The sequence below is a fragment of the Serinicoccus sp. CUA-874 genome (genome assembly GCF_001942225.1).
GTDB classification, from domain to species: Bacteria; Actinomycetota; Actinomycetes; order Actinomycetales; family Dermatophilaceae; genus Ornithinicoccus; species Ornithinicoccus marinus.
The window spans coordinates 1-55,145 of record NZ_MKJZ01000006.1 but is presented as its reverse complement, the minus strand read 5'-3'; the positions used below and the strand labels follow the sequence as shown (position 1 = coordinate 55,145).

The following is a 55,145-nucleotide window of genomic DNA, read 5'->3' as shown; positions in this document are numbered from 1 at the left end:
GCTCCGCCTTCTCGGGAGCATCCCCGGAGGTGGCACCGCAGATGACCACGGTGCCACCGGGTCGCAGCGCGTTGATCGAGTGGGACCAGGTCGCCGCGCCGACGCTCTCCAGGGCGGCGTCGACCCGCGCCGGGAGTCGTTCACCAGGCTCGAAGGTGCGCTCTGCGCCGAGGTCCTGGGCTCGTCGCCGCTTCTCCTCGCTGCGCCCCGTCACCCAGACCGTGAGGCCGGCCGCCGCACCGAGCTGGATCAGAGCGGTAGACACCCCACCACCGGCGCCCTGCACGAGGACGGTGTCACCGGGGGCGACGCCGGCCCGGGAGAACAGCATGCGGTAGGCCGTGAGCCAGGAGGTCGACAGCGCGGCGGCCTCCACGGCGCTGAGGTGCTCCGGTCGCGGGACCCATGCCCCTTCCGGCACGCAGACGTACTCCGCCAGGGTCCCCTGGTGCAGCTCGGAGAGCAGACTGCGCCGGGGGTCCAGGGTCGGGTCCCCCTCCCACCCGGGGGTGCCCTCGATGACGGGGTAGATCACCACCTCCCCGAGCTCCGGATGCTCCGCGACCGCGTCGCAGCCCAGGATCATCGGGAGCCGCTCGGGGGACAGCCCCACGCCGCGCAGCGACCACAGGTCGTGATGGTTGAGTCCGGCGGCGACGACCGGCAGGACCCGCCATCCCCTCGGCGCCTCAGGGTCCGGCCGCTCCCCGACCACGAGCCCGCGCAGCGGCTCGTCCGGATGGATCTCTTGGGCGTAGGCGGCCTGCATGGCTCGACCCTAGTCCGTCCCCGACCGCGGGTCTTGTCGGCCCGCGGTCACCGGGGCACGCGTGGCCCGGCTCTCCGACGCCCGCGCCGCCTGCACCTCGACGGCCTCGGGATAGACGATCTCCTCGAGGCACAGACCGTGCGCCGGCATGACGCGGACACCAGGGTCGCGGGTCCGGGCACGGAGCACCTCCGCCGGCCAGGACCCGGTCCGGCGCCCCTCCCCCACGGGCAGGACACCCCCGACCAGCGCCCGCACCATGCTGTGGCAGAAGGCGTCCGCCACGACCGTGCCGACCAGCACGCCGTCCTCACCCCGGGTCCAACGGTAGTCGAGCAGGGTCCGGATGGTGGTCGCCCCGTCCCGGGGCCGGCAGAACGCCGCGAAGTCGTGCAGCCCCACCAGCGACCGTGCTGCGGCGTCCATCGCCTCCACATCGAGAGCCTGTCGCACCACGACCGTGTCCCGGCGCCGCAACGGGTCGGCGACCTCGGGACGGTCCAGCAGGCGGTAGCTGTAGCGACGTCGCAGCGCGGAGAAGCGCGCGTCGAAGCCGGGGTGCACCTCCGTGGCCGCGCGTACCGCCACGTCGTCGGGCAGCACCCCCCGGAGGCGGGTCACCAGCGCCTCGCCCGGCGCCCGGTCGGACCGGCCCGGGACGCGACGCCACACCTCGTCGGCGACGTCCAGGTGACAGACCGAGCCCCGGGCATGGACCCCCGCGTCCGTCCGCCCCCCGACGACCAGCCGCGGTGGCTCCACCCGCAGCACCCGGCCCAGCCCCTGCGCCAGCGTCTCCTCCACGGTGCGCAGGCCCGGCTGACGGGCCCAGCCGGAGAAGTCGGTGCCGTCGTAGGCGAGGTCGAGACGGATGCGCACCCGTCCATCCTGCCCTGCACGACCAGGAGGCGACGACGAGGGCCGCCCACCCCCGGTGGGGGATGGGCGGCCCTCAGGTGCGTCCGGGACGCGACGGCTCACTTCGCGGAGTCGTCGCCCTCCGCCGGCTGCTGCGCATCGTCGGCCCCGCCGGAGACCATCGCGGCCTCGGTCGTGTCGTCGGCGGCCTCGTTGTCGGCGACCTCGGTGAGCTCGCCGTCGGCGGCCGGCTCGGCACCGCGCTCGGCGGCGTCGTCGGCGGCCTCGACCTCCGCCTGGGCCTGGTCGACCTCCGCGGCGTCGCTCGTGGTGGGCTCCTCCGCCTCGAGCTCGGCGTCGCTGATGGCCGCGGCCTCGCGGTCCTTGGCCGAGCGCTTGGTGGCACCCTCGGCCTGGGTGACGACCGCCTTCTTGGCGACCGGCTCCCGCACCAGCTCGATGACGGCCATCGGGGCGTTGTCGCCCTTGCGCGGCGCGATCTTGGTGATCCGGGTGTAGCCACCCTGCCGCTCGGCCACGTCGGGCGCGATCTCGGTGAAGAGCCGGTGGACGACGCCCTTGTCCCGGACGATGGCCAGGACCTTGCGGCGGTTGTGCAGGTCACCGCGTTTGGCGAAGGTCACCAGTCGCTCGGCGAGCGGACGGAGCCGCTTGGCCTTGGCCTCGGTGGTGGTGATGCGGTCGTGCTCGAACAGAGCAGTCGCCAGGTTGGACAGCATCAGGCGCTCGTGCGCCGGACCGCCGCCGAGGCGCGGACCCTTCTTGGGGGCAGGCATGAGTTCTCCTTAAGCCTTCTCGTATCTCAGTACTGCTCGTCCTCGGCGAAGGCGGCGTCGCCCTCGTCCTCGTAGCCGCCGTCCTCGTAGGACGCGGCACCCTCGAACCCGGGCGGGCTGTCCTTGAGCGCCAGGCCCATCTCGGCGAGCTTGTCCTTGACCTCGTCGATCGACTTGGCGCCGAAGTTGCGGATGTCGAGCAGATCCGCCTCGCTGCGCCCGACGAGCTCACCCACGCTGTGGATGCCCTCGCGCTTGAGGCAGTTGTAGGAGCGCACCGTCAGGTCCAGCTCCTCGATGGGCAGCGCCAGGTCGGAGGCCAGGGCACCGTCCCCGACGGAGGGACCGATCTCGATCCCCTCGGCCTCGGCGTTGAGCTCGCGGGCCAGGCCGAACAGCTCGACCAGGGTGCGCCCGGCCGAGGCGACGGCGTCGCGCGGGGCGATGGAGCTCTTGGTCTCCACGTCGATCACCAGGCGGTCGAAGTCGGTGCGCTGCTCGACACGGGTGGCCTCGACCTTGTAGGTCACCGCCAGCACCGGCGAGTAGATGGAGTCGACCGGGATCCGGCCGATCTCCTGCTCCCCGGACTTGTTCAGCTGCGCCGACACGTAGCCGCGGCCGCGCTCGACGGTCATCTCCATCTCGATGGTGCCCGACTCGCCGAGGGTCGCCAGGTGCAGCTCGGGGTTGTGGACCTCCACGCCCGCCGGCGGCGCGATGTCCGCGGCGGTCACCGGGCCCGCGCCCTGCTTGCGCAGGTACATCACGACCGGCTCGTCGTGCTCGCTGGAGACGACGAGGGACTTGAGGTTGAGGATGACCTCGGTCACGTCCTCCTTGACACCGGGGATGGTGGAGAACTCGTGGAGCACGCCGTCGATCCGGATGCTGGTGAGCGAGGCCCCCGGGATGCTGGACAGCAGGGTCCGGCGCAGGGAGTTGCCGAGGGTGTAGCCGAAGCCCGGCTCCAGCGGCTCGAGGGCGAACCGCGACCGGGTGTCGGAGACGACCTCCTCGGTGAGGGTGGGGCGCTGTGCGATGAGCACTGTTCAGTTCCTTTCCACGGGCGACCGCTATATGACGCCGCGTGCGGGAGCCCGGCATACCTCTGTCCGTATGCCGGGGCCCGGGAATCCGGCGAGCGGAGCGAGGCCTGGATTCCCGGAACGACCAGGAGCGCGAGCGAAGCGAGCTCCTGGTCGTGGGGGTAGGTGGGGGCGAGGCCCCCACCCGATCAGTTCTTCGAGTAGAGCTCGACGATCAGCTGCTCGGTGAGGATCGTGTCGATCTGCTCCCGGGTGGGCAGCTGGTGGATGAGGATCTTCAGCGAACCGGGCACGACCTTCATCCAGGCGGGGACCGGACGGTCGCCGTAGGTCTGGCGGGCCAGCTCGAACGGGAAGGTCTCGACCGACTGCGGCCGGACCTCGATGATGTCGTACTGCTCGACCCGGTAGCTCGGGACGTCGACCCGCTGGCCGTTGACCAGGAAGTGACCGTGGGTCACGAGCTGGCGGGCGGCACGACGGGTGCGGGCCAGGCCGGCCCGGTAGACGACGTTGTCGAGGCGCGACTCGAGGATGATGAGCAGGTTGGCGCCGGTCTTGCCCGGGCGGCGGGCCGCCTCGGCGTAGTAGCGACGGAACTGCTTCTCCATGACGCCGTAGGTGAAGCGGGCCTTCTGCTTCTCCTGCAGCTGGGTCAGGTACTCCTTCTCCTGGCTGCGGCGCCGACCGTGCTGCCCCGGGGGGAAGGGACGCAGGTCGAAGTTCTTGTCGCCGCCGACGAGGTCGACCTTGAGCCGGCGGGACTTCTTGGTGATGGGGCCGGTGTAACGGGCCATGATGCTTACCTAGTTCCTTCCGGGACGGTCAGTTGCGACGCTTCTTGGGCGGGCGGACGCCGTTGTGCGCCTGGGGCGTCACGTCGGAGATCGCGCCGACCTCCAGGCCGGCGGCGGTCAGCGAGCGGATCGCGGTCTCGCGACCCGAGCCCGGACCCTTGACGAAGACGTCGACCTTCTTCATGCCGTGGTCCATCGCGCGGCGCGCGGCGGCCTCGGCGGCCATCTGGGCGGCGTAGGGGGTCGACTTGCGCGACCCCTTGAAGCCGACCTGGCCCGAGGAGGACCAGGCGATGACGGCACCGGTCGGGTCGGTGATCGAGATGATGGTGTTGCTGAACGTGCTCTTGATGTGAGCCTGCCCGAAGGCAACGTTCTTCTTCTCCTTGCGGCGCACCTTGCGCGCGCCGGTGGCCTGACGGCTCTTGGGGGGCATGTGTTTCTCCTAGCGGAAGAGCAGGTCTGCGGGGGCGGGGCCTCCCGGCAGAGGGATTACTTGGTCGCCTTCTTCTTGCCGGCGACGGTGCGCTTCGGGCCCTTGCGGGTCCGGGCGTTGGTCTTCGTGCGCTGACCGTGCACCGGGAGACCGCGGCGGTGCCGCAGGCCCTGGTAGCTGCCGATCTCGACCTTGCGGCGGATGTCGGCGGCCACCTCACGGCGCAGGTCGCCCTCGAGGCGGAAGCTCGCCTCGAGGTGGTCACGCAGGGCGACCAGCTGCTCTTCCGTCAGGTCCTTGACGCGGGTGGACGGGTCCACGCCCGTGGCCTCCAGCGTCGAGACGGCGCGGGTGCGTCCCACGCCGAAGATGTAAGTGAGAGCGACCTCGACGCGCTTGTCGCGCGGCAGGTCGACACCGATGAGTCGTGCCATGTGGCAGTGCTCCTTGGCTGTCGTGCGAGAGTCTGGTGCAGCACCGGTCCGCATCGTCTGATGGGCTCGGTCGCCCGCGGTCCCCGGCTCTCGCGGCCGGGGGTGACGTCCCGCCGGTCGGCGGGGGTCGGGTGCTGCGTCATCTGGGGATCTTCAGTTGTGGTCGTGCTGACGCATCGAAGCTGCGACGCGCGCGGATCGCTCTCTGCTCAGCCCTGGCGCTGCTTGTGGCGCAGGTTGTCGCAGATCACCATGACCCGGCCGTGACGGCGGATCACCTTGCACTTGTCGCAGATCTTCTTCACGCTCGGCTGAACCTTCATGGCTTCCTGCCTTCGGGTGGAGGGATCTGATCAGGGGTGCTGAGGACGAGGACCCGGAGGGGTCCGCACCACTCAGCGGTAACGGAAGACGATGCGACCGCGGGTCAGGTCGTACGGGCTGAGCTCCACCACGACCCGGTCCTCGGGGAGGATCCGGATGTAGTGCTGCCGCATCTTCCCGGAGATGTGAGCCAGCACCACATGTCCGTTGGTGAGCTCGACCCGGAAGTTCGCGTTCGGGAGGGCTTCGACAACCGTGCCCTCGATCTCAATGACGCCGTCCTTCTTCGCCATGTCCTCCACATTCCCTGAATTGCACTGGACTCGGCCCACGCAGGGCCGACGCACTATCGTACGGGACGGGCAACCCTCGAGGCGAATCAGTCGGCGAGCGGGGCGAAGCGGGCCCCCACGCGCTCCAGGCCGGCCGCTCCCCCGTCGGCCGCGGTGAGCACCCACAGGCCGTCGTCGGTGACCGCGACCGTGTGCTCCCAGTGCGCCGCCCGGCTGCCGTCGCCGGTCACGACGGTCCAGTCGTCCTCGAGCGTGCGGGTCTCGATGGTGCCCAGCGTGACCATGGGCTCGATCGCCAGGGTGGCCCCGGACGGGACCGTCGGCCCGGTGGCGCTGACACCGTAGTTCGGGACGTGCGGGTCCATGTGCATCTCCCGACCGATGCCGTGGCCGGTGTAGTCCTCGAGGATGCCGTAGACCTCCACACCGGGCACGCCCTCCCGCCGGCGCCGGTCGAGCGAGGCGTCGACGCTGGCCTCCACCGCGTCGCCCACGGCGAAGAGCCGGTCCCCCGGCCGCAACGCCGCCATACCCGCCCACAGCGAGGTCTCGGTGTCGTCCATGAGGGCCAGGTCCGCGGGCGTCCCCCGGTCCCTGCCGCCCACGACCAGGCTCACGGCGGCATCCCCGTGCCAGCCCTCGACGATTGCTCCGCAGTCGATCGAGACCAGGTCACCCTCGGCGAGCACCCGCTCCCCGGGGATGCCATGCACGACCTCGTCGTTGACCGAGATGCACAGGCTCCCGGTGAACCCGTGGTAGCCGAGGAAGCTGGGCACCGCCCCCGCGCTGCGGATGGCGTCCTCGGCCAGGGCGTCCAGCTCGCCCGTGGAGACCCCGGCCACAGCCCGCCGGGAGGCGAGCGCCAGGGTGTCGGCGACGACCCGCCCGGCCCGGCGCATCGCCCGCAGCTGCTCGGGCGTCTTGGCCTCGATCCGGGACCGGCGACGGAACAGCGACATCAGCGCGGGGCGGAGGCGGCGTCGCCGTCGTCCGGCCCGGTGAGGTCCGCGAGTGCCGCCTCGATCCGGGCGGTCACCTCGGCGACCTCGCCCATGCCGTCCACCCGGCGCAGCAGCCCGCGCTCCTTGTAGCGCGAGGCCAGCGGAGCGGTCTCCTCGGCATACATCCGCATCCGCTCGCGGACGACCTCCTCGGTGTCGTCCTCGCGGCCCTGCTCCTGGGCGCGAGTCAGCAGCCGCTGGACCACCTCGTCGGTGTCGACGGTGAGCTCGACCACCGCGTCGAGGCCGTGACCGGCCTCCGCGAGCATCTCGTCCAGCGCCTCCACCTGGCCCGTCGTCCGGGGATAGCCGTCGAGCAGGAAACCCCGGGCCGCGTCGTCCTGGCCGAGCCGGTCGCGCACGATGGCGTTGGTGACCTCGTCGGGGACGTAGCCGCCGGAGGCGGTGATCTGCTTCACCTGCAGCCCCAGCTCGGTCTCGTCCCTGATGTTGGCCCGGAAGATGTCGCCGGTGGAGATGGCGGGGATGCCGTGGGCGGCGGAGACGTGGACGGCCTGGGTGCCCTTGCCGGCACCGGGCGGTCCGAGCATGATCAGTCGCATCAGCGGAGGAACCCTTCGTAGTCGTGCTGCTGGAGCTGGGACTCAATCTGCTTGACGGTCTGCAGACCGACACCCACGATGATGAGGATCGAGGCGCCGCCCAGCGGGAAGTTGGCCACGCCCATCACGTTGAAGGCGATGAGCGGGATCAGCGCGAGCCCGGCGAGGTAGAGGGCACCGGGGGTGGTGATCCGGTTGATGACGTACTCGAGGTACTCCGCCGTCGGACGGCCGGCCCGGATGCCCGGGATGAAGCCGCCGTAGCGCTTCATGTTGTCGGCGACCTCGGTCGGGTTGAAGGTCACCGAGGTGTAGAAGAAGCAGAAGAAGATGATCATCGCGGCATACAGCACCATGTAGACCCAGTGCGTCCCCGACCCCGTGGCCCCCATCGACAGGTAGCGGTCGACGAAGGTGACCCAGCCCGGTGCCGTCGCGCCTGCCTCCGTGGGCCGGTTGAAGTTCGCGATGAGCGAGGGCAGCATGAGGATCGAGCTGGCGAAGATGATCGGGATCACGTTGGCCATGTTGAGCTTGAGCGGGATGTAGGTCGAGGTCCCGCCGTACTGCCGGCGCCCCACCATCCGCTTGGCGTACTGCACCGGGATCCGCCGCTGGCACTGCTCGACGTAGACGACCAGGGTCATGATGACCAGGCCCAGCAGCATCACCAGCACGAAGGTCGTCACCGAGCTCTGATAGATCGCGCCCAGGGCGGCCGGGAAGCCGGCGGCGATGGAGACGAAGATGAGCAACGACATGCCGTTGCCGACGCCCTTCTCGGTGATGAGCTCCCCCAGCCACATGATGAGGCCGGTGCCGGCCGTCATGGTGAGGACCATCAGGGAGAGGGTCCAGATGCCGTCGTCGGGCATGACGGACGTGCACGAGGCGCCGAACAGCCGGGTGGGTTCGCGGGCGATCGTCACCAGCGTCGACGCCTGCAGCACCGCGAGCCCGATGGTGAGGTAGCGGGTGTACTGCGTCATCTTGGTCTGCCCGGCCTGCCCCTCCTTCTTCAGCTGCTCGAAGCGCGGGATGACCACCGTCAGCAGCTGCACGATGATCGCGGCCGTGATGTACGGCATGATCCCCAGAGCGAAGACGGACAGCTGGACCATCGCGCCGCCGGAGAAGAGGTTGACCATCCCCAGCACGTTGCCGGACAGCTCGGCGGTGTTGAGGCACTGCTGGACCAGGCCGTAGTCGACGCCGGGTGTGGGGATGTGCGTCCCGAGGCGGTAGAGCGCCATGATCGCGAGCGTGAAGAGGATCTTCTTGCGAAGATCCGGTGTCTTGAACGCGCGCACGAAGGCGGAGAGCATTCAGGTCCTCCTGAGGGGCCGGTCGACTCGCGCGGCGCGTCGGGCGAGGGTCAGGCCCGGTGACGAGCCATGGATCCCGTTGACGATAACACCGGCGAAGGTGGTGCAGGAAAGCCGTGGGTATGCACGTGAGGCCCTGCAGTCGCCGGAGCGACGCAGGACCTCACGTGGACGAGCGGTGCGGCAGGGGGCCGGTCAGGCCTCGGTGGTGCTGCCGCCGGCCGCCTCGATCTTCTCCTTGGCGGAGGCCGAGAACTTGGTGGCGGTGACATCGAGCTTGACGGACACCTCGCCGGTGCCGAGGACCTTGACCGGCTGGCCCTTGCGGACCGCGCCCTTGGCCACCAGGTCGGCCGGGCCGATGGAGCCGCCCTCGGGGAAGAGGGAGGCCAGGGTGTCGAGGTTGACGACCTGGTAGGTCACCTTGAACGGGTTGGTGAACCCGCGCAGCTTCGGGAGCCGCATGTGCATCGGGGTCTGTCCACCCTCGAAGGTCTCGGGCACCTGGTAGCGGGCCTTGGTGCCCTTGGTGCCGCGGCCTGCGGTCTTGCCCTTGGACGCCTCACCGCGACCCACACGGGTCTTGGCGGTCTTGGCTCCCGGGGCCGGGCGCAGGTGGTGGACCTTGAGCGCGGCCGCCTCGCGGCGGGCGGTGCTGTCGGCCATATCAGTCAACCTCCTCCACGGTCACCAGGTGGGCGACCGTGCGGACCATGCCCCGGAACTCCGGGCGGTCCTCCTTGACGACGGTGTCACCGATCCGCTTCAAGCCCAGGCTCCGGACGGTCTCCCGGTGCATGTGCTTGGTGCCGACGGTGGACTTGATCTGGGTCACCTTGAGCTTGGCCATCAGGCACCTGCCTTCGCCTCGGCCGCCGCGTCGGCGCGAGCCTTGAGCATCGCGTGCGGGGCGACGTCCTCGAGGGACTTGCCCCGGCGGGCCGCGACGGACTCCGGCTGCTCCAGCCCCTGCAGGGCCGCGACGGTGGCGTGGATGATGTTGATGGAGTTGCTGGACCCGAGCGACTTGCTGAGCACGTCGTGGATGCCGGCGCACTCGAGCACGGCGCGCACCGGACCACCGGCGATGACACCGGTACCCGGGCTGGCCGGCTTCAGCATGACGACGCCCGCGGCGTCCTCACCCTGGATGGGGTGCGGGATGGTGCCGGCGATCCGGGGCACGCGGAAGAAGTTCTTCTTCGCCTCCTCCACGCCCTTGGAGATCGCGGCCGGCACCTCCTTGGCCTTGCCGTAGCCGACGCCCACGGTGCCGTCGCCGTCACCCACCACGACGAGCGCGGTGAAGCTGAAGCGGCGGCCACCCTTGACGACCTTGGCCACGCGGTTGATGGTGACGACGCGCTCCAGGTACTGGTTGCGGTCGTCGTCCCGGCCGCCACGGCCACGGCCGTCACGGTTGTCTCGGTTGTTGTCACGGCCGCCCCGACGGTTGTCGCGGGCGTCACCGGAGGCGGAGCTGCCACCAGAGCCGCGGCGCTGGAAGTCACCAGCCATAGGAAGGTTCCTCTTTCCTGGTCTGTGTCTGTCGGGGTCTGTCAGAGGGCCAGGCCGCCCTCGCGGGCGCCCTCCGCGATCGCGGCCACCCGGCCGGCGTAACGGTTGCCACCACGGTCGAAGACCGCGGTCTCGACGCCGGCGGCCTTGGCACGCTCGGCGAGCAGCTCACCGACGCGCCGGGCCTTGGCGGTCTTGTCGCCGTCGGCGGAACGCAGGTCCGCTCCATGGTCGAGGCCGAGGCCACGGTCGCGCTGCGGGTGTCGTCGACCAGCTGGACGAAGACGTGCCGGGAGGACCGGTTGACCACGATGCGCGGACGCTCCGTGGTGCCGGTGACCTTCTTGCGCAGCCGCACGTGACGGCGGCCCCGCGCGGCGCTCTTGCTCTTGGCGCGCTTGACGATCTGTGCCATGGCTTACTTACCAGCCTTTCCGACCTTGCGGCGGATGCGCTCACCCTCGTAGCGCACGCCCTTGCCCTTGTAGGGGTCAGGGCGGCGCAGCTTGCGGATGTTCGCGGCGACCTCGCCGACCTGCTGCTTGTCGATGCCCGTGACCGAGAACCGGGTGGGGTTCTCGACCTGGAAGGTGATGCCCTCCGGGGCCTTGATGAGGATGGGGTGGCTGTAGCCGAGCGCGAACTCCAGGTCGCTGCCCCTGGCCACCACGCGGTACCCCGTGCCGTGGATCTCCAACTTCTTGGTGTAGCCGTTGGTCACGCCCTCGACCATGTTGGCGATGAGGCTGCGCGTGAGGCCGTGCCGGGACCGCGAGTCACGCTCGTCGTCCGGTCGGGTCACCTCGATGCTGCCGTCCTCGCCGGCGGCCACCGCGATCGGCTCGACGACGTCGAGCGCGAGCTGACCCTTGGGGCCCTTGACGGTGACGGTCGAGCCGTCGATGGCCACGTCGACACCGGAGGGGACGGTGACGGGGAGTCGTCCGATTCGAGACATTCTTCTGTGCTCCTTACCTTCTGCTCCGGGTCACCAGACGTAGGCGAGCACTTCGCCGCCGACGCCCTTCTCGGCCGCCTGGCGGTCGGTGAGCAGGCCCGAGGACGTGGAGATGATGGCCACGCCCAGGCCGCCCAGCACCCGGGGCAGGTTGGTGGACTTCGCGTAGACGCGCAGGCCCGGCTTGGACACACGGCGCACACCCGCGATGGAGCGCTCCCGGTTGGGGCCGTACTTGAGGTCGATGATCAGCGTGCTGCCCACCTCGGCCTCCGCAGAGGACCAGGAGGCGATGTAGCCCTCGGCCTTGAGGATCTCGGCGATGGTGGACTTCAGCTTGGAGTACGGCATGGAGACCTGGTCCTTGTGCGCCGAGTTGGCGTTCCGGATCCGGGTCAGCATGTCCGCGATCGGGTCGGTCATGGTCATGGGCTTCGTGCCCTTTCTCATCGCGGTTTCCCCCGGGGCTCCCGGGCGACCTTCGATGTTCCAGGTGGTGGTTTCTCAGATGCAGGTGGTGCGGTGTGCCGTGGGCTCGGGCGGGTGTGCCGCCGTCACCAGCTCGACTTGGTCACGCCGGGCAGCTCGCCCCGGTGCGCCATCTCGCGCAGGCAGATCCGGCACAGGCCGAACTTGCGGTAGACCGAGTGCGGACGGCCGCACCGCTGGCAGCGGGTGTAGGCGCGCACCGCGAACTTCGGCTTGCGGTTGGCCTTGTTGATCAGCGCGGTCTTGGCCATCAGTTCTCCTTGAACGGGAAGCCCAGGTGCTTCAGCAGCGCCCGGCCCTCGTCGTCGGTCTTGGCGGTGGTCACGACCGTGATGTCCATGCCGCGGACGCGGTCGATCTTGTCCTGGTCGATCTCGTGGAACATGGACTGCTCGTTGAGGCCGAAGGTGTAGTTGCCGTTGCCGTCGAACTGGCGCGGGGACAGACCGCGGAAGTCGCGGATGCGCGGCAGGGCCAGCGCGAGCAGACGGTCGAGGAACTCCCACATGCGGTCGCCGCGCAGCGTCACGTGCGCACCGATCGGCATACCCTCGCGCAGCTTGAACTGCGCGATCGACTTGCGGGCCTTCGTGACCGACGGCTTCTGACCGGTGATGGTGGCCAGGTCGCGGATGGCGCCCTCGATGAGCTTGCTGTCGCGAGCGGCCTCGCCGACACCCATGTTGACGGTGATCTTGACCAGCCCGGGCACCTGCATCGGGTTGGCGTAGCGAACTGCTCGGTCATCGCGGGGACGATGTCCTCGCGGTAGCGGCCCTTCATGCGCGGCGCGGGGGCGGCGCTCGCAGCGTCCTGCTCGGTCGCGTTGTCGGTGATCGTGTCAGTCATGCTCACAGGTCCTTACCCGAGCGCACCGCCACGCGGGTGCGCACCGTCTTGTCGCGGCCATCGCGGTCCACCGTCTCGACGCGCGTCCGGATCCGGGTCGGCGTCTTGGTCTCCGGGTCGACCACCATCACGTTGGACACGTGGATGGGGGCCTCCTGGACCTGGATGCCACCGGTGTTGACGCCCCGCTGCCCACCGGCACGGGTGTGCTTGGTGATGCGGTTGACGCCCTCGACCAGCACGCGGTCGGTGTCGGTGTGCACGGCGATGACGCGGCCCTGCAGGCCCTTGTCCTTGCCGGCGATGACCTGCACCAGGTCGTTCTTCTTGATCTTCATCTTCGCCATGTCCTCAGATCACCTCCGGCGCGAGCGAGACGATCCGCATGAATCGCTTGTCGCGCAGCTCACGGCCCACCGGGCCGAAGATGCGGGTACCGCGGGGGTCACCGTCGTTCTTGAGGATGACCGCGGCGTTCTCGTCGAAACGGATGTAGCTGCCGTCGGGGCGCCGACGCTCCTTGCGGGTGCGCACGATGACCGCCTTGACGACGTCGCCCTTCTTGACGTTGCCGCCGGGGATGGCGTCCTTCACCGTGGCCACGATGGTGTCCCCGATGCCCGCGTAGCGGCGGCCGGAGCCACCGAGCACACGGATGCACAGGAGCTCCTTGGCACCGGTGTTGTCGGCGACGCGCAGTCGCGACTCCTGCTGGATCACTGTTCGTTCTCCTACTGCCGGCTGGTTCTCACGCGGTATGCCGTGAGCCTGGCCAGACGTCGTGGTGTGGGGGTGCACGGGGGGCGCGAGCCCCCGGGGGGTGTTCTTACTTGGCCTTCTCCAGGATCTCCACCAGGCGCCAGCGCTTGGTGGCCGACAGGGGGCGGGTCTCCATGATGAGGACGCGGTCGCCGATCCCGGCGGTGTTGTCCGCGTCATGGGCCTTGACCTTGTTGGTCGTCCGCAGGACCTTGCCGTAGAGACCGTGCTTCACGCGGTCCTCGACCTGGACGACGATCGTCTTGTCCATCTTGTCGCTGACGACGTAGCCCTGCCGCACCTTGCGGTAGTTGCGGTCACCGCCGTGCCCGAGCGAGCTCTCGCTCGGCTCGTGCGCCTCGACCGCGGTCGCCGCGGTCTCCTCGGCCTGGGTCTGGGTGCTCTCGCTCATGCTCAGCCCACCTTCTCGTTCTCGTCGGACTCACGGCCGATGCCGAGCTCGCGCTCGCGCATCTCGGTGTAGATGCGCGCGATGTCCTTGCGGACGGCACGCAGCCGGCCGTGGCTCTCCAGCTGCCCGGTGGCGGACTGGAATCGCAGGTTGAACAGCTCCTTCTTGGCCTCGGCCAGAGCGTCGGCCAGCGGGCCGTCCTCCAGGCCGCGCAGCTGCTCGGGGGTCAGGTTCGCAGAACCGACAGCCATCAGATGTCACCACCCTCACGGGAGACGAAGCGGGTCTTCATGGGCAGCTTGTGCATCGCCAGACGGAGCGCCTCGCGGGCGACGTCCTCGGACACACCGGACAGCTCGAACATGACGCGGCCGGGCTTGACGTTGGCCACCCACCACTCGGGCGAGCCCTTGCCCGAACCCATGCGGGTCTCGGCGGGCTTCTTGGTCAGCGGACGGTCCGGGTAGATGTTGATCCACACCTTGCCGCCTCGCTTGATGTAGCGGGTCATGGCGATACGAGCGGACTCGATCTGCCGGTTGGTGACGTAGGCCGGCGCAAGCGCCTGGATGCCGTAGTCACCGAACGCGAGCTGGGTGCCACCCTTGGCCATGCCGGAGCGGCCGGGGTGGTGCTGCTTGCGGTGCTTGACGCGACGGGGGATCAACATCAGGACTGCCCTCCCTCGGTGGTGGCGGGGGCGGCCTGGGCCGACTCGGCCGGCGCGCTCGCAGGAGCCGCGGCACCGGTCTCGGCGCTGCTCGCCTCGTCCCGGCGCGGGGCCCGGCCGCGACGCTCGCCGCCGGATCCGCCACGGCCGCCTCGGCCACCGCGGCGGTCACCGCGACCGCTGGGGGCCTGGGCCTCCTCGCGCGCGAGCTCCTTGGCGGTCAGGTCGCCCTTGTAGATCCAGACCTTGACGCCGATGCGCCCGAAGGTCGTCTTGGCCTCGTAGAGGCCGTAGTCGATGTTCGCCCGGAGCGTGTGCAGCGGCACCCGGCCCTCGCGGTAGAACTCCGACCGGGACATCTCGGCGCCGCCGAGACGGCCGGAGCACTGGATCCGGATGCCCTTGGCACCGGCCCGCAGCGCCGACTGCATACCCTTGCGCATCGCGCGACGGAAGGTCACGCGAGCGGCGAGCTGCTCGGCGATGCCCTGGGCGACCAGCTGCGCGTCCACCTCCGGGTTCTTCACCTCGAGGATGTTGAGCTGCACCTGCTTCCCGGTGAGCTTCTCCAGCGCACCGCGCAGGCGGTCGGCCTCGGCGCCGCGGCGACCGATGACGATGCCGGGGCGGGCGGTGTGGATGTCCACGCGGACGCGGTCCCGGGTGCGCTCGATCTCGACCTTGGAGATGCCGGCCCGGTCCATGCCGGTCGACAGCAGCTCACGGATCGCGACGTCTTCCTTCACGTAGTCGCGGTAGCGCTGACCCTCCTTCGTGGAGTCGGCGAACCAGCGGCTGCGGTGGTCGGTCGTGATGCCCAGGCGGTAGCCGTTCGGGTTGATCTTCTGCCCCATCAGCGGGCACCTCCCTTGGTCTGCTCGGCGACAACCACGGTGATGTGGCTGGTGCGCTTGTTGATCCGGCTCGCGCGACCCTGGGCCCGCGGGCGGAAGCGCTTCATGGTCGGGCCCTCGTCGACGTAGGCGGAGGCCACGACGAGGCTGGCCTCGTCGATGCCCGAGCCGGCGTTGTCCGCGGCGTGACGGGCGTTGGCGACCGCGCTGTTCAGGACCTTGAGCACCGGCTCGCTGGCGCTCTGCGGAGCGAACCGCATCAGGGCCTGGGCCTCCGGGACGCTCTTGCCCCGGATCAGGTCGACGACACGGCGCGCCTTCATCGGCGTCACGCGGACGAACCGCGCCTGCGCCTTGGCTTCCATGACGAATCTTTCTTCCGTGCTGTTCGTGGTGGTCGTCATCGCCGGCGACCCTTCCTGTCGTCCTTCTCGTGACCCTTGAACGTGCGGGTCGGAGCGAACTCACCGAGCTTGTGACCGACCATCGACTCGGTCACGAAGACCGGGACGTGCTTGCGGCCGTCGTGGACCGCGAGGGTGTGGCCGAGCATGTCGGGGGTGATCATCGACCGGCGGGACCAGGTCTTGATGACGTTCTTGGTTCCGGCCTCGTTCTGCGCGTCCACCTTCTTGGTGAGGTGGCCGTCGACGAACGGGCCCTTCTTCAGGCTGCGAGGCATTCTTCGGACTGCTCCTAAACTCAGCGCTTCTTGCCGGTCCGGCGACGGCGCACGATGAGCTTGTCGCTGGGCTTGTTGGGCTTGCGGGTACGACCCTCGGGCTGGCCCCAGGGGCTCACCGGGTGGCGGCCACCGGAGGTCCGGCCCTCTCCACCACCGTGCGGGTGGTCGACCGGGTTCATGACGACACCGCGGACGGTCGGGCGCTTGCCCTTCCACCGCATGCGGCCGGCCTTGCCCCAGCTGATGTTGCTCTGCTCGGCGTTGCCGACCTCGCCGATCGTCGCGCGGCAGCGCGCGTCGACGTTGCGGATCTCGCCGGAAGGCATCCGGAGCTGGGCCATCGAGCCCTCCTTGGCGACCAGCTGCACGCGGGCACCGGCGGAGCGGGCGATCTTGGCTCCCCCACCGGGCCGCAGCTCGATGGCGTGGATGACGGTACCCACCGGGATGTTGCGCAGCGGCAGGTTGTTGCCGGGCTTGATGTCCGCGGACGGGCCGTTCTCGACCGTGTCGCCCTGCTTCAGCCGGTTCGGCGCGATGATGTAGCGCTTCTCGCCGTCGGTGTAGTGCAGCAGCGCGATGCGGGCGGTGCGGTTGGGGTCGTACTCGATGTGCGCGACCTTGGCGTTCACGCCGTCCTTGTCGGCCCGACGGAAGTCGATGACCCGGTAGGCGCGCTTGTGGCCACCACCAATGTGCCGCGTCGTGATGCGACCCGAGGTGTTGCGGCCGCCCGTCTTGGACAGCGGCTTGACCAGCGACTTCTCCGGGGTGGAGCGGGTCACCTCGACGAAGTCGGCCACGCTCGAGCCACGGCGGCCCGGCGTCGTCGGCTTGTACTTGCGAATAGCCATTCTCGAAAGTCCTCTAGCTTCTCGTGTCCCGGCGCTCAGAGCGTGCCGAAGATGTCGATGGAGCCCTCACGGAGCGTGACGATGGCCCGCTTCGTGTCCTTGCGCCGCCCCATGCCGAAGCGGGTGCGGCGGGCCTTGCCCTGGCGGTTCATCGTGTGCACCGAGGAGACCTTGACGTCGAAGATCGACTCGACGGCCTTCTTGATCTCCGACTTGTTGGCGCGGGGGTCGACCAGGAAGGTGTACTTCCCCTGGTCGAGCAGCGCGTAGGACTTCTCCGACACGACCGGCGAGAGCAGGATGTCCCGCGGGTCCTTCTGGGTGCTGAATGCAGTGCTCACTCGGTCTCCTCGGCAGTCGCGGCGGGGCCGGAGATGAAGGTGTCCAGGGCCGCCTGGGTGAAGACCACGTCGTCGGCGCACAGCACGTCGTAGGTGTTGAGCTGGTCGACGAAGAGCACGTGGACCTCGGCCATGTTGCGCACGCTGCGCAGACCGAGCTCGTCCGCGCGGTCCAGGACCACGAGGAAGTTCGGGCGGTCCGAGAGCGCCAGCAGCGCCGTGCGGGCGGTCTTCGTCGACGGGGCCTCCCCCTCGACGAGGGCGGACAGGACGTGGATACGCCCGTGCCGCGCCCGGTCGGACAGCGCACCGCGCAGGGCGGCGGCCTTCATCTTCTTGGGGGTCTTCTGGGCGTAGCTGCGCGGCTGCGGCCCGTGGACCGTGCCACCGCCGGCGAACTGCGGCGCCCGGGTCGAGCCCTGACGGGCGCGACCGGTCCCCTTCTGGCGGTAGGGCTTGCGGCCACCGCCGCGGACGGCGCCGCGGGTCTTGGTGGCGTGGGTGCCCTGGCGCGCCGCGGCGAGCTGCGCCACGACGACCTGGTGGATGAGCGGCACGTTGGTCTGCACGTCGAAGAGCTCGGCGGGCAGGTCCACGGTGCCGGCGTCACCGCCTGCGGGCTTGGTGATGGTGATGGTGGTCATAGCTGGTTCACGCACCCTTCGCGGCCGTGCGCACGAGGACGACGCCGCCGCGGGGGCCGGGGACGGCACCCTTGATGAGCAGCAGGCCCTTGTCCGCGTCCACGGCGTGGACGGTCAGGTTCGAGGTGGTCTGGCGCTCGCCGCCCATGCGGCCGGCCATGCGCAGGCCCTTGAAGACGCGGCCCGGGGTGGCGCAGCCACCGATGGACCCCGGCTTGCGGTGGTTGCGGTGGGCACCGTGCGAGGCGCCGACGCCGGAGAAGCCGTGACGCTTCATGACGCCCGCGAAGCCCTTGCCCTTGGTGGTGCCGGTGACGTCCACCTTCTGGCCGCCCTCGAAGGCCTCGGCCGTGATCTCCTGGCCGAGCTCGTAGTCGGCGGCGTCGGCGGTGCGCAGCTCGGCGACGTGCCGGCGGGGGGTGACCCCGGCCTTGGCGAAGTGCCCCTTGAGCGGCTGGGTCACCTTGCGCGGGTCGATCGCCCCGAAGGCGATCTGGACCGCGTCGTAGCCGTCGGTCTCGGCGTTGCGCACCTGGGTGACGACGGCCGGACCGGCCTTGATGACCGTGACCGGGACCAGGCGGTTCTCGCGTCCCAGACCTGGGTCATGCCGAGCTTCTCGCCGAGGACGCCCTTGAGGGTGCGCGTCGTGGTCGATGCAGTGGTTGCCATAGTCATCGTCGTCACACTCACAGCTTGATCTCGATGTTGACGTCCGCCGGGAGGTCGAGACGCATCAAGGAGTCGACCGCCTTGGGGGTGGGGTCGACGATGTCGATCAGCCGCTTGTGGGTGCGCATCTCGAAGTGCTCGCGGCTGTCCTTGTACTTGTGCGGCGACCGGATGACGCAGAAGACGTTCTTCTCCGTCGGCAGCGGCACCGGGCCGACCACGGTGGCGCCGGCACGGGTCACCGTGTCAACGATCTTGCGCGCCGAGCTGTCGATGACCTCGTGGTCGTACGACTTCAGCCGGATGCGGATCTTCTGTCCCGCCATCGCTTGTCTGACTCTCTCTCGTCGTCCATCTGGAACATTCGTGGGCCGACCGTCGGGCACGGGTGGCCACCGACCCCCGCGGTCGGGCGTGTCGCGCCTCCCGCGGACGTCACCCATGGATCTCTCCATCGATCTGGGCGGTGTCCGTGCCCGGCTCGGCCGGGGCCGGCGCTGCCGTCGCCCGCGTCCGTGTCAGGGATGCGTGCTGGACGGCCGGCGACGCGCACATGGGTGCACGCCGCGCGCCAAGCAACCTGTCTAGTGTGCCACGAAGCGCGGCAGCACCTCAAATCGACCCTGGCGGGGGCGGCCCGGCGAGGGTGTTCCCCTCCCCCAGCAGCTCGGTCAGCTCTCCCGGGGTCCACGCGGCACCCACCGCCGGGCTGCGTCGGAGGTACCTCACCACCTCGTCGAGACTGAGCCGGTGCGCGTCCACGAGCCCGCTCGCGATGGTGCGGAGGTAGGCCGGGGCCGGGGCGTTCTCCGACAGGTCGGTCGGGCGGTCCGCGGTGAAGGTGAGGACGGGACGGCCCTCGAGGTCACCCACGTGGTGCACCGTCTCGTAGCGCCCCGGGCCGTACGCGTGCCGCCCGGCGCGCAAGGTCGGCGTCAGGTCGAGCGCGGCGCCGGGGGCACGCCGCATCTCCTGGGCGACGACATCGGCGAACTGCTCGTCGGTGAGGAGGTAGGCGCGGGCCAGGACCTCCGGGCCCTCCCCCTCCTCCGGCTCCGCCCCGGACGGCCGCCCCTCGCCACCGCTCGCCTCGTAGAAGGCGATCCCCCCGCCCCACGTGGGCGAGGTCCACCCGAACCGGAGCTGTCCGGGCAGGTGGTAGGCGACGTCGTCCCGCGGCGCGGCGGCGTCACGGGCGCCCGCGTAGGTGCGGTGCGCCCCGTCGGGTCGACCGCCCTGCAGGTAGCGCAGGAAGCGGCCGCGGTGCAGGTTGGACCCGTAGGCGGCATACCAGACGAGCACGAGGCCTCCTGGACTCGGGAGCGGTCCACCGTCCGGCACTGTAGTGCGACGACGTCGTGTCGTCCCGGCGCCGGCCGGTCCTGGTCGGGACGCGCGAAGGCCCCCGTCACGGATGACGGGGGCCTTCGCGACCGTGAGGGGTCAGATCACTTGAGGATCTTGGTGACCCGGCCGGCACCGACGGTGCGGCCGCCCTCGCGGATGTTGAACATCAGGCCCTCCTCCATGGCGATCGGCTGGATCAGCTCGACCTTCATGTCGGTGTTGTCGCCGGGCATGACCATCTCGGTGCCCTCGGGCAGGTGCACGACACCGGTGACGTCCGTGGTCCGGAAGTAGAACTGCGGACGGTAGTTGTCGTAGAACGGCGTGTGCCGGCCACCCTCGTCCTTGGACAGGATGTAGGCCTGCGCCTCGAACTCGGTGTGCGGGGTGATGGTGCCGGGCTTGACGATGACCTGGCCGCGCTCGACGTCCTCGCGCTTGGTGCCACGCAGCAGCAGGCCGACGTTCTCACCCGCACGGCCCTCGTCGAGCAGCTTGCGGAACATCTCGATGCCGGTGACGGTCGTCTTGCTCGAGCCGGGGCGGATACCCACGATCTCGATCTCCTCGTTGACCTTGAGGATGCCGCGCTCGATACGACCGGTGACGACGGTGCCACGACCGGTGATCGTGAAGACGTCCTCGACGGGCATCATGAACGGCTTGTCCAGGTCGCGCTCCGGCTCCGGGATGTACTCGTCCACGGAGTCCATGAGCTCGAGGATGGTGTTGGCCCACTCCTCGTCGCCCTCCAGCGCCTTGAGCGCGGAGACCTTGACGACCGGCAGGTCGTCGCCCGGGAACTCGTAGGAGGAGAGCAGCTCGCGGACCTCCATCTCGACGAGCTCCATGATCTCCTCGTCGTCGACCATGTCGGCCTTGTTCAGCGCCACGACGATGTAGGGGACGCCGACCTGACGGGCCAGGAGGACGTGCTCCTTGGTCTGCGGCATCGGGCCGTCGGTGGCGGCGACCACGAGGATCGCACCGTCCATCTGGGCCGCGCCGGTGATCATGTTCTTGACGTAGTCGGCGTGACCGGGGCAGTCGACGTGCGCGTAGTGACGCTTCTCCGTCTGGTACTCGATGTGCGCGATCGAGATCGTGATCCCGCGCTGCTTCTCCTCGGGCGCCTTGTCGATGGAGTCGAAGGGCGAGGCCTGGTTCAACTCCGGGTACTTGTCGTGCAGCACCTTGGAGATGGCAGCCGTGAGGGTGGTCTTGCCGTGGTCGATGTGACCGATGGTGCCGATGTTGACGTGCGGCTTGCTCCGCTCGAACTTGGCCTTCGCCACTTTCGTGTCCTCCTGTTGGACTCGGGATGTGCAGTCGTCACCGGCTCGGTGCCGGTGCCGACGTCTGGGATGGGTGTTGCTCGGTCCATCACTCCGCGGACGGAGTGAGCGGGCTCACTCGCCGCGGACCTTCTTGATGATCTCCTCGGCGACGTTCTTGGGAACCTCGGCGTAGGAGTCGAACTGCATCGTGTAGTTGGCACGACCCTGGGTCCGGGACCTGAGGTCACCAACGTACCCGAACATCTCGGACAGCGGCACCACGGCCTTGACGACCTTGGCACCGGAGATGTCCTCCATGGACTGGATCTGGCCACGGCGGGAGTTGAGGTCGCCGATGACGTCCCCCATGTAGTCCTCCGGGGTCCGGACCTCGACGGCCATCATCGGCTCGAGCAGCACCGGGTTGGCGCGGCGAGCGGCCTCCTTGAAGGCCATCGAGCCGGCGATCTTGAACGCCATCTCGGAGGAGTCGACGTCGTGGTAGGCGCCGTCCAGCAGGGTGGCCTTGATGCCGACCACCGGGTAGCCGGCCTGGATGCCGACCTGCATGGCGTCCTGGATGCCCTGGTCCACCGAGGGGATGTACTCCTTGGGGACACGCCCACCGGTCACCGAGTTGTCGAACTCGTAGAGCTCGCCCTCCGCGGTGTCCAGCGGCTCGAAGGTCAGCTGGACCTTGGCGAACTGACCCGACCCACCGGTCTGCTTCTTGTGGGTGTAGTCGTACTTCTCCACGACCTTCTTGATGGTCTCGCGGTAGGCGACCTGCGGGGCGCCGACGTTGGCCTCGACCTTGAACTCGCGCTTCATGCGGTCCACGAAGACGTCCAGGTGCAGCTCGCCCATCCCGCCGATGACGGTCTGACCGGTCTCCTCGTCCAGCCGGACGGTGAAGGTGGGGTCCTCCTGGACCAGCTTCTGGATCGCGGTGGACAGCTTCTCCTGGTCGCCCTTGGTCTTGGGCTCGATCGCCACGTGGATGACCGGCTCCGGGAAGCTCATGGACTCCAGCACGATGTGCTGGTTCATGTCCGAGAGCGTGTCACCGGTGGTCGTGTCCTTGAGGCCGATCATCGCGTAGATGTGACCGGCCGACGCGGTGCCGACAGGGTTCTCCTTGTTGGAGTGCATCTGGAACAGCTTGCCGATGCGCTCCTTGCGGCCCTTGGTGGCGTTGTAGACGGGCTGACCGGCGTCGATCTTGCCCGAGTAGACGCGCACGTAGGTCAGCGTGCCGAAGAACGGGTGCGTCGCCACCTTGAAGGCCAGGCCGGAGAACGGCTCGGTCGAGTCGGGGCGACGGGTCAGCTCGACGCTCTCGTCGCTGGGGTCGTGGCCGATCATCGGCGGGACGTCCAGCGGGGAGGGCAGGTAGGAGATGACCGCGTCCAGCATGGGCTGGACACCCTTGTTCTTGAAGGCGGAGCCGCACATGACCGGGTAGGCCTGGCTGTTGACGGTCATCGCGCGGATGCCGGCGACCAGCTCCTCCTCGGTGAGCTCGCCCTCTTCGAGGTACTTCTCCATCAGCTCGTCGGTGGCCTCGGCGACCTGCTCGACGAGCGTCTCGCGGTACTCCTCGGCCTTGGCCTGGAGGTCGGCGGGGATGTCCTCGACGACGTAGTCCTCACCCTTGGCGACCTCGCCGCGCCAGGTGAGGGCACGCATCTTGATGAGGTCGACGACACCGATGAAGTCGCTCTCGGCGCCGATCGGCAGCTGGATCACCAGCGGGGTCGCCCCCAGGCGGTCCTTGATGGTCTGCACGGTGAAGTAGAAGTCGGCCCCGAGCTTGTCCATCTTGTTGACGAAGCAGATGCGGGGGACGTCGTACTTGTCCGCCTGCCGCCAGACGGTCTCGGACTGCGGCTCGACGCCCTCCTTGCCGTCGAAGACGGCGACGGCACCGTCGAGCACGCGCAGGGACCGCTCCACCTCGACGGTGAAGTCGACGTGCCCCGGGGTGTCGATGATGTTGATCTGGTTGTCTTTCCAGAACGTCGTCGTCGCGGCGGAGGTGATCGTGATGCCACGCTCCTGCTCCTGCTCCATCCAGTCCATCGTGGAGGCGCCGTCGTGCGTCTCACCGATCTTGTAGTTGATGCCGGTGTAGAACAGGATCCGCTCGGTGGTCGTCGTCTTGCCGGCATCGATGTGCGCCATGATGCCGATGTTGCGGACCTTGTTGAGGTCCGTGAGGACGTCGAGTGCCACAGTCTCTCTTCTCTGGTCGGGTCTTCGTCGGGAGGGGGTGAACCGCGGTGTCGCTTACCAGCGGTAGTGCGCGAACGCCTTGTTGGCGTCGGCCATCTTGTGGGTGTCCTCGCGGCGCTTGACCGCGGCACCCAGACCGTTGCTCGCGTCGAGGATCTCGTTCATGAGGCGCTCGGTCATCGTCTTCTCGCGGCGCTGCCGGGAGTAGCCGACGAGCCAGCGCAGCGCGAGCGTGGTGCTACGGCCGGGCTTGACCTCGATCGGGACCTGGTAGGTCGCACCACCGACGCGGCGGGACTTGACCTCCAGCGCCGGCTTGACGTTGTCCAGCGCACGCTTCAGTGTCTGCACGGGGTCGGTGCCGGTCTTGGCCCGGCAGCCCTCGAGGGCGCCGTAGACGATGCGCTCGGCGGTCGCCTTCTTGCCGTCCAGCAGGATCTTGTTGACCAGCTGGGTGACGAGGGTCGAGCCGTAGACCGGGTCGTTGATGAGGGGGCGCTTCGGAGCGGGGCCCTTACGAGGCATTACTTCTTCTCCTTCTTGGCGCCGTAGCGGGACCGGGCCTGGTTGCGGCCCCGGACGCTGGGTGTCCAGGGATCCGCGGATGATCTTGTAGCGGACACCGGGGAGGTCCTTGACCCGGCCGCCGCGGACGAGCACGATCGAGTGCTCCTGGAGGTTGTGACCGACGCCCGGGATGTAGGCCGTGACCTCCACGCCGCTGGTGAGGCGCACACGGGCGACCTTGCGCAGGGCGGAGTTCGGCTTCTTGGGGGTGGTCGTGTAGACGCGGGTGCAGACGCCTCGGCGCTGCGGGTTGCCCTTGAGGGCCGGGGAGTTGGTCTTCTTGACCTTGTCCTGCCGGCCCTTGCGGACGAGCTGGTTGATCGTAGGCACTGAGTCTCCGTCAGTCGTCGTTGGTCCTCGCTCGCCGCGCGGCCGTGCCGGCCCCGCGGGTCACGCTCCTAGGGTTGGGCCTGTCTTCGACACCCGAGGTCGGGCGTGTCGGACACGCTGCTCTCCCCTGCACTTCCCGCCCGGCGCCCGGACGCCCGGTCGTGCGGGGCCAGGGCCGGGGCGGACTGCCCGGCGAGAGATGGGTGCCGGCGTGAGGCGCCGACGCGTGCGCAGGACCTAGCCCACGCACGACTCTCCAGAGTACCGGCCTCGCGGCACGCGGACAAATCCTCGCAGGACCGCCACGGGCGGGTATGCCGAGCACCGGCATACCCGCCCGTGCGTGCGCGGTCGACGCGTGGCGCCGACCGGTCCCCGCGTCAGTAGCGCGGCTCGTCCATGGGGACGTCGTCGAGACGGACGGCCTCGCCGCTGCCCTGGCCGAAGGTGCCGGCGTAGTCGAAGTCCTCGTAGTCCGGGACGGCGTACGCGGCGGCCTTGGCCTCCTCGGTCGGCTCCACCGTCAGGTTGCGGTAGCGCGTCAGGCCGGTCCCCGCGGGGATCAGCTTGCCGAGGATGACGTTCTCCTTCAGACCCAGCAGCGGGTCGCTCTTGGCCTCCATCGCGGCCTCGGTGAGGACGCGGGTGGTCTCCTGGAAGGAGGCCGCGGAGAGCCAGGAGTCGGTCGCCAGCGAGGCCTTGGTGATGCCCATGAGCTCGGGACGGCCCGAGGCGGGACGACCGCCCTCGGAGACGACCCGTCGGTTCTCGGTCTCGAAGCGACCGCGCTCGGCGAGCGTGCCCGGCAGCAGCTCGGTGTCGCCGGCCTCGATGATCGTCACCCGGCGCAGCATCTGCCGCACGATGACCTCGATGTGCTTGTCGTGGATCGACACACCCTGCTGGCGGTAGACGCCCTGCACCTGGTCGACCAGGTGCTGCTGGGTGGCCCGGGGGCCGAGGATGCGCAGCACCTGCTTGGGGTCGATCGCACCGACCACGAGCTGGGTGCCGACCTGGACGTGCTCGCCGTCCGAGACCAGCAGGCGCGCGCGCTTGCTGACCGGGTAGGCATGCTCGTCGCTGCCGTCGTCCGGGGTGAGCAGCAGCCGACGCGTCTTGTCGGTGTCCTCGACCTCGATCCGGCCGGTCGCCTCGGCGATCGGGGCGACCGCCTTCGGGGTGCGGGCCTCGAAGAGCTCGACCACACGCGGCAGACCCTGGGTGATGTCGTCACCGGCCACACCACCGGTGTGGAAGGTGCGCATCGTCAGCTGTGTCCCGGGCTCACCGATGGACTGGGCCGCGATGATGCCGACGGCTTCACCGATGTCGACCAGCTTGCCGGTGGCCAGCGAGCGGCCGTAGCACTTGGCGCAGGTGCCGACCAGGGACTCGCAGGTGAGGACCGAGCGGACCTTCACCTCCTCGACGCCGGCGGCCACGAGCTTGTCGATGACCACGTCGCCGAGGTCGATCCCCGCCTGGGCCAGGACCTCGCCGTCCACCTCCACGTCGGCGGCGAGGACGCGGGCGTAGACCGCGGTCTCGACGTCGTCGTGCTCGCGCAGACCACCCTCGGCGCCGGCCTGGGCGATCGGCATGACGAAGCCACGGTCGGTGCCGCAGTCGTCCTCGCGGATGATGACGTCCTGGCTGACGTCCACCAGGCGGCGGGTGAGGTAGCCCGAGTCGGCGGTCCGCAGCGCGGTGTCCGCCAGACCCTTGCGGGCACCGTGCGTGGAGATGAAGAACTCCAGCACCGACAGGCCCTCGCGGAAGTTGGACTTGATCGGACGCGGGATGATCTCGCCCTTCGGGTTGGCCATGAGGCCGCGCATCCCGGCGATCTGCCGCAGCTGGAACCAGTTGCCTCGCGCACCCGAGGTCACCATCCGGTAGATGGTGTTGTCCTTGGGCATCGAGGTCTCGAGCTCCTTGGCCACCTCGTTGGTCGCCTGGGTCCAGATCTCGATGAGCTCCTGCCGGCGCTCGTCTCGGTGATCAGACCGCGCTCGTACTGGAGCTGGACCTTCGCCGCCTTCTCCTCGTAGGAGGACAGGATCTCGGTCTTGCGCTCCGGCGTCTGCACGTCGGAGACCGCCACCGTGGTGCCCGACCGGGTCGCCCAGTGGTAGCCGGCGTCCTTGAGCGAGTCCAGGCTGGCCGCGACCTGCACCTTGGTGTAGCGCTCGGCGAGGTCGTTGACGATCGCGGAGAGCCGCTTCTTGTCCACGACATCGTCGATGTAGGCGTAGTTCGGCGGCAGCGCGTCGTTGAACAGCGCCCGGCCCAACGTGGTCTCCAGGACGAAGGTGTCGACGACACCGTCCTCGCTGACCTCCGCTCCCTCGGGCAGCTCGAAGCCCTCCGGGGTCGCGGTCTGGTTGAGCCGCAGCCGGATCCGGCTGCCCAGCTCGATCTGGCCGGCATCGAAGGCCATGCGCGCCTCCGCGACCGAGCCGAAGCTGCGCAGGTGCTGCTCGCCGTCCTCGTCCACGAGGTAGGCCGAGCCGGCCTCGCCCCGGGTGCTCTCCGAGGTCAGGTGGAACAGCCCGATGATCATGTCCTGGGTGGGCATGGTCACCGGTCGACCGTCGGCCGGCTTGAGGATGTTGTTGGAGCTCAGCATGAGGATGCGGGCCTCGGCCTGGGCCTCGGCGGACAGCGGCACGTGGACCGCCATCTGGTCGCCGTCGAAGTCGGCGTTGAAGGCGGTGCAGACCAACGGGTGGATCTGGATTGCCTTGCCCTCGACCAGCTGCGGCTCGAAGGCCTGGATGCCGAGACGGTGCAGCGTGGGGGCGCGGTTGAGCAGCACGGGGTGGTCGGTGATGACCTCCTCGAGCACGTCCCACACGACGCTGCGGCCACGCTCGACCATCCGCTTGGCGGACTTGATGTTCTGCGCGTGGTCGAGGTCGACCAGCCGCTTCATGACGAACGGCTTGAAGAGCTCCAGCGCCATCTGCTTGGGCAGACCGCACTGGTGCAGCCGCAGCTGCGGGCCGACGACGATGACCGAACGGCCGGAGTAGTCGACGCGCTTGCCGAGCAGGTTCTGCCGGAACCGGCCCTGCTTGCCCTTGAGCATGTCGGACAGCGACTTCAGCGGCCGGTTGCCCGGCCCGGTGACGGCACGGCCTCGGCGGCCGTTGTCGAAGAGGCTGTCGACGGCCTCCTGCAGCATGCGCTTCTCGTTGTTGACGATGATCTCCGGCGCGCCCAGGTCCAGCAGCCGCTTGAGGCGGTTGTTGCGGTTGATGACACGGCGGTAGAGGTCGTTGAGGTCCGAGGTCGCGAAGCGGCCACCGTCGAGCTGCACCATGGGGCGCAGGTCCGGCGGGATGACCGGGACGCAGTCCAGCACCATGCCGGCCGGCTCGTTCTTGGTCTGCAGGAAGCTGGTGACGACCTTGAGCCGCTTGATGGCGCGGGTCTTGCGCTGGCCCTTGCCGGTCGCGATGGTCTCGCGCAGCGACTCGGCCTCGGCGTCGAGGTCGAAGCTCTCCAGCCGCTTCTGCAGCGCCGCGGCACCCATCCCGCCTTCGAAGTACATGCCGAAGCGGTCACGCATCTCGCGGTAGAGGATCTCGTCGCCCTCGAGGTCCTGGACCTTGAGGTTCTTGAACCGGTCCCAGACCTGCTCCAGGCGCTCGACCTGAGCGTCGGCCCGGCGGCGGATCTGGTTCATCTCCCGCTCGGCGCCGTCCTTGACCTTGCGCTTCGCGTCGGACTTCGCACCCTCGGCCTCCAGCTCGGCCAGGTCGGTCTCGAGCTTCTTGGCCCGCTCCTCCACGTCGGAGTCGCGGCGGTTCTCCAGCGCCTTCTTCTCGGTCTGGATCTGTGCCTCGAGGCTGGGCAGGTCCTGGTGACGACCCTCCTCGTCGACCGAGGTGATCATGTAGCCGCGAAGTAGATGACCTTCTCCAGGTCCTTCGGGGCCAGGTCGAGCAGGTAGCCGAGCCGGCTCGGGACACCCTTGAAGTACCAGATGTGGGTGACCGGGGCGGCGAGCTCGATGTGGCCCATCCGCTCGCGCCGGACGCCCGCCCGGGTCACCTCGACGCCGCAGCGCTCACAGATGATGCCCTTGAAGCGGACCCGCTTGTACTTGCCGCAGTAGCACTCCCAGTCCCGGGTCGGGCCGAAGATCTTCTCGCAGAAGAGGCCGTCCTTCTCGGGCTTGAGGGTGCGGTAGTTGATGGTCTCCGGCTTCTTGACCTCGCCGTGGGACCAGGTGCGGATGTCCTCGGCCGTGGCCAGGCCGATCCGCAGCTCGTCGAAGAAGTTGACGTCCAGCACTATGTGCCTTCTTTCTCAGGTATGCAGTCGAACTCAAGTTTGGTTGGTGCCGGGCCGCCCGCAGACGGGCTGCGCCCGGCGCCTTTCGTCAGGTGTGACAAGGCGCTTCGCGCCGTCACACCTCTTCGACCGAGCTGGGCTCGCGCCGGCTCAGGTCGATCCCGAGCTCCTCGGCCGCGCGGAACACCTCGGTGTCCGACTCGCGCAGGTCGATCTGGCTGCCGTCGGAGGACAGGACCTCGACGTTCAGGCACAGCGACTGCATCTCCTTGATGAGCACCTTGAAGGACTCGGGGATGCCGGGCTCGGGGACGTTGTCGCCCTTGACGATCGACTCGTAGACCTTCACCCGTCCGGTGACGTCGTCGGACTTGATCGTCAGGAGCTCCTGCAGCGCGTAGGCGGCGCCGTAGGCCTCCAGGGCCCAGACCTCCATCTCACCGAAGCGCTGGCCGCCGAACTGCGCCTTACCACCCAGCGGCTGCTGGGTGATCATCGAGTACGGCCCGGTGCTGCGGGCGTGGATCTTGTCGTCCACGAGGTGGTGCAGCTTGAGGACGTACATGTAGCCGACCGAGATCTCGTCCGGGAAGGGCTCGCCGGAGCGGCCGTCGAACAGCTTGGTCTTGCCGCTGGAGTCGATGAGGCGCTGGCCGTCACGCGTCGGCGTGGTGGAGTCCAGCAGACCGACGATCTCCTCCTCGCGGGCGCGTCGAAGACCGGGCTGGCCACGCGGGTGCGCGGCTCGGCGCTGCGGGCGTCGTCCGGGATGAGCTCGGCCCACTCCGGCTGACCCTCGATCGACCACCCCTGGGCCGCGGCCCAGCCGAGGTGCAGCTCGAGGATCTGGCCGATGTTCATGCGGCCGGGCACACCCAGCGGGTTGAGCACGACGTCGACCGGCGTGCCGTCCTCCAGGAAGGGCATGTCCTCGACCGGCAGGATCTTGGAGATGACGCCCTTGTTGCCGTGGCGGCCGGCGAGCTTGTCGCCGTCGGTGATCTTGCGCTTGTTGGCGACGTAGACCCGCACCAGCTGGTTGACGCCCGGGGGCAGCTCGTCGCCGTCCTCGCGGTCGAAGACCTTGACACCGATGACCGTGCCGGTCTCGCCGTGCGGCACCTTCATCGAGGTGTCGCGGACCTCGCGGGCCTTCTCGCCGAAGATGGCGCGCAGCAGGCGCTCCTCCGGGGTCAGCTCGGTCTCGCCCTTGGGCGTGACCTTGCCGACGAGCAGGTCGCCGTCGCGGACCTCGGCACCGATGCGGATGATGCCGCGCTCGTCGAGGTCGGCGAGGACGTCGTCCGAGACGTTCGGGATGTCCCGGGTGATCTCCTCCGGACCCAGCTTGGTGTCGCGGGCGTCGATCTCGTGCTCCTCGATGTGGATCGAGGAGAGCACGTCGTCCTGCACCAGACGCTGGGAGAGGATGATCGCGTCCTCGTAGTTGTAGCCCTCCCAGGGCATGAAGGCCACGAGCAGGTTGCGGCCCAGCGCCATCTCGCCACCGTCGGTCGCGGGACCGTCGGCGAGGAGCTGGCCGGCCTCGACGTGCTCGCCGACGTCCACCCGCACCTGCTGGTTGTAGCAGTTGCCCTGGTTGGACCGGGTGAACTTGTTGATCTTGTAGGACTGGTAGGTCCCGTCGTCGTTCGCCACGGTCACCAGGTCGGCGGACACCTCCTGGACGGCGCCGGCCTTGGCGGCCCGCACGACGTCGCCGGAGTCGAGCGCGGCGCGGTGCTCCATACCGGTGCCCACGAGCGGGGCCTCGGCGCGGACCAGCGGCACCGCCTGCCGCTGCATGTTGGCACCCATGAGCGCACGGTTGGCGTCGTCGTGCTCGAGGAAGGGGATCATCGCGGTCGCCGCGGACACCATCTGGCGCGCGGAGACGTCCATGTAGTCCACCTCGGAGGCGGGCACGTCCACGGCCTCGCCCTCACGGGCACGCACGAGCACCCGGTCGTCGAGGAAAGTGCCGTCGTCGTCCAGCTTGGCGTTGGCCTGGGCGATGACGAAGCGGTCCTCCTCGCCGGCGGACAGGTAGTCGACGACATCGGTGACCTTGCCGTCCTCGACCCGCCGGTAGGGGGTCTCGACGAAGCCGAAGGGGTTGATCCGTCCGTAGGAGGCCAGCGAGCCGATGAGACCGATGTTGGGACCCTCGGGGGTCTCGATCGGGCACATGCGGCCGTAGTGGCTGGGGTGCACGTCGCGCACCTCCATGCCGGCCCGGTCGCGGGACAGACCACCCGGTCCCAGCGCCGACAGCCGCCGCTTGTGCGTCAGCCCGGACAGCGGGTTGTTCTGGTCCATGAACTGGGACAGCTGGCTGGTGCCGAAGAACTCCTTGATGGAGGCGACGACCGGCCGGATGTTGATCAGGGTCTGCGGCGTGATCGCCTCGACGTCCTGGGTCGTCATCCGCTCGCGCACGACCCGCTCCATCCGGGACAGGCCGGTGCGCACCTGGTTCTGGATGAGCTCGCCGACGCTGCGGAGGCGACGGTTGCCGAAGTGGTCGATGTCGTCGACCTCGGCCGGCACCTCGCCGGTCGGGGAGCCGACCTGCTCCTCGCCGGCGTGCAGCGCGACGAGGTACTTGATCGTGGCGACGATGTCGTCGGTGCCCAGCACCGACTCCGACAGCGGGGCCTGCAGGCCGAGCTTCTTGTTGATCTTGTAGCGACCGACCTTGGCCAGGTCGTAGCGCTTGGGGTTGAAGTAGAGGTTGTTGAGCAGCGCCTCGGCCGCGTCGCGGGTCGGCGGCTCGCCCGGGCGCAGCTTGCGGTAGATGTCGAGCAGCGCCTCGTCCTGGTCGGTGGTGTGGTCCTTCTCCAGGGTGAGGCGGATCGACTCGTAGTCGCCGAACTCCTCGAGGATCTGGTCGTTGGTCCAACCCAGCGCCTTGAGCAGCACCGTCACGCTCTGCTTGCGCTTGCGGTCGACGCGGACGCCGACCTGGTCGCGCTTGTCGACCTCGAACTCGAGCCACGCGCCGCGGCTCGGGATGACCTTGGCGGAGTAGACGTCCTTGTCGGAGGTCTTGTCGAGGCTGCGCTCGAAGTAGACGCCCGGGCTGCGCACGAGCTGGGAGACGACCACGCGCTCGGTGCCGTTGACGATGAAGGTGCCGCGCGGCGTCATGAGCGGGAAGTCGCCCATGAAGACGGTCTGGCTCTTGATCTCACCGGTGGAGTTGTTGATGAACTCGGCCGTCACGAAGAGCGGGGCGGAGTAGGTCATGTCCTTCTCCTGGCACTCCTCGACGGAGTACTTCTGCTCCTCGAACCGGTGGTCCCGGAAGCTCAGGGACATGGAGCCGGAGAAGTCCTCGATCGGCGAGATCTCCTCGAAGATCTCCTCCAGACCGGAGGTGGTGGGGATGTCGTCGCGCCCCTCGGCCTCGGCGTCGGCGACCCGCGCCTGCCAGGCCTCGTTGCCGAGCAGCCAGTCGAAGCTGTCGGTCTGGAGGGCGAGAAGGTCCGGGACCTCGAGGGGCTCCCGGATCTTCGCAAAGCTCAGCCGGCCGGAGGGCGTCTGAGCGGTGGACACAGTCTTCTTCGCAGTGCGCGAGGCAGCCAAGGATGGTCCTTCCACGGGCCTAAATGTGTGCGGCGGTCAGGCGTCGCCCGTCTGCTCGCAGAACGCAGCACGAAGTGTCGGTGTCAAGCGCAGCGACGGACCGGCCGGCGCGCGCACCGATCTCTTCGGCGGGATCGAGGGCAGAGGTAGGGCAGCGCAAAGTACTACATTACACGCCCCTCCCCCGAGAGTCCAACTCGCCCGCCCACGAGCCCCGCGCCCCCGATCGTCCTCCTCGCAGGCCTCTTCGTCAAGCACACGGGGACCTCGCGCGTCGTGTCCGTGCACCACCTCCGGCACGGAGACACCGGGGACGACCGAGGGCGGGGCCCCGCATCGACGATGCGCGACCCCGCCCTCGGCGGAGTGGAGCGGCCGGGACCTACGGCATACCCGCAGGTCCCGCCGGGCTCACTTGAGCGTGACGGTGGCGCCAGCGCCCTCGAGCTGCTCCTTGGCCTTCTCGGCGGCCTCCTTGTCGACCTTCTCCAGGACCGGCTTCGGGGCCCCGTCGACCAGGTCCTTGGCCTCCTTGAGGCCGAGGGAGGTCAGCGCGCGGACCTCCTTGATGACCTGGATCTTCTTGTCGCCGGCCGCCTCGAGGATGACGTCGAACTCGTCCTGCTCCTCGGCAGCGCCGCCGGCGTCGCCGCCGCCCGCAGCCGGGGCGCCGGCCGCCGCGACGGCGACCGGGGCAGCAGCGGTGACCTCGAAGGTGTCCTCGAAGGCCTTGACGAACTCGGACAGCTCGATGAGGGTCATCTCCTTGAACTGCTCCAGGAGCTCCTCGGTGCTCAGCTTCGCCATGATGGGCGTTCCTTCCTGTTGTGTGCCGTGAGTGGCGTTGTGATGAATGTGCTGATCGCGGTGGCCGGAGCCGGTGCGGTCAGCTCTCGTCGCCACCCTCGGCGACGTCGGTGGTCGCCTCGGCAGGCTCGGCTGCCTCGGCGGTGGTGTCGGCCTCGTCGGCCGGCGCCGACTCGGTCGCGGCGGCGGACCCGCCCTGCTCCTCGACCTTCGCGCGCAGCGACTCCACGACCCGAGCGGTCGTGGACATCGGGGCGGCGAACAGGCCGACGGCCTTGGACAGGTTGCCCTTCATGGCACCCGCCAGCTTGGCCAGCAGGACCTCGCGGGACTCGAGGTCCGCGAGCGTGGTGATCTCGTCGGGCGTCAGCGACTTGCCGTCGAGGACGCCTGCCTTGATGACCAGGGCCGGGTTGGCCTTGGCGAAGTCACGCAGCCCCTTGGCCGCCTCCACCGGGTCACCGGTGACGAAGGCGATGGCCGTGGGCCCCTGGAGGTGCTCGTCGAGGCCGTCGATGCCGGCCTCGGCAGCAGCACGCTTGGTCAGCGTGTTCTTCACCACGGCGTAGGTGGCGTGCTCACGCATGGAGGCGCGCAGCTCGGTGATCTGGCTCACCCGCAGCCCGCGGTACTCCGTGAGCACGGCCCCACCGGAGCTGCGGAACTTCTCCGTCAGCTCGGCGATGGCAGCAACCTTCTCGGGCGTCGCCATACTGGCCTCCTTCACGTCGTGGTGCCGGCTACCCCATGGCCTGGCACGACGAGAGCCCCGGCGCAGGCGCACCGGGGCTCGAGGTTCTCCGGCGAAGGCCGGCGAGCAGAGCTCTGATCACACCTGCGCTGGCGCCCCGACGTGGTCAGGACCTTCGGTCGGCGCCTCCGGCTCGCTCTCGCGCTCCGGGAACACCGACAACCGGCGGTCTTGGGTATGCCCCCAGGCTACGGCATACCGGGGGTGCGCCCAAATCCCCGGAGCCGGCCGCAGCGGCCGCCGGCGCGTTGGGCACCATGGTGCGGTGAGCGAGCAGTCGACGTGGGAGCGGTGGTACCACCGGTTCGTCTCCGCGGACCAGGAGGCCGAGGAGGACTTCGGCGGGACCGAGCGGGTGAGCCGGGGTGGGGTGCGGCTCATCGCCGCGGGCGCCCTGCAGAGCATCGGCGACCAGGTGGTCAACGCCAAGACGGTGCTGCCCTGGCTGCTGGCGGTGGTGGGAGCACCGGCCGCGCTGGTGGGGCTGCTCGTCCCTATCCGCGAGTCCGGGTCCATGCTGCCGCAGGCCGCCCTGACCCCGTGGGTGGTGGCGCACCGACGGCGCACCCGCGTCTGGATGGTCGGCGCGGGAGGCCAGGCCCTGGCGACGGTCGCGATGGCCGGCGCGGCCCTGCTGCTGGAGGGGATCATCGCGGGGCTCGCGGTGCTCCTCGCCCTCGCGCTCTTCGCGCTGGCGCGGTGCCTGTGCTCCATGGCGGCCAAGGACGTGCAGGGGCGCACGGTGCCGAAGGGGCAACGGGGACAGGTCACCGGCGCGGCGACCATGGTGTCCGGGGCGGCGGCGCTGGTCATCGGGGTCACGCTGCACCTGCTGGGCCCGGACCTCGGGGCGCCGGTGCTGGCGGCCTTCCTCCTGGGAGCAGCGCTGATGTGGGCGATCGCCGTGGTGGTGTATGCCGGCATCCCCGAACGCCGCAGGATCCCGAGGACGCGCGGGAGCCGTGGTGGACCGAGACCGTGCAGCTGCTGCGGCAGGACGCGGCCTTCCGGCACTTCGTGCTGGCCCGTGGGCTGCTGCTCGTCTCGGCGCTCGCGCCGCCCTTCCTGGTGTCGCTCGCCGTGGGCGCCGGCGGCGCCGGCCTGCTCAGCGGCCTGGGGTCCTTCGTCATCGCGCAGGGGGTGGCCTCGGTGGTCGGCGGCCGGGTCTTCGGCGGGCTCGCCGACCGGTCCAGCCGGCTGGTCATGGTCGTCGGGGCGCTCGTGGCGTCGGTCGTGGTCCTGCTCGCCGTCGCCGCCGTGCTCGCGCTCCCGCCGGGCTCGGCAGCACTCCTGGCGTCGCTGGTCGCGGCATACCTGCTGCTCAGCCTGGTGCACGTCGGTGTCCGGGTGGCGCGCAAGACGTATGTCGTGGACGTCGCCGAGGGCGACCGGCGCACCCGCTACGTCGCCGTCTCGAACACGGCGATGGGCGTCATCCTGCTGGTGACCGGCGCGATCAGTGCGGGCCTGGCCACCCTCGGCACGGTGCCCGCGCTGGTCTTCCTCGCCGTCCTGGGGCTGCTGGGCGCGGTCGTCTCCTGGCGCCTGCCCGAGGTCTCGCGCCGCTGAGTCCGCCGCCCGACCTGGGCAAGGCTAGGCATCGCACACGCCATCCCCCGCCGACCTGCGCCGCACGGCCGACCTGGGCAAGGGTAGGCACCCGATGCGCCGTCCCCCTCCCCCGGCCGACCTGGGCAAGGCTGTGCACCCGAAGCGCCGTCGAGAAGGCTGCTGGTGGTGCACAGCCTTGCCCAGGTGCGCCTCGGCGGCGTGAGAACTCCCCTGCCTCACCCCGGCACCGCTCGCCGCGCCTCGGCACGGGCGATGGCGGCGAGGATGCGCTGCCGGACCAGGTGCGGTCGCGCCAGGTCGGCCCACGTGATCCGGACGACCTCGTAGCCGAGCTCACGAAGCCGGTCCTCGCGCTCCTTCTCGGACAGCAGGTCGTCCAGACCGGAGTACTTCACCGAGCCGTCGAACTCCAGCAGGACAGCCCACCGGTCGAGCTTGAGGTCGGCATACCCGACGAGCACGCTGCCGTCCCGGACGGCGAACTGCGGCGTGCACGGCCCCAGCCCGAGCACTTCGACGAGCCACCGGCTCCGGCTCTCCCCCGGTGACTCGCTCCGGGCGTCGGCGGCCTCCACCACCTGCTCCGCAGCGGGCCGACCCCGCCCGAAGCCGGCGCTCAGGGCTGCCTCCAGCTGACGTCCGACACGCACCATCTCCCGACCGGGCGGGACACCTCCCCGGCGGACCACGTCGATCCCCTGCCCGTGCGCCTCGGCATCGGCCAGAGCGGCCGAGTGGAGCACCCCGTCGAGGCAGATGAGCCCGGACTCCGGCCCCGACGCGGCCGCCACCTGCAGCGCGGCCATCGCCGGGTGCACCACGAGCAGCCCGTCCTCCTCGGCGGCCCACGTCGCCGGCACCGGTGCGTGGACCCAGACGGCTCCGTCCCGTCGACCACGATGCCCGTCGAGACGCGAGAGGTGGATGTCCTCACCACCTCCACCGTAGGGCTGCTCCCGCACCGCGAAGGCACTCTGATGGCTCAGCGCGTGCACCGCAGGATCGGCGCCCCCGCGAGGGTGGGCCAGGCTGAACCCCACGGCCCGGGCGCGCAGCGCACGGCGCTCCCACGGGGTGATGCCACGCAGCGCGGTGGCGAGCACGAGCGCATCCCGGCGGACGCGGACCAGAACCCCGGTACGGACCAGTCGCTCGACGGTCCGTCTCGAGCACCCCGCCCCGAGCAGCTGGTGCACCGCACCCGCGCCACCCTGCGCCTCGAGCAGAGCCACGACCTCCTGATCCATGCAGCGAGTCTGGCCCGTGGCAGGCATACCCGTCGGATCTTGTCCACAGGCCGGGCCGCTCCTCTGAGGGAACCTGGGCAAGGATGCGCACCCCCGGTGGCTCCTACCCAGACCTGGGCAAGGGTATGCACGGCAGACCCCGTCGAGAGGGCTGCCTGTGGTGCACAACATTGCCCAGGTCGAGGGAGGACGAACGACGACGCCCCCGGGAGCCGAGGCTCTCCGGGGGCGTCGCGTCGCTCAGCGATGGGTCACTCGGCCGGCGCGGTCTCCAGGACGCTGCCGACGCGGGCCGGGTCCATCGGGATGCCGGGGCCCATGGTCGTCGACATGGTCGCCTTGGTGACGTAGCGGCCCTTGGAGCTGGCCGGCTTCAGCCGCAGGATCTCCTCGATCGCGGCGGCGTAGTTGCTGGCCAGGGTCGCCTCGTCGAAGGAGGTCTTGCCGATGATGAAGTGGAGGTTGCTGTGCTTGTCCACGCGGAACTCGATCTTGCCGCCCTTGATGTCGGACACGGCCTTGCCGGTGTCCATCGTGACGGTGCCGGTCTTGGGGTTCGGCATGAGGCCGCGGGGGCCGAGCACCTTGCCCAGCCGGCCGACCTTGCCCATGAGGTCCGGGGTCGCGACGACGGCGTCGAAGTCGGTCCAACCGCCGGACACCTTCTCGATCATGTCGTCCGAGCCGACGTGGTCGGCGCCCGCGTCCAGGGCGGCCTGCGCCTTGTCGCCGTTGGCGAAGACGAGGACGCGGGCGGTCTTGCCGGTGCCGCCGGGCAGGTTGACGGTGCCGCGGACCAGCTGGTCGGCCTTGCGCGGGTCGACGCCCAGGCGCAGGGCGACCTCGACGGTCGGGTCGAACTTCGTGGTGGAGGTCTCCTTGGCCAGGCGGATCGCCTCGCGGGGGGTGTAGAACGACCCCTCGGAGAGCTTGTCCGCCGCGGCGCGGTAGGCCTTGCTGCGCTTCATGTGTGACTCCTCGTGATGAGTGGTGGAGCTGTGGTCGGACGGGCCGAAGCGGGCCCTGCCACAGGGTTCGTGGTAGGCCGTCCGCCCGGCGGGCGGAGGCATACCCCGGAGGTTCAGCTGGTGGTGATGCCCATCGACCGGGCGGTGCCGGCGATGATGCGCTTGGCCATGTCCAGGTCGCTGGCGTTGAGGTCGGCCATCTTCATCTCGGCGATCTCGGTGAGCTGCGCGTCGGTCAGCGTCCCGACCTTGGTCTTGTGCGGCTCACCCGAGCCCTTGCCCACGCCCGCGGCCTTCTTGATGAGCTCGGCGGCCGGCGGGGTCTTGGTGATGAAGGTGAACGAGCGGTCCTCGTAGACCGTGATCTCGACCGGGATGACGTTGCCACGCTGGGACTCCGTCGCGGCGTTGTAGGCCTTGACGAACTCCATGATGTTGACGCCGTGCTGACCCAGCGCGGGGCCGACGGGCGGGGCCGGGGTGGCGGCGCCGGCCTGGATCTGCAGCTTGATGAAGCCGGAGACCTTCTTCTTGGGGGGCATGTGCTCTCCTTGGTTGTGGGCCGACGCCCTGGGCGATGACCCGGTTGCATCACGAAGACGGCGTCTTCGTGATCCGAGGCCGTCCACGGCCTCGGACATCTGTGAAGTTGTGCGGGCGAAGCCCGCTCCCCCGCGGCGCAGCCGCCCCTCGGGGCGCAGCAACTGCGGGAGCCAGTCGGGGGGCGGAGCCCCCTGACCACTTAGAGCTTGGCGACCTGGTTGAAGGCCAGCTCGACGGGGGTCTCGCGGCCGAAGATGGAGACGAGCACCTTGAGCTTGTTGCTCTCGGGCAGGATCTCGGAAATCGTCGCGGGCAGGGTCTCGAACGGACCCTCCATGACGGTGACGGACTCGCCGACCTCGAAGTCGACCTGCGGCTGGGCCGGGCGACCCGCACCGCTGTCGCCGCCCTCGGCGCCGGAGTCGGCGGTGGCGGCCGCAGCCGGGCTCGGGGTGTCGAAGACCGGGGCCAGCATCGAGACGACCTCGTCGATCGAGAGCGGCACCGGCTGGTGCGCGTTGCCGACGAAGCCGGTGACGCCAGGGGTATGCCGGACGGCGCCCCAGGACTCGTCGGTGAGCTCCATCCGGACCAGCACGTAGCCGGGCATCCGCACGCGACGCACCTGCTTGCGCTGGCCGTTCTTGATCTCGGTCACCTCCTCCATGGGGACCTCCACCTCGAAGATGTAGTCCTCCATGTTGAGGCTGGTGATGCGGGTCTCCAGGTTGTGCTTGACCCGGTTCTCGTAGCCGGCGTAGGAGTGGATGACGAACCAGTCGCCGTACTTGCCGCGCAGCACCGAGGTGAACTCCTCGAGCGGGTCGGCGACCTCGGCCTCCTCCTCGGCGTCGTCCTGGGCCGGATCCGCGGTCGCCTGCTCGGTCGCGTCGGCCTCCACGGAGTCCTCGGTGCTCACCTGGTCGTCCTCGCCGTAGACGGCCTCCTCCACGGGGTCGGCAGCGGGCTCGCCGTCGTGCCGCTCGGCGGCCTCGACGTCGGCGTCCTGCACGGACTGCTCAGCCGTGACCTCGTCGTGGTCGGGGGTCTGCTCGGACATGCCCTACTTCCTCAGTGTCGATTCTGTGGCCCGGCGCGGTGCCGGCACCGAGTGGCGGTCAGGCCCCGAAGACGAGACCGACCAGCCACTGGAACAGCTGGTCCAGGCCGAAGACGAAGGCCATCATCACGAGCACGAAGACGAACACGACGATCGTGTAGGTGATGAGCTCGTTGCGGGTCGGCTGGACGACCTTGCGCAGCTCGGCCATGACCTGCTCGACGAAGGTCGCCGGGCGGCCGGACGGGCCGGGGCCGGCCTGGCTGCGAGCGGCACCGTCGGTGTCGCGGGCGGGGTTCGCCACAGGTCGCCTTCCTTCTCGCAGGTCTGGGTGGTCACGGCAGGCAGGCTGCCTGCCGGTCACGCAGGGCAAGAGGGACTCGAACCCCCAACCGCCGGTTTTGGAGACCGGTGCTCTACCAATTGAGCTATTGCCCTTCGCCGGATGGTCGCGGGCGGCACCCTGCCGTTGGGGGGCAGGCTGGCGCACGGTGCGAACACCCGAACGACGAGCATACGTGACGGCTCGTGCGGCGTGCAAAGACGGGCACGGGGCTGACGTGGCGTGAAGCGACGGTGACATGATGGTGCGCGTGAGCGAGCAGACCCGCATCAGCACTCGAATCGGATCCATCGCCGAGTCCGCCACCCTGGCGGTCGACGCCAAGGCCAAGGCACTCAAGGCCGAGGGTCGACCGGTGATCGGCTTCGGAGCCGGCGAGCCCGACTTCCCCACCCCCGACTACGTCGTGGAGGCGGCGGTCGCGGCGTGCGCCGACCCCGTCAACCACCGCTACTCCCCCGCCGGCGGCCTGCCGGCGCTGAAGGCGGCGATCGTCGCCAAGACGCGCCGCGACTCCGGGTATGAGGTGGAGCCGGCGAACGTGCTCGTCACCAACGGCGGCAAGCAGGCCGTCTACAACACTTTCGCCGCGCTGCTCGACCCGGGCGACGAGGTCATCCTGCCGGCCCCCTACTGGACCACCTACCCGGAGGCGATCCGGCTCGCGGGCGGCAGCCCGGTGGAGCTCTTCGCCGGCGCGGACGCCGAGGCCGGGGCATACCTCGTCACCGTGGAGCAGCTGGAGGCCGCGCGGACCGACCGGACCAAGGCGCTGCTCTTCTGCTCGCCGTCGAACCCGACCGGTGCGGTCTACCCGCGCGACCAGGTCGAGGCGATCGGGCGCTGGGCGCTGGAGCACGGCATCTGGGTGGTCACCGACGAGATCTACGAGCACCTGCTCTACGACGGGGCGCAGGCGCCGTCGATGCCCGTGGTGGTGCCCGAGCTCGCCGACACCTGCGTCGTGCTCAACGGCGTGGCCAAGACCTACGCGATGACCGGCTGGCGGGTCGGCTGGATGATCGGGCCGACGGACGTCATCAAGGCCGCTACCAACCTGCAGAGCCACGCGACCTCCAACGTCGCCAACGTCTCGCAGCGCGCCGCGATCGCGGCGCTGGAGAGCCCGCTGGACGCCGTCGAGGAGATGAAGGCCGCCTTCGACCGGCGCCGGCGACTCATCGTCGACATGCTCAGCGAGATCGACGGTGTGGAGTGCCCCGTCCCCCAGGGCGCCTTCTACGCCTACCCCTCGGTCGAGGGGGTCCTGGGCAAGGAGATCCGCGGCCGCACGCCGCAGACCTCGGTCGAGCTGGCGGCCCTCATCCTGGACGAGGTCGAGGTCGCGGTCGTGCCGGGCGAGGCGTTCGGGCCGAGCGGATACCTGCGGTTGTCGTATGCGCTGGGCGACGCCGACCTCGAGGAGGGCGTCGGGCGCATCCAGGCGCTGCTGGCCGAGGCACGCTGATCCTTCATGAGACTCCCTCGCGAGGGAGGTATTGACGTGGTAGGTGGGGACCCGGCACGCCTCAACGAGGCGGGCAACACGATGAGGACGTGCGCGATGGACGTGCAGGAGAGCGACACCGCTCTCGGCGGCGGTCGTCCCCCCGGCACCGGGGTGCCGGTATGACTGCTGCGCGCCACCAGCTCGCCGCGACGATGGTCCTCGGACTGACCCTGACCGCCTGCGTCACCACGGGGGACGACATGCCGACCAGCCAGCAGCAGACCAGCACGTCGGACGGAGGCGAGGGGGAACCGACCACGGAGGTCGCCGTTCGGTCGGCCGCCCCGACCGACGTGGACCTGACCGCCTCCATCACCGCGACCGCGGAGACCGCCACCGCACCCGAGGGCTTCACCAGCGGCAGCGAGGGAGTCCTGGTCTCCTACACCGTCACCAACGAGGGCGCAGAGCCGATCAAGGTCGCCCAGGACCGGGCGGCGTCCCAGGCTCCCTCGGCGGCACAGGCGCCGGCCGGGGTGTGGGTCAGCGCGGGGAGCGAGGACGACGTCGTGCGCCTGTCGAAGCAGGTCTTCGGCATCCCCGCCGGGGTGCTGCCGAACGAGGTGCACCGCGCAGCCAGCACGACGGTCGAGCCGGGAGCCTCCGCCGAGGACACCGCCTTCGTGCCCCTGGAGCTCCGGACGGACCTGCCGAGCGGGAGCGAGACGATCACGGTCACCGAGTCGCCGCTCGCCGACCCCGGCGCGGTGCGACGCCTCGAGATCTGCGTGCAGATCGCGCCGGGGCCTCCCGCGGGTCAGGAGGAGCCCTATGCGTCGACGATCGCGGCCGACGCGCAGGACACCACCCTCGTGTGCAGCGAGCCGATCACGCTCCCCGGGGGTGAGCGATGAAGAGCATCACGGGCGACGACGTGTGGGACCGCATCGCGCCCTCCTCCTCGCCGGTCCCGTCGTCGTCGAAGACGTTTCAGGGGTCGTCTCAGATGACGGTGTAGGTCGGCCGGACGCGTCCGTCCGCAGATGGACGTCGAGGTCTCCCAGGGCCGAGGTCGCCGAGATTCCCTTCACCGCGTTCACCTCGAGGAAGAAGGCTGAGCAGGTCGGTGGCCGGCTCGTGATCCGCCGGATCCCGGACCTCAACCCGGCAGGCGAGGACGGACAGGAGACGCTGTTCGACACCTGGCGCTTCCACGCGTTCTTCACCACCACCGACCCGGGCGTGGCCGACACCGTGGCCGCGGACAAGACCCACCGCGGCCACGCGATGATCGAACAGGTCCACGCCGACCTCAAGAGCTCCGCGCTGGCACACCTGCCGTCCGGGAAGTTCACCGCGAACGCAGCGTGGCTGGTGCTCGGCGTCATGGCGTTCAACCTCACCCGCGCCGCCGCCACCCTCGCCGGACCAGGCCTCGCACGCGCGATTGCCGCCACGATCCGCCGCAAGCTCATCGCCGTCCCAGCTCGGATCGCGTCCTCAGCCCGATGCGTGACCATGCATCTACCAACCGGCTGGCCATCGTGCTGTGGTCACGCTCTGCTGCGGTGGAAAGCGCAGTCTCGTGCCCGCGAATAACGCGCGTTCCGAGCGGCGAGCTCGCCCGCTGCCAGATCAAGCGGTGAGTTTCCTCACCGATGCCGGTTGGAACAAGATGGGAGGCGGGAGCGATGTAGGAGACATGGCTGATCTCTTCGAATCCCTGACCGTTGGCGCTTGGACGCTCCCGAACCGGCTCGTGATGGCACCGCTGACCCGCAACCGCGCCGAGGGCACTGTGCCGGGCGACCTCGCGGTGGAGTACTACTCCCAGCGCGCCTCGTCCGGCTGATCATCACCGAGGGCAGCCAGCCCACCGCCGAGGGCCAGGGCTACTTGAACACGCCCGGCTTCCACACCGAGGAGCAGCTCGCCGGGTGGCGTCGAGTGGCCGACGGCGTACACGCAAACGGCGGCCGCATCGTCGCACAGCTGATGCACGTCGGTCGCATCTCCCACCCCGACAACACCGGCGGTGAGGAGATCATCGCGCCGAGCCCGGTGGCGGCTCCCGACGAGATGTTCACCGCCGACGGGATGAAGCCGTACCCGACCCCACGAGAGATTACCGTCGAGGAGATCCCCTCAATCGTCGAGGGCTACGTGCAGGCGGCCCGCAACGCGATCGAGGCCGGGCTCGATGGCGTCGAGGTGCACGGCGCCAACGGCTACCTCATCCACCAGTTCCTCGCGCCCGGCTCCAACCATCGCACCGACCAGTACGGCGGATCGCCCGAGAACCGGGTCCGCTTCGCCCTCGAGGTCACGCGTGCGGTCGCCGACGCGATCGGCGCTGACCGGGTCGGCATCCGCATCTCGCCGGCCCACAACATCCAGGGCGCCACCGAGGAGAATCCCGTCGACGTCGCCGCGACCTACCGGCTCCTGGTCGCGGGCCTGGCTCCGCTCGGCCTGGCCTACCTGAGCATTCTCGCCGACCCGAAGCAGGACCTGGTCCAAGAGCTGCGCCGCTCCTTCGGCGGCGTCGTCGTCGCCAACGACGGCTTCGGCAAGATCACCACGCGCGAGTCGGCGCAGGAGATCCTGGACAAGGGCCTCGCCGACGCGGTCGCCGTCGGGCGACCCTTCCTGGCTAACCCGGACCTGCCCGCCCGGTGGCGCGCCGGCGCGGAGCTCAACGAGCCGAACCCCGACACCTTCTACGGCGGTGGCGCCGAGGGCTACACCGACTACCCGTTCCTCGACAGTTGATCTGACCCGAGCGGAACTTCCAGGTACCTCCGACCTTCGCCCCGACCTAGGTCATCGGCATTCGGAACGTCTCAACTCGCCGCCCGGGTGCACGATGACGTCAGCGACCTCGGCGTAGAGCACCGTAGTCTCGCCGACCACGACCTCGGGGTGCCCCAACTCTTGCGACCGCCATCGAATCTGACTCTTGGTGTTCCGCTGTGCTCGTTGCGGCCGTGGGTCTCGCCCACGTGAGACGTCCACCTGAAGTCCTCGTGCATGAGTGCACCCAATTGCTCGCCCTTTCCGTCAGCGAGAGCCGCTGCTCGCGTCTCGGCGGCGTCAACGACCTGCCTTGCCGCACCCACGCAGGGCAGCCGCTGATGAGGCATGGCCGTCCGGAGATGATCGACGTCCCGGTCGTGACACCGGGGACCCGTGTCGGAGGACCACGCACACACGATCAGGTCGTGTGGAACGCCAAGGTCGTGGCCCTGGGCCGATGCCCGGTCTGCGGCAACGTCGGCCGGGATCCCTTCGAGGAGGTCGTCGAGGAGGTCTCGACTTAGTCGGTTCTCCATCTCATTCATCGCTGCGGCATGGGCCCTCAGCAGTCCCAGAGCGACGCTGGCGTACTGCAAGCGAATGTTGCGTCGTCTCGCCCTTGGCCCGCACGCATCTCCAGTTCGATCGTGCCGAGTTCTGGGCGTCCGCTGATCACCGCCTCGAGCGAGGCTCGCTCGCAGACCGGGGGTAACTCACCGGCCGCCGTGATTCGTGTCGTCTCGTGCGCGAAGCGGTCATGCAGGACGACGGTGGAATCTGTGAGTCGGCTCAATGAGGTGGCCACGTCCAGCTCGGTTCCCGTCGCGGCGAGGCGGGTGAACTCCTCGTGCACCGCCTCCCGATGGTTCAGGGCGGCCACGCTGCGCGCCGTCTCGGTGTTGGCCGCGTCCAGTTCGAGGGCGCGGCGGCGGTCGCGTTCGTGCAGGCCACGACGTCAGCACCACACGGGAGGGACTGACCGAGCACTGGGTGGGGGCCAGCGCCGAGTCCTACCTCGGCTACGCGCGTCAGCTGAAGGCCGCGCTCGACGACGCGGGCACACAGGCGGGGAAGATCGAGCAGTTGCTGCAGCAGATCGACACGGACCTGGACACGGCGCAGAACGACCTGGACTCGAGCTACGTCCGGGCCAGCGGCGCCTGCTCCAGTGCGCCGAGGTCAGGAGGCTCGGCTGTGCACCTGGGACGATCCGGCGCCGGTATCGCTGCTCCCAGGTCTGCGGCGGCAGGACGTACCTGGCTCCGGGCATCTGCAGCTGCGCGTACATCGCGTTCGTCGGGCTGTACTGCTTGAACCGGGCCACCTGGCGGAGCATGTCGACGAGGTCCTTGCTGGACCCGTGGTCCAAGGCCTGATCGATGAGGTACTGGATCGAGGCTCTCGCCTCCTCCAGGGTGGGACCTGCGGGTGGGTCGTCCTCGTCGAAGGGCAGCTGCCCGGGCCACTGCAGCGGCAGCTCTTGACGGGTCATGACGCCTTCCTCTCGGCATACCGGGGCGCCATCGCCTCCATCTGGTCGATGACGAGCCGGATGGCTTCGAGCTGCCGGTCCGGTGGGTAACGATGGAGCACCAGCAGCCGCTTGATCGAGGAGCGCAGCTTGGCCCGCACGTCGTCACGGACCGTCCAGTCCGTCTTGACGTTCCGCTGCATGACGCCCAGGAGCTCTCGCGCGATGGCGGCGAGCACGTCGTCCCCCATGAGCTCGACGGCTGACTCGTTCTGGGCTACGGCGTCGTAGGACGCCAGCTCGTCCTCGGACAGCGCCGGGTCGAAGGTCGCTGGCGACGCCTACCGACGACGGCAACACCAAGACGAAGGCGTCGGACAGCGGCGCTGACTGACGTGTCCTACCCGGGTCGGGAGGCATACCCCGTGACCGACCCCCGTCCGGACACAAGAGGTGTCCGGTCAGTCGGTGCCGAACTCCATGGCGGCCCAGTCCAGCGACTCCTCCTCGTCCTCGGTCGGGCCCACGCCACCGGCGATGCGGTCCGCGCCGCCGGGGGTGAGGTCGCCCACCAGCGAGGTGGAGGCCAGGCCCAGGCCGTTGCGGCCCGCACCCGTCGCAGCATCCTCGGCCAGCCCCTGGGCGTGGGCGGCGGCACCGACCCCGAGCAGCCCCTTGGCGACGTACTGCTCCAGCCGGGCCCGCGAGTCGGCGATGTCGAGGTTGCGCAGGGTCAGCTGACCGATCCGGTCGGTCGGCCCGAAGGCGGCGTTGGTCACCCGCTCCATCGACAGCTTGTCCGGGTGGTAGCTGAAGGCGGGACCGTCGGTCGCCACGATCGTGTAGTCCTCGCCTCGGCGCAGCCGCAGCGTCACCTCGCCGGTCACTGCCGAGGCGACCCAGCGCTGCAGCGACTCCCGGATCATCAGGGCCTGCGGGTCGAGCCAGCGCCCCTCGTACATGAGACGCCCGAGCGCGCGACCTTGGGTGTGGTAGGCGGCGATGACGTCCTCGTTGTGGATCGCGTTGACGAGCCGCTCGTAGCCGATGTGCAGCAGCGCCATGCCCGGGGCCTCGTAGATGCCGCGCGACTTGGCCTCGATGATGCGGTTCTCGATCTCGTCGGCCATGCCCAGCCCGTGCCGGCCGCCGATCGCGTTGGCCGCCATGACCAGCGCGACGGCGTCCCCGCCGAAGTCGTCGCCGTCGATCGCGACCGGACGCCCGTCGCGGAACGAGATCGTGACGTCCTCGGTCTCGATCTCGACCTCGGGGTCCCAGAACCGCACGCCCATGATCGGCTCGACGATCTCCATACCGACGTCGAGGTGCTCGAGCTTCTTGGCCTCGTGCGTCGCGCCCCAGATGTTGGCGTCGGTGGAGTATGCCTTCTCCTTGCTCGCGCGGTAGGGCAGGCCGCGCTCCGTGAGCCACTGGCTCATCTCGTCGCGTCCGCCGAGCTCGTGCACGAAGGCCTCGTCCAGCCACGGCTTGTAGATCCGCAGCTGCGGGTTGGCCAGCAGACCGTAGCGGTAGAACCGCTCGATGTCGTTGCCCTTGTAGGTGGAGCCGTCGCCCCAGATGTGGACGTCGTCCTCCTTCATCGCCCGGATGAGCATCGTGCCGGTGACGGCCCGCCCCAACGGGGTCGTGTTGAAGTAGGTGCGACCGCCGGAGCGGATGTGGAAGGCGCCGCAGGCCAGGGCGACCAGGCCCTCCTCGACCAGCTCGGGGCGGCAGTCGACGATGCGGGCGATCTGCGCGCCGTACTCCTCCGCGCGCCCGGGGACGCCGTCGATGTCGGTTTCGTCGTACTGACCGATGTGGGCCGTGTAGGTGCAGGGCACGGCGCCCTTCTCGCGCATCCACGCCACCGCGACCGAGGTGTCCAGACCGCCGGAGAAGGCGATCCCGACCCGTTCACCGACAGGGATGCTCGTCAAGACCTTGGACATGACCACGAGTGTATGCGCACCTCCGTATAGATATTCAATCCGCAGGTCAGCCGCCACTTTCGACATCCTGCAGACCGTGATGAGATGGGGGGTATGCGCGGCGGTGGTCTGCAGGCCGCCCGGGACTGGAGCACCCGGGCCGGCGCCGCGCTGCTCGAGGGCTGGCGCCCGGACCTCATCAACCTCGTGCGCGTGACGACCGCGGCCGTGCTGGCCTACGTCATCACGCGCGCGGTCACGGTCGGGCCCATCGACCTGACCTGCTCGCTCACCGCCATCCTCGTGACGCAGGCCAGCGCCACCGGCTCGCTGCGGATGGGGATGGTGCGGGTGGGCGCCGTCCTCACCGGCATCGGCGTCGCGCTCGTCGTCTCGATCTGGGTCGGGCTGACCTGGTGGTCCCTGGCCGTGGTGATCTTCGCCTCGCTGCTGCTCGCCAGCCTGCTCCGCCTCGGTCCGCAGGCCCTGGAGACGCCGATCAGCGGCATGCTCATCCTCGGGGCCTCGCTGCAGAACACGGCGGCCGAGACGCGGGTCCTCACCACGCTCATCGGGGCGGGCGTGGGCATCGCGCTGCCGCTGCTGTGGCCGCCCGCGATCCCCGTCGGCTCCGCCGCGACCTCGGTGCGCGCCGTCGCCCGGCGGCTGTCCGACGTCTTCACCGCGGCGGCCACCACCCTGGACGAGGGTCCGGTCACCACCGAGCGGCTGGCCGGTCACCTGCGCGCCGCGCGGGACGTGGACGACGACCTGGGCCGGGCCGGGGAGCTCGTCGGCCGGGTCCAGGAGATGTGGCAGTGGAACACCCGCACCATCGGGCGGGCGGACGTGAGCCCGCTGCTGCGCTCCGGCCTGGACTCGTTGCAGGACTGCGCCGCAGCCACCCGGGCCCTCTTCGTGGCGCTGAGCCACGAGGCCCCCGACGAGGCGGGCGAGGGACTCCCGGAGTTCTCCGACGAGGTGCGGGCCGCGATGGCCGTGGTCCTGCGCGACGTGGGCTCGTGCATCGACTCCTTCGGCCAGCTCGTCGAGGCCGAGACCGTCGGGGACCTCGAGCAGCGCCGTGCTCTGCTCGACGACAACATGGAGCTGCTGCGCGAGACCCGGGCCATCCTCACCGAGCTCATGCTGATGGAGTCCGGCGGCGGCGCGGGGGGTGGCCAGTGGTTGCTGCGGGGCTCGATCCTGCGGGCGGTCGACCGCATCCTGCAGGTGCTCGACGCCCCGGCGCGGGCCGCGGCGCACGCCCGGTGGCGCAGCGAGCAGGGGGAACGGCTGCTTCCCGGCCCGACCGTCTCGCACGAGTTCGCGCCCCTGGACCGGGCCCTCCTCACCTCGCTGCGGCGGGCGCGCCGCTCCGGCCGCCGGCGGATCCGTCTCCCTATTCGTCGCCCCTGAGCTGGAAGCGCGAGAGCCGCCAGCCGGCGGCCACGACACCGGCGACGAGGAGCACCAGCGAGGCGGTGACGGCATACCCCAGGGTCATGTCGGCCACCGGAAGGTCGACGTCGGCCGCCACCTCTCCCACCCGCTCGGCGATCGCCCGCACGGAGACGAACCGGAAGCCGCCGAGGAAGCGCTGGAGCAGCTGCTCCACGACGAGGACGTAGATGAGACCGGCGATCATGCCGTGCCGGGTCGCCGCGGCCAGGGCGGTGAAGAGCGCGGCGTAGAGCACCGCTCCCCCGCCCCCGGTCACCAGCGCCACGACGAGCCACCGGTCCGAGAGCCCTCCCGCGAGGGTGGCGCCGAGCAGTCCCGCGACCGACAGCACGACGGAGGTGCCGGCGGCGACGGCGAACTTGGACGCGGCGACGGCATACCGGCTGACCGGCGTGGAGAGGAGGTAGACCACCGAGCCGTCGTCGATCTCCGGCCCCAGGACGCCGTTGGCCGCGAGCAGCGCCACGAGGGGCACCACGAGCGCGAGCCCGATCTCGCCGACGACCGCCGAGGCGCTGACCGGCTCCCCGGTGACGGCGCGCAGCACCCCCGCGAAGACCACGAGCAGCACCGGGAGCGCAACGAGGACGACCCCGCGCCAGCCACCGACGATGGAGCGCAGCGCCAGCCGCATGATCGTGGGGTTCATGACTGCACCAGGTAGGTGAACACCGACTCCAGGCTCTCGTCCGAGGGTGCGATCTCGCGCACCGTGATCCCGGCCGCGCGCGCGAGCTGCGGCAGGGCGTGGGTGAACGCACCCATGTCGGTCACCTCCACGGTGATGGCCTCGCCGGGCCCGACCCGGCCCAGGGCGACGCTGCGCACGCCGTGCTGGCCCATGAGGGCGGCCGCGAGGGCGCGGTCGTCGGTGGACCGGACGACGTAGTGGCTGGGGCGGTCGGTCATGAGCCGCCGGATCGCGCCGAAGTCCCCGCTGGCGGCGTGCCGCCCGGCGACGACCACCTCGATCTGCCGGGCGATCTGCTCGACCTCCTCGAGGATGTGGCTGGAGAAGAGCACGGTCCGGCCCTGCTCGCCCATGCGCGTGAGCAGCTCCATGAGGTGCATGCGCTGCCGCGGGTCGACGCCGTTGAAGGGCTCGTCCAGCAGCAGGACGCCGGGCTCGTGGACCAGCGCGGAGGCGAGCTTGGCGCGCTGCCGCATCCCCTTGGAGTAGGTGCTGATCGCCCGGTCCGCGGCCTCGGTGAGGTCGACCTCCGCGAGCGCCCGCCCGGTCGCGGCGCGCGCGTCGGGCAGCTGGTGCAGCTCGGCGCTGGCCTGCACGAACTGGCGCCCGGTGAGATAGGCGAAGCTCACCTCCCGCTCGGGCACCAGGCCCAGGTCTCGGTATGCCTGCACGTTGCGCCACACGCGCTGGTCGCCGAGGCGGACCTCGCCCGAGGACGGGGCCAGGAAGCCGGCCATGAGGGCGATGAGGGTGGACTTGCCGGCCCCGTTGGGACCGAGCAGGCCGGTCACGCCCGGGCCGACCGTCATCGAGACGTCGTTGACGGCGACGACGTTGCCGTACCAGCGGGAGACCTCGCTCAGGGTCAGGTCGGTCATCACGCCCCCTTGCTGCGGTAGCGGCGGACGAGCAGGAGCAGCCCGCCGGCCATGAGGGCCAGCGCGGCGAGCAGCAGCAGCCACCCGGTGAGCGCCGACTCCGGTGCCTGCGAGATCTGGCCGGCGGTGTCGCCGAGCACCGCGGTGACGGCGTCGACGAGGGCGAAGGGCGAGAGCAGCGAGACCCAGTGGGCCGCGGTGTCCATGCCCTCGGCGAACAGCGTCTCCTTGAGGGCCACGGTGACGCCCAGCCCGACCATCAGCACCATGATGGTGCCCGCGATCGCGAGGCCGCGCCGCAGCGTCCAGGACGCCACGAGGGCGGAGACGGTGGCGACGAGCAGGGCGAGGACGACCGCCCCGCCCAGCGCCCAGGCGACCGGCCCGATCTCCTCGCGGAAGGAGGCCCCGGCGGTCAGGCCACCGATGAAGAGCACGAGCAGCGGCGTGAGCACGAAGGCGAGGATGGCCAGCACCAGCGAGGCCCACCGGATGAGTGCGAAGGCCGTCGCCCCCAGCGGCCGCGCGAGGTAGAGGCTGATCACCCCCGAGCGCAGGTCCCGGCTGAAGAGCACCGGCGCCTGGGCCGCCACGAAGAGGACGACGAGGAAGGAGCTGCCGGAGTTGTAGCCCGCGTAGTTGAGCAGGTCGGCGTCGAGGCCGATGAAGCTCATGATGCCGACCTGCACGACGGCCGGGACGAGGGTCATGCCCAGGAGCACGAAGGGCAGGATCTTGGCGCGACCGGACCGGCCGAAGCCGAAGACGGCGAGCACCCCCGAGGCGAGCAGGGAGGCCGCGATGCCGCGACGGCCAACCCGGGTCCCGGCATACCGGCGGTAGCCGAGGTCGTGGATCACGCCGGCGCGCTCGGCGGGGGCACTCATGCGGGCACCTCCTCGCGGAAGACGTCCTCGAGGCGCCCGGTCTGCGGCTGCAGCCGGACCAGGCCCACGCCGAGGTCGGCGGCGGCGTCCCGGACGAGGTCGCGGAGCCGGTCGTGGGCGAGGGCGGCCGCCGCCGCGTCGTCGGCGGTGCCCTCGACCTCGACGGGATCGATCTCGATCATCGTGCCGCGGGGCCGGCAGACCAGTCCGCGTGCGGCCAGCGCCTCGCCCATGCGGGTCTGGGCGTCGTCCTCCCCGAGCACCTCGACCAGCACCACCCCGGTGTCGGCGAGGAAGGCCTGGGTCGCCTCCGAGCGCAGCAGCCGCCCGCCGTCCAGCACGACGACGTGGTCGCTGATCCGCTCCAGCTCCCCCAGCAGGTGCGAGGTGACGAGCACGGGGGTGCCGAAGTCGTGGCCGATGCGCTGCACCAGGGCGAGCATGTCGTCGCGCGCCGCCGGGTCCAGGCCGTTGGTGGGCTCGTCGAGCATGACCAGCGACGGGTCGTGGACCAGGGCCTGGGCGAGCTTGGCGCGCTGCTTCATCCCGGTGGAGTAGCCGCCCATGAGCCGGTAGCGTTCCTCGGCCAGACCCACGTGCCGCAGCACGTCGGCCGCCCGCTCGCGCGCCGGGGCCGGCGGCAGGCCCGACATGCGCCCCATGTGGACCACGAAGTCGATGCACCGCACGTCCGGGGGTAGGCAGTCGTGCTCGGGCATGTAGCCCACGACCTGGCGGATCGCCTCGCCTTCCCCGCGGATGTCGTGCCCGAGCACGGACGCCGAGCCCGACGTGGGCGCGAGGAGGCCGAGCAGGATCTTGATGAGGGTGGACTTGCCGGCGCCGTTGGCGCCGACGAGGCCGGTGACCCCTTCACCGACCCCGATCGAGAGGTCGGCGAGCGCCGCGACCTGGCTGGAGCCGTAGCGCTTGGTGAGCGCCTCGGTCTGGATGACTGTCACGGCTCGACCCTAGATCGCCCCCCTGACTCACCCCAGGGGGCTATCCCCCGAGCCCTGCTCCGGCGAGCCCCCGGGAGGACCCGTGGACGAGCCGCGCGCCGTGCTCCCCTCCTGCTCGGCCCGGTCGGCGCGCGCCGCCGCGAGGACCTCGGGGTCGGTGCAGGCCCGGGTCCAGGCGGCGATGCGGGCCCGGATCTCCCGGCCGAGGAGCCACGTCCCGACCCGGTCGGCGACCGGCCGCAGCCAGGCCGGACGGGTGCTGAAGGTGTACTTCCACACCGCCAGCGTGCCCGTCACCCCGTCCTGCTCCTGCGGGGTGAAGCGCCATCCGCCGCCGAAGGTGTCGAAGAACCACGGGCCGGACTCCATGGTCATCCCGGTCTGCCGCGGCGGCCGGTAGCTGACGTAGCGGCTCACCATGGCCAGGCCGACGCGGGCACGCGTCCAGGTGCGGACGCCCACCGCGGGTGCGGTGGCCCCGTCGAGGAAGTGCTGCCGCCGGATGAACGGGTCCCACCCGCGCCGCACCCGACCCGTCGTCTGCGACACAGCGAAGGCGTCCGCCGGCTCCACCCCCACCCAGATGGAGGCGCTGACCTGCGGCATACAGGGAGTCCATCGGCGGCGGCGGGACCGCACGTCTACCCTGAGCAGATGCCTGAGGGGACGCGCTCGCTGCTCGCGCTGCCGAAGGCGCACCTGCACCTGCACTTCACCGGCTCGATGCGGGTGGAGACGGTGCGCGAGCTCGCCGAGAAGCACGACCTGCGGCTGCCGCACGCGCTGACCACGCAGTGGCCGCCGGAGCTGTCCGGGATGGACGAGCGGGGGTGGTTCCGTTTCCAGCGCCTCTACGACCACGCGCGGGCCGTGGTGCGTGACGAGGACGACATGCGGCGGATCGTGCGGGAGGCCGCGGAGGACGACTCCGCCGAGGGGTCCCGGTGGCTGGAGATCCAGGTCGACCCGACGTCCTACGCCCCCTTCGTCGGCGGGCTCACGCCGGCGCTCGAGATCGTGCTGGACGAGGCGCGCGTCGCGACCGAGGCGACCGGCACCCAGGTCGCCGTCGTCGTCGCCGCGTCCCGGATGAAGCACCCGCTGGACGCCCGCGCGCTGGCCCGGCTGGCGGCCCGGTATGCCGGGGAGGGCGCCGGCACCGTGGTCGGCTTCGGGCTGTCCAACGACGAGCGGCGCGGCTGGACCGGCGACTTCGAGCCGGCCTTCCGGATCGCGACGAGGGCCGGGCTGGCGAGCGTGCCGCACGCCGGCGAGCTGCTCGGGGCCGACCACGTGCAGGTCGCCCTGGACCACCTGCTGCCCGACCGGCTGGGGCACGGGATCCGCGCCGTGGAGGACCCGGCGGTGCTGGACCGCGTGGTCCAGGAGCAGGTCACCCTCGAGGTATGCCCGGGCAGCAACGTCGCGCTCGGGGTCTACGACTCCCCGGGCGCGGTGCCGTTGCGGCGGTTGCTGGAGGTGGGGGTCCGGGTCGCGCTCGGCGCCGACGACCCGTTGCTCTTCGGCAACCGGTTGGCCGACCAGTACGTCTCCGCCCGGCTCGACCACGGTCTCGACGACGCCGGGCTGGCGCTCCTCGCGCGTGGCTCGATCGAGGGCTCGACCGCTCCCCCGCAGGTGAGGCGCGACCTGCTGGCGCAGGTCGACACCTGGCTCGGGTCGGAGGGCACCTCGTCCTAGATTGGGGTCGTGGGCGCGACCCGGACCGTGCTGCTCTATCCCCGCACGGTGCGCTCGGGGCGGGCGTGGCTCTTCGGTCGCGTGTCACAGATGGGGTTCACCCTCGGGCTGGTGATGCTCTGGGTCGCCCTGAGCCCCAGCCTGCTCCCCCTCATCATCAGCGTCGTCGTGTGGTGGTGGAGCGTGCGCCAGCAGGCGAGCAACGCCGAGCTGGTGGGGCTCGACACCGGCGGCAACGCGGGGATGGCCGTCGGCGTGGCCGGAGGGGTGGGGCTCGGCGTGCTGCTCGTCGTGGGACGACCTGGGGCGCGACGGGCAGGCGATGGTGGCGGACGGCCCGAGGGCGGCGGACCTCGAGCGGGTGACACACGATCGAGGCCGCGGTGGCCGCCGTCATGGCGGAGATCGACCGCACCGGCGCCCTCGACCGGTCCGTGGTGCACGTCACCACCTCGACCGGTACCGGTGACGTGCAGGCGTGATCGGTCTCCTCGCTGGAGTACCTCACCGGCGGCGACGTCGCCACCGTGTCCATGCAGTACTCCTTCTTCTCCTTGGCCCTGGCCTACGTCACCGACCGCGAGACGCCGCCAGAAGCGGGTCGGGCGCTCTTCGAGGCGGTGGAGGCGCGGGTCGACGCGCTGCCGGCGGACCAGCGCCCGGGCTCGCCGCAGATCGCGCCCGTGGTCGACAACGGTCGCCACGTGCGCTTCGTCACCCGGCGAGAGGTTGACCCAGTTGAGCAGGTGCCTGCTGCCGAGCTGGAGACCATCGCTGACGCCGTCGCTGCCGGCGTAGGGACGGTAGGCGAGGGCCCGACATACATATGTCAGCCACGGTACGCTCGACCTGTGCGCACGACCATCCGGTTGCCCCAGGACCTCTACGACGAGGTGCGCGAGACGGCGCTCCGCGAGCGCAGGACCGTGACCTCACTCATCGAGGAGTCGCTGCGCGAGGCCCTGGCCTCACGGAGCCACCGGCGCCACGACGCGCCCTTCTCGCTCACGCCGGTCGGCGGGGACGGCGGGCTCCGTCCGGGCGTCGACCTGAGCGACCAGGCCGCCCTGGAAGACCTCATGACCGATGCTCGCCCTTGACGTCAACGTGCTGGTGGGGGCGCTCCACCGGGGCTCACCCGGCCACACGACACTGCGGCCCTGGCTGGAGCAGGCGGTCGACGGGGAGGAGGTCGTGGGCATCAGCGACGCGGTGCTCACCGGGACCCTGCGCGTCGTGACCCACCCCCGGGTCTTCACGACCCCTGCGACGGTGCCGGAGGCGGCCGCGTCGATCAGCAACCTGCTGAGACACCCCAACGTGCGCACCTTGCGGACGCTGGCGGGGCACTGGCAACTGGTCCTCGACCTGTGCGAGCGGGCAGGCGCCACCGGCAACCTCGTCGTCGACGCGGCTCACGCGGCCACGGCGATGCAACATGGCGCGACGCTCATCAGTGACGACGCCGACTTCGCCCGGTTCCCCGGACTGGCCTGGCGCCGCCCGCTGGACCCACGTCCCTAGGAGGGCGCTGAACAATCCGCGCGTCGCCGGGGGTTGGCCGGGCGCTGGGTTGAGACTCTGGGTGTATGCAGGGTGAGGCTGATCGGCAGCGGG

At 70.1% G+C, this 55,145-nt stretch carries 56 protein-coding genes, 1 tRNA gene and 10 pseudogenes (1 of these 67 running past the window's edge); 9 read left to right on the top strand and 58 right to left on the bottom strand.

The genetic code is table 11. From position 1 onward, the window contains the following. The 43 genes and pseudogenes from BJF80_RS02730 to BJF80_RS19165 form a co-directional block, all read right to left on the bottom strand. Positions 1–769: the 5' portion of a zinc-binding dehydrogenase gene (locus tag BJF80_RS02730; protein ID WP_075811140.1), read on the bottom strand. The gene continues 206 nt to the left of window position 1, outside the view; only the first 769 of its 975 coding nucleotides appear in the window; its start codon is at positions 767–769; its stop codon lies beyond the left edge, outside the window. A 9-nt stretch (positions 770–778) separates the two neighbouring features. After that, entirely contained in the window at positions 779–1,648 is an 870-nt protein-coding gene (truA, locus tag BJF80_RS02725) for a tRNA pseudouridine(38-40) synthase TruA (protein WP_075811138.1), read from the bottom strand. Between the two features lie 98 nt (positions 1,649–1,746). Next, positions 1,747–2,424, bottom strand: coding sequence for a 50S ribosomal protein L17 (rplQ, locus tag BJF80_RS02720; RefSeq protein WP_075811136.1), 678 nt, complete (start codon positions 2,422–2,424; stop codon positions 1,747–1,749). A 26-nt stretch (positions 2,425–2,450) separates the two neighbouring features. Then, complete coding sequence (locus BJF80_RS02715) at positions 2,451–3,473, bottom strand: DNA-directed RNA polymerase subunit alpha (protein WP_022925318.1); 1,023 nt, start codon at positions 3,471–3,473, stop codon at positions 2,451–2,453. Positions 3,474–3,661: 188 nt separating this feature from the next. After that, positions 3,662–4,270, bottom strand: coding sequence for a 30S ribosomal protein S4 (gene rpsD, locus BJF80_RS02710; protein WP_075811134.1), 609 nt, complete (start codon positions 4,268–4,270; stop codon positions 3,662–3,664). Between the two features lie 28 nt (positions 4,271–4,298). Next, positions 4,299–4,706: a 30S ribosomal protein S11 gene (gene rpsK / locus BJF80_RS02705; protein WP_058890650.1), complete on the bottom strand. Its 408-nt coding sequence runs from the start codon at positions 4,704–4,706 to the stop codon at positions 4,299–4,301. Between the two features lie 56 nt (positions 4,707–4,762). Then, complete coding sequence (gene rpsM / locus BJF80_RS02700) at positions 4,763–5,140, bottom strand: 30S ribosomal protein S13 (protein ID WP_143553710.1); 378 nt, start codon at positions 5,138–5,140, stop codon at positions 4,763–4,765. Between the two features lie 209 nt (positions 5,141–5,349). Beyond that, the gene (rpmJ, locus tag BJF80_RS02695; RefSeq protein WP_022925314.1) at positions 5,350–5,463 is read right to left on the bottom strand and encodes a 50S ribosomal protein L36; all 114 of its coding nucleotides are present in this window, start codon (positions 5,461–5,463) and stop codon (positions 5,350–5,352) included. A 72-nt stretch (positions 5,464–5,535) separates the two neighbouring features. Continuing rightward, positions 5,536–5,757, bottom strand: a complete 222-nt coding sequence (gene infA, locus BJF80_RS02690) for a translation initiation factor IF-1 (RefSeq protein ID WP_022925313.1) — start codon at positions 5,755–5,757, stop codon at positions 5,536–5,538. Between the two features lie 86 nt (positions 5,758–5,843). Next, positions 5,844–6,719, bottom strand: a complete 876-nt coding sequence (gene map / locus BJF80_RS02685; RefSeq protein WP_075811130.1) for a type I methionyl aminopeptidase — start codon at positions 6,717–6,719, stop codon at positions 5,844–5,846. After that, positions 6,719–7,324, bottom strand: coding sequence for an adenylate kinase (locus tag BJF80_RS02680; protein WP_075811128.1), 606 nt, complete (start codon positions 7,322–7,324; stop codon positions 6,719–6,721). Before BJF80_RS02680 ends, map begins: the two co-directional genes overlap by 1 nt. Next, on the bottom strand, positions 7,324–8,649 hold the full coding sequence (gene secY / locus BJF80_RS02675; RefSeq protein WP_075811126.1) for a preprotein translocase subunit SecY: 1,326 nt from the start codon (positions 8,647–8,649) through the stop codon (positions 7,324–7,326). Before secY ends, BJF80_RS02680 begins: the two co-directional genes overlap by 1 nt. A 195-nt stretch (positions 8,650–8,844) precedes the next feature. Next, on the bottom strand, positions 8,845–9,315 hold the full coding sequence (gene rplO / locus BJF80_RS02670) for a 50S ribosomal protein L15 (protein ID WP_022925309.1): 471 nt from the start codon (positions 9,313–9,315) through the stop codon (positions 8,845–8,847). Position 9,316: 1 nt separating this feature from the next. Further along, positions 9,317–9,499 carry a 50S ribosomal protein L30 gene (gene rpmD / locus BJF80_RS02665; protein ID WP_010148653.1) on the bottom strand — a complete coding sequence of 61 codons (183 nt, stop codon included), beginning with the start codon at positions 9,497–9,499 and terminating at the stop codon, positions 9,317–9,319. Beyond that, positions 9,499–10,167, bottom strand: a complete 669-nt coding sequence (gene rpsE, locus BJF80_RS02660) for a 30S ribosomal protein S5 (RefSeq protein ID WP_022925308.1) — start codon at positions 10,165–10,167, stop codon at positions 9,499–9,501. The genes rpmD and rpsE overlap by 1 nt, the downstream gene beginning before the upstream one ends. 41 nt (positions 10,168–10,208) lie before the next feature. Continuing rightward, positions 10,209–10,582, bottom strand: a pseudogene (gene rplR / locus BJF80_RS02655) (50S ribosomal protein L18). 3 nt (positions 10,583–10,585) lie between these two features. Beyond that, positions 10,586–11,125, bottom strand: a complete 540-nt coding sequence (gene rplF, locus BJF80_RS02650; RefSeq protein WP_075811124.1) for a 50S ribosomal protein L6 — start codon at positions 11,123–11,125, stop codon at positions 10,586–10,588. Between the two features lie 30 nt (positions 11,126–11,155). After that, on the bottom strand, positions 11,156–11,554 hold the full coding sequence (rpsH, locus tag BJF80_RS02645; protein ID WP_022925305.1) for a 30S ribosomal protein S8: 399 nt from the start codon (positions 11,552–11,554) through the stop codon (positions 11,156–11,158). A gap of 125 nt (positions 11,555–11,679) precedes the next feature. Continuing rightward, positions 11,680–11,865 carry a type Z 30S ribosomal protein S14 gene (locus BJF80_RS02640; RefSeq protein ID WP_022925304.1) on the bottom strand — a complete coding sequence of 62 codons (186 nt, stop codon included), beginning with the start codon at positions 11,863–11,865 and terminating at the stop codon, positions 11,680–11,682. Next, positions 11,865–12,463 (bottom strand): annotated as a pseudogene (gene rplE, locus BJF80_RS02635) (50S ribosomal protein L5). Before rplE ends, BJF80_RS02640 begins: the two are co-directional and overlap by 1 nt. Positions 12,464–12,465: 2 nt before the next feature. Continuing rightward, positions 12,466–12,810, bottom strand: a complete 345-nt coding sequence (gene rplX, locus BJF80_RS02630) for a 50S ribosomal protein L24 (RefSeq protein WP_022925302.1) — start codon at positions 12,808–12,810, stop codon at positions 12,466–12,468. Between the two features lie 4 nt (positions 12,811–12,814). After that, on the bottom strand, positions 12,815–13,183 hold the full coding sequence (rplN, locus tag BJF80_RS02625; RefSeq protein ID WP_010148661.1) for a 50S ribosomal protein L14: 369 nt from the start codon (positions 13,181–13,183) through the stop codon (positions 12,815–12,817). 106 nt (positions 13,184–13,289) lie between these two features. Then, positions 13,290–13,634, bottom strand: a complete 345-nt coding sequence (rpsQ, locus tag BJF80_RS19595) for a 30S ribosomal protein S17 (RefSeq protein WP_022925301.1) — start codon at positions 13,632–13,634, stop codon at positions 13,290–13,292. A gap of 2 nt (positions 13,635–13,636) precedes the next feature. Next, complete coding sequence (gene rpmC, locus BJF80_RS02615; RefSeq protein ID WP_022925300.1) at positions 13,637–13,885, bottom strand: 50S ribosomal protein L29; 249 nt, start codon at positions 13,883–13,885, stop codon at positions 13,637–13,639. After that, positions 13,885–14,304, bottom strand: a complete 420-nt coding sequence (gene rplP / locus BJF80_RS02610) for a 50S ribosomal protein L16 (protein ID WP_066641570.1) — start codon at positions 14,302–14,304, stop codon at positions 13,885–13,887. The genes rpmC and rplP overlap by 1 nt, the downstream gene beginning before the upstream one ends. Further along, entirely contained in the window at positions 14,304–15,158 is an 855-nt protein-coding gene (rpsC, locus tag BJF80_RS02605) for a 30S ribosomal protein S3 (RefSeq protein WP_075811122.1), read from the bottom strand. The genes rplP and rpsC overlap by 1 nt, the downstream gene beginning before the upstream one ends. After that, positions 15,158–15,523, bottom strand: coding sequence for a 50S ribosomal protein L22 (gene rplV / locus BJF80_RS02600; protein WP_075811121.1), 366 nt, complete (start codon positions 15,521–15,523; stop codon positions 15,158–15,160). The genes rpsC and rplV overlap by 1 nt, the downstream gene beginning before the upstream one ends. A 35-nt stretch (positions 15,524–15,558) precedes the next feature. After that, positions 15,559–15,840, bottom strand: coding sequence for a 30S ribosomal protein S19 (gene rpsS, locus BJF80_RS02595; protein WP_022925296.1), 282 nt, complete (start codon positions 15,838–15,840; stop codon positions 15,559–15,561). A gap of 20 nt (positions 15,841–15,860) precedes the next feature. Beyond that, positions 15,861–16,697 carry a 50S ribosomal protein L2 gene (gene rplB / locus BJF80_RS02590; protein WP_075811120.1) on the bottom strand — a complete coding sequence of 279 codons (837 nt, stop codon included), beginning with the start codon at positions 16,695–16,697 and terminating at the stop codon, positions 15,861–15,863. 35 nt (positions 16,698–16,732) lie between these two features. Then, complete coding sequence (gene rplW / locus BJF80_RS02585) at positions 16,733–17,038, bottom strand: 50S ribosomal protein L23 (RefSeq protein ID WP_022925294.1); 306 nt, start codon at positions 17,036–17,038, stop codon at positions 16,733–16,735. Next, entirely contained in the window at positions 17,035–17,682 is a 648-nt protein-coding gene (gene rplD, locus BJF80_RS02580; RefSeq protein WP_022925293.1) for a 50S ribosomal protein L4, read from the bottom strand. Before rplD ends, rplW begins: the two co-directional genes overlap by 4 nt. A gap of 7 nt (positions 17,683–17,689) precedes the next feature. Continuing rightward, positions 17,690–18,354 (bottom strand): annotated as a pseudogene (gene rplC / locus BJF80_RS02575) (50S ribosomal protein L3). A 17-nt stretch (positions 18,355–18,371) separates the two neighbouring features. Further along, entirely contained in the window at positions 18,372–18,680 is a 309-nt protein-coding gene (gene rpsJ, locus BJF80_RS02570; RefSeq protein WP_006946210.1) for a 30S ribosomal protein S10, read from the bottom strand. A gap of 286 nt (positions 18,681–18,966) precedes the next feature. After that, entirely contained in the window at positions 18,967–19,656 is a 690-nt protein-coding gene (locus BJF80_RS02565) for a hypothetical protein (protein ID WP_022925291.1), read from the bottom strand. Between the two features lie 146 nt (positions 19,657–19,802). Beyond that, positions 19,803–20,996, bottom strand: coding sequence for an elongation factor Tu (gene tuf, locus BJF80_RS02560; protein WP_075811119.1), 1,194 nt, complete (start codon positions 20,994–20,996; stop codon positions 19,803–19,805). 114 nt (positions 20,997–21,110) lie between these two features. Next, on the bottom strand, positions 21,111–23,213 hold the full coding sequence (gene fusA, locus BJF80_RS02555; RefSeq protein WP_075811118.1) for an elongation factor G: 2,103 nt from the start codon (positions 23,211–23,213) through the stop codon (positions 21,111–21,113). Between the two features lie 54 nt (positions 23,214–23,267). Next, positions 23,268–23,738, bottom strand: coding sequence for a 30S ribosomal protein S7 (rpsG, locus tag BJF80_RS18080; protein WP_058890627.1), 471 nt, complete (start codon positions 23,736–23,738; stop codon positions 23,268–23,270). After that, positions 23,738–24,110 (bottom strand): annotated as a pseudogene (gene rpsL / locus BJF80_RS18075) (30S ribosomal protein S12). The gene rpsG and the pseudogene rpsL overlap by 1 nt, the downstream one beginning before the upstream one ends. Positions 24,111–24,490: 380 nt before the next feature. Continuing rightward, positions 24,491–28,415: pseudogene (locus BJF80_RS02540) on the bottom strand (DNA-directed RNA polymerase subunit beta'). 115 nt (positions 28,416–28,530) lie between these two features. Next, positions 28,531–32,003: pseudogene (gene rpoB / locus BJF80_RS02535) on the bottom strand (DNA-directed RNA polymerase subunit beta). A 411-nt stretch (positions 32,004–32,414) separates the two neighbouring features. Further along, a complete protein-coding gene (gene rplL / locus BJF80_RS02530; protein WP_022925284.1) occupies positions 32,415–32,810 on the bottom strand; it encodes a 50S ribosomal protein L7/L12 in 396 nt (131 codons plus the stop codon). 79 nt (positions 32,811–32,889) lie between these two features. After that, on the bottom strand, positions 32,890–33,522 hold the full coding sequence (rplJ, locus tag BJF80_RS02525) for a 50S ribosomal protein L10 (RefSeq protein ID WP_022925283.1): 633 nt from the start codon (positions 33,520–33,522) through the stop codon (positions 32,890–32,892). 117 nt (positions 33,523–33,639) lie between these two features. Then, entirely contained in the window at positions 33,640–34,374 is a 735-nt protein-coding gene (locus BJF80_RS19165; protein WP_202817127.1) for a hypothetical protein, read from the bottom strand. Between the two features lie 78 nt (positions 34,375–34,452). Between BJF80_RS19165 and BJF80_RS19160 the strand changes: the two genes are divergently transcribed. Continuing rightward, positions 34,453–35,130, top strand: coding sequence for a hypothetical protein (locus BJF80_RS19160; RefSeq protein WP_202817126.1), 678 nt, complete (start codon positions 34,453–34,455; stop codon positions 35,128–35,130). A 218-nt stretch (positions 35,131–35,348) separates the two neighbouring features. On the opposite strand, the gene BJF80_RS02515 is transcribed toward BJF80_RS19160, so the two are convergent. From BJF80_RS02515 to BJF80_RS02490, 6 genes are all read right to left on the bottom strand, one after another. Then, positions 35,349–36,380, bottom strand: coding sequence for a hypothetical protein (locus tag BJF80_RS02515; RefSeq protein ID WP_075811117.1), 1,032 nt, complete (start codon positions 36,378–36,380; stop codon positions 35,349–35,351). A 251-nt stretch (positions 36,381–36,631) separates the two neighbouring features. After that, the gene (gene rplA, locus BJF80_RS02510) at positions 36,632–37,348 is read right to left on the bottom strand and encodes a 50S ribosomal protein L1 (RefSeq protein WP_022925281.1); all 717 of its coding nucleotides are present in this window, start codon (positions 37,346–37,348) and stop codon (positions 36,632–36,634) included. Positions 37,349–37,461: 113 nt separating this feature from the next. Continuing rightward, positions 37,462–37,890, bottom strand: a complete 429-nt coding sequence (rplK, locus tag BJF80_RS02505) for a 50S ribosomal protein L11 (RefSeq protein ID WP_075811116.1) — start codon at positions 37,888–37,890, stop codon at positions 37,462–37,464. Between the two features lie 200 nt (positions 37,891–38,090). Continuing rightward, positions 38,091–38,951 (bottom strand): transcription termination/antitermination protein NusG, encoded by an 861-nt coding sequence (gene nusG / locus BJF80_RS02500; protein ID WP_075811115.1) that lies wholly within the window; start codon positions 38,949–38,951, stop codon positions 38,091–38,093. A 58-nt stretch (positions 38,952–39,009) separates the two neighbouring features. Further along, positions 39,010–39,255, bottom strand: a complete 246-nt coding sequence (secE, locus tag BJF80_RS02495; RefSeq protein ID WP_022925278.1) for a preprotein translocase subunit SecE — start codon at positions 39,253–39,255, stop codon at positions 39,010–39,012. Positions 39,256–39,316: 61 nt separating this feature from the next. Further along, positions 39,317–39,389, bottom strand: a tRNA-Trp gene (locus BJF80_RS02490). Between the two features lie 146 nt (positions 39,390–39,535). Between BJF80_RS02490 and BJF80_RS02485 the strand changes: the two genes are divergently transcribed. From BJF80_RS02485 to BJF80_RS02470, 4 genes and pseudogenes are all read left to right on the top strand, one after another. After that, the gene (locus tag BJF80_RS02485; RefSeq protein WP_075811144.1) at positions 39,536–40,762 is read left to right on the top strand and encodes a pyridoxal phosphate-dependent aminotransferase; all 1,227 of its coding nucleotides are present in this window, start codon (positions 39,536–39,538) and stop codon (positions 40,760–40,762) included. A gap of 161 nt (positions 40,763–40,923) precedes the next feature. Next, a complete protein-coding gene (locus tag BJF80_RS02480; protein WP_075811114.1) occupies positions 40,924–41,658 on the top strand; it encodes a hypothetical protein in 735 nt (244 codons plus the stop codon). A gap of 112 nt (positions 41,659–41,770) precedes the next feature. Continuing rightward, a pseudogene (locus BJF80_RS02475) lies at positions 41,771–42,343 on the top strand (transposase); the annotation flags it as partial. A gap of 103 nt (positions 42,344–42,446) precedes the next feature. Then, positions 42,447–43,516, top strand: a pseudogene (locus BJF80_RS02470) (alkene reductase). 586 nt (positions 43,517–44,102) lie between these two features. Here BJF80_RS02470 and BJF80_RS02465 read toward each other — a convergent pair. The 3 genes and pseudogenes from BJF80_RS02465 to argG all read right to left on the bottom strand — a co-directional run bounded on the left by BJF80_RS02465 (position 44,103) and on the right by argG (position 46,966). Beyond that, positions 44,103–44,420: a hypothetical protein gene (locus BJF80_RS02465; protein WP_075811113.1), complete on the bottom strand. Its 318-nt coding sequence runs from the start codon at positions 44,418–44,420 to the stop codon at positions 44,103–44,105. Positions 44,421–45,028: 608 nt separating this feature from the next. Continuing rightward, positions 45,029–45,337, bottom strand: a pseudogene (locus BJF80_RS02460) (type I restriction enzyme endonuclease domain-containing protein); the annotation flags it as partial. Between the two features lie 135 nt (positions 45,338–45,472). Further along, on the bottom strand, positions 45,473–46,966 hold the full coding sequence (argG, locus tag BJF80_RS02455; RefSeq protein WP_075811142.1) for an argininosuccinate synthase: 1,494 nt from the start codon (positions 46,964–46,966) through the stop codon (positions 45,473–45,475). Between the two features lie 93 nt (positions 46,967–47,059). Here argG and BJF80_RS02450 point away from each other — a divergent pair, with 93 nt between their 5' ends. Continuing rightward, complete coding sequence (locus BJF80_RS02450; protein ID WP_075811112.1) at positions 47,060–48,364, top strand: FUSC family protein; 1,305 nt, start codon at positions 47,060–47,062, stop codon at positions 48,362–48,364. Here BJF80_RS02450 and BJF80_RS02445 read toward each other — a convergent pair. The 5 genes from BJF80_RS02445 to BJF80_RS02425 are packed head-to-tail and all read right to left on the bottom strand — an operon-like array spanning position 48,348 to position 52,433. Further along, the gene (locus tag BJF80_RS02445) at positions 48,348–49,058 is read right to left on the bottom strand and encodes an ABC transporter permease (RefSeq protein ID WP_075811111.1); all 711 of its coding nucleotides are present in this window, start codon (positions 49,056–49,058) and stop codon (positions 48,348–48,350) included. The genes BJF80_RS02450 and BJF80_RS02445 overlap by 17 nt on opposite strands. Further along, positions 49,055–49,978, bottom strand: a complete 924-nt coding sequence (locus BJF80_RS02440) for an ABC transporter ATP-binding protein (RefSeq protein WP_075811110.1) — start codon at positions 49,976–49,978, stop codon at positions 49,055–49,057. The genes BJF80_RS02445 and BJF80_RS02440 overlap by 4 nt, the downstream gene beginning before the upstream one ends. Beyond that, positions 49,978–50,865 (bottom strand): hypothetical protein, encoded by an 888-nt coding sequence (locus tag BJF80_RS02435; protein WP_075811109.1) that lies wholly within the window; start codon positions 50,863–50,865, stop codon positions 49,978–49,980. Before BJF80_RS02435 ends, BJF80_RS02440 begins: the two co-directional genes overlap by 1 nt. After that, the gene (locus BJF80_RS02430) at positions 50,862–51,827 is read right to left on the bottom strand and encodes an ABC transporter ATP-binding protein (RefSeq protein WP_075811108.1); all 966 of its coding nucleotides are present in this window, start codon (positions 51,825–51,827) and stop codon (positions 50,862–50,864) included. Before BJF80_RS02430 ends, BJF80_RS02435 begins: the two co-directional genes overlap by 4 nt. Before the next feature lie 27 nt (positions 51,828–51,854). After that, on the bottom strand, positions 51,855–52,433 hold the full coding sequence (locus BJF80_RS02425) for an SRPBCC family protein (protein ID WP_075811107.1): 579 nt from the start codon (positions 52,431–52,433) through the stop codon (positions 51,855–51,857). A 48-nt stretch (positions 52,434–52,481) separates the two neighbouring features. Between BJF80_RS02425 and BJF80_RS02420 the strand changes: the two genes are divergently transcribed. Both BJF80_RS02420 and BJF80_RS21420 read left to right on the top strand, forming a co-directional pair. Beyond that, on the top strand, positions 52,482–53,528 hold the full coding sequence (locus BJF80_RS02420) for an adenosine deaminase (RefSeq protein WP_075811106.1): 1,047 nt from the start codon (positions 52,482–52,484) through the stop codon (positions 53,526–53,528). 371 nt (positions 53,529–53,899) lie between these two features. Further along, positions 53,900–54,484: pseudogene (locus BJF80_RS21420) on the top strand (alpha/beta-hydrolase family protein); the annotation flags it as partial. 12 nt (positions 54,485–54,496) lie between these two features. Here BJF80_RS21420 and BJF80_RS21415 read toward each other — a convergent pair. Beyond that, positions 54,497–54,748: a hypothetical protein gene (locus BJF80_RS21415; protein ID WP_527251112.1), complete on the bottom strand. Its 252-nt coding sequence runs from the start codon at positions 54,746–54,748 to the stop codon at positions 54,497–54,499. Here BJF80_RS21415 and BJF80_RS02405 point away from each other — a divergent pair. Beyond that, a complete protein-coding gene (locus tag BJF80_RS02405; protein WP_527251111.1) occupies positions 54,636–55,052 on the top strand; it encodes a TA system VapC family ribonuclease toxin in 417 nt (138 codons plus the stop codon). The genes BJF80_RS21415 and BJF80_RS02405 overlap by 113 nt on opposite strands. Positions 55,053–55,145: the final 93 nt, after the last annotated feature.

Bases quoted from the DNA above. Each gene is read 5' to 3' on its own strand.
- rplQ (WP_075811136.1), bottom strand. From the start codon at position 2,424: ATGCCTGCCCCCAAGAAGGGTCCGCGCCTCGGCGGCGGTCCGGCGCAC.
- rpsD (WP_075811134.1), bottom strand. From the start codon at position 4,270: ATGGCCCGTTACACCGGCCCCATCACCAAGAAGTCCCGCCGGCTCAAG.
- rpsK (WP_058890650.1), bottom strand. From the start codon at position 4,706: ATGCCCCCCAAGAGCCGTCAGGCCACCGGCGCGCGCAAGGTGCGCCGC.
- rpsM (WP_143553710.1), bottom strand. From the start codon at position 5,140: ATGGCACGACTCATCGGTGTCGACCTGCCGCGCGACAAGCGCGTCGAG.
- rpmJ (WP_022925314.1), bottom strand. From the start codon at position 5,463: ATGAAGGTTCAGCCGAGCGTGAAGAAGATCTGCGACAAGTGCAAGGTG.
- infA (WP_022925313.1), bottom strand. From the start codon at position 5,757: ATGGCGAAGAAGGACGGCGTCATTGAGATCGAGGGCACGGTTGTCGAA.
- map (WP_075811130.1), bottom strand. From the start codon at position 6,719: ATGTCGCTGTTCCGTCGCCGGTCCCGGATCGAGGCCAAGACGCCCGAG.
- BJF80_RS02680 (WP_075811128.1), bottom strand. From the start codon at position 7,324: ATGCGACTGATCATGCTCGGACCGCCCGGTGCCGGCAAGGGCACCCAG.
- secY (WP_075811126.1), bottom strand. From the start codon at position 8,649: ATGCTCTCCGCCTTCGTGCGCGCGTTCAAGACACCGGATCTTCGCAAG.
- rplO (WP_022925309.1), bottom strand. From the start codon at position 9,315: ATGGCCGACAGCACCGCCCGCCGCGAGGCGGCCGCGCTCAAGGTCCAC.
- rpmD (WP_010148653.1), bottom strand. From the start codon at position 9,499: ATGGCCAAGCTCAAGGTGACCCAGATCAAGTCCACCGTCGGCACCAAG.
- rpsE (WP_022925308.1), bottom strand. From the start codon at position 10,167: ATGGCTGGTGACTTCCAGCGCCGCGGCTCTGGTGGCAGCTCCGCCTCC.
- rplF (WP_075811124.1), bottom strand. From the start codon at position 11,125: ATGTCTCGAATCGGACGACTCCCCGTCACCGTCCCCTCCGGTGTCGAC.
- rpsH (WP_022925305.1), bottom strand. From the start codon at position 11,554: ATGACCATGACCGACCCGATCGCGGACATGCTGACCCGGATCCGGAAC.
- BJF80_RS02640 (WP_022925304.1), bottom strand. From the start codon at position 11,865: ATGGCCAAGACCGCGCTGATCAACAAGGCCAACCGCAAGCCGAAGTTC.
- rplX (WP_022925302.1), bottom strand. From the start codon at position 12,810: ATGGCGAAGATGAAGATCAAGAAGAACGACCTGGTGCAGGTCATCGCC.
- rpsQ (WP_022925301.1), bottom strand. From the start codon at position 13,634: ATGAGCGAGAGCACCCAGACCCAGGCCGAGGAGACCGCGGCGACCGCG.
- rpmC (WP_022925300.1), bottom strand. From the start codon at position 13,885: ATGGCTGTCGGTTCTGCGAACCTGACCCCCGAGCAGCTGCGCGGCCTG.
- rplP (WP_066641570.1), bottom strand. From the start codon at position 14,304: ATGTTGATCCCCCGTCGCGTCAAGCACCGCAAGCAGCACCACCCCGGC.
- rpsC (WP_075811122.1), bottom strand. From the start codon at position 15,158: ATGGGGCAGAAGATCAACCCGAACGGCTACCGCCTGGGCATCACGACC.
- rplV (WP_075811121.1), bottom strand. From the start codon at position 15,523: ATGGAAGCCAAGGCGCAGGCGCGGTTCGTCCGCGTGACGCCGATGAAG.
- rpsS (WP_022925296.1), bottom strand. From the start codon at position 15,840: ATGCCTCGCAGCCTGAAGAAGGGCCCGTTCGTCGACGGCCACCTCACC.
- rplB (WP_075811120.1), bottom strand. From the start codon at position 16,697: ATGGCTATTCGCAAGTACAAGCCGACGACGCCGGGCCGCCGTGGCTCG.
- rplD (WP_022925293.1), bottom strand. From the start codon at position 17,682: ATGACCACCATCACCATCACCAAGCCCGCAGGCGGTGACGCCGGCACC.
- rpsJ (WP_006946210.1), bottom strand. From the start codon at position 18,680: ATGGCGGGACAGAAGATCCGCATCCGGCTGAAGTCGTACGACCACGAG.
- rpsG (WP_058890627.1), bottom strand. From the start codon at position 23,738: ATGCCTCGTAAGGGCCCCGCTCCGAAGCGCCCCCTCATCAACGACCCG.
- rplL (WP_022925284.1), bottom strand. From the start codon at position 32,810: ATGGCGAAGCTGAGCACCGAGGAGCTCCTGGAGCAGTTCAAGGAGATG.
- rplJ (WP_022925283.1), bottom strand. From the start codon at position 33,522: ATGGCGACGCCCGAGAAGGTTGCTGCCATCGCCGAGCTGACGGAGAAG.
- BJF80_RS19165 (WP_202817127.1), bottom strand. From the start codon at position 34,374: ATGACCAGCGCCGCCGCCCCGGACACCATGGTCGCCGCGCCGGTGACC.
- BJF80_RS02515 (WP_075811117.1), bottom strand. From the start codon at position 36,380: ATGGATCAGGAGGTCGTGGCTCTGCTCGAGGCGCAGGGTGGCGCGGGT.
- rplA (WP_022925281.1), bottom strand. From the start codon at position 37,348: ATGAAGCGCAGCAAGGCCTACCGCGCCGCGGCGGACAAGCTCTCCGAG.
- rplK (WP_075811116.1), bottom strand. From the start codon at position 37,890: ATGCCCCCCAAGAAGAAGGTCTCCGGCTTCATCAAGCTGCAGATCCAG.
- nusG (WP_075811115.1), bottom strand. From the start codon at position 38,951: ATGTCCGAGCAGACCCCCGACCACGACGAGGTCACGGCTGAGCAGTCC.
- BJF80_RS02485 (WP_075811144.1), top strand. From the start codon at position 39,536: ATGGTGCGCGTGAGCGAGCAGACCCGCATCAGCACTCGAATCGGATCC.
- BJF80_RS02480 (WP_075811114.1), top strand. From the start codon at position 40,924: ATGACTGCTGCGCGCCACCAGCTCGCCGCGACGATGGTCCTCGGACTG.
- argG (WP_075811142.1), bottom strand. From the start codon at position 46,966: ATGTCCAAGGTCTTGACGAGCATCCCTGTCGGTGAACGGGTCGGGATC.
- BJF80_RS02450 (WP_075811112.1), top strand. From the start codon at position 47,060: ATGCGCGGCGGTGGTCTGCAGGCCGCCCGGGACTGGAGCACCCGGGCC.
- BJF80_RS02445 (WP_075811111.1), bottom strand. From the start codon at position 49,058: ATGAACCCCACGATCATGCGGCTGGCGCTGCGCTCCATCGTCGGTGGC.
- BJF80_RS02440 (WP_075811110.1), bottom strand. From the start codon at position 49,978: ATGACCGACCTGACCCTGAGCGAGGTCTCCCGCTGGTACGGCAACGTC.
- BJF80_RS02435 (WP_075811109.1), bottom strand. From the start codon at position 50,865: ATGAGTGCCCCCGCCGAGCGCGCCGGCGTGATCCACGACCTCGGCTAC.
- BJF80_RS02425 (WP_075811107.1), bottom strand. From the start codon at position 52,433: ATGCCGCAGGTCAGCGCCTCCATCTGGGTGGGGGTGGAGCCGGCGGAC.
- BJF80_RS02420 (WP_075811106.1), top strand. From the start codon at position 52,482: ATGCCTGAGGGGACGCGCTCGCTGCTCGCGCTGCCGAAGGCGCACCTG.